The following is a 56962-nucleotide window of genomic DNA, read 5'->3' on the forward strand; positions in this document are numbered from 1 at the left end:
CCGCGGACGTGACCCCGGCGGCGGCCGCGCACCTGCGGCTGGAGCCGGGCCAGACCGTGTGGGCCGCGGTGAAGGCCTCTGAGATCCGGTCCTACCCGGCCTGACCGGCCCGCGTCAGGCAAAGGCGCTTGCCTGGCGCGCTCCGGGCAAGGGCGAGGGCCAGAGGCGGGAATCCGCCTCTGGCCCGTTCATGTTTCCGACCCTTCTCCGGCGCGCCTTTCCGTCGCGCCCTCGGCGGGTCTCACCGCCATAGGACTCGCGGCGCTAAGGCGACCGCGCCGACCAGGTCGCGGCCCGCGGCCGGGGCCGGCTTCGGAGTGTCGTCGGCCCGGCGGATCAGCGGCAGGCAGGCGAGCACGATCCCGATCGACACCAGGCCGACGGCCATGAACGCGACCTGCACGTCGATGAAGGTGGACATCGCGCCGCCCAGCAGGAACCCGATGAGCTGGGCCGCGTTGACCCGGCCGTTCACGGCCGCGTTCGCCCGGCCCCGGAAGGCCTCGGGGACGCGGCGGGCCAGGGCGATGCCGATGGCCGAGTTCTCCCCGGCGTTGAACAGGCCGCCGATGAGGTTGATCGGCACCAGGAGCAGCACCGTGAACAGCGGCAGGCCCTGCCCGAAGCAGACCAGGCCGACCCCGGCCAGGCAGGCCATGAGCATCCACGCCAGCTGCACGTCCCGCTCCAGGCGGCGGATCACCGCGGCCGCGATCCAGGCGCCGGCGACCATGCCGACCGTCCAGCAGGCCCTGATGAGCCCGTACACGCCCTCGCTCGCGTCGTAGACCTCGCGCACCAGGAAGACGCTGAGGACGTTCACCGCGCACATCGCCGCGATCACCGCGCTCAGGCCCAGCACCATCGCGCCCAGGAGCTTGTCGCCGCTCAGGCGCCATCCGGCGGCCTTGGTCCCGCCGTGGACGACGGCGGCCCGGCGGACGCCGCCGCGGCGGGTGCGGATGTCGCAGCACAGCAGGACGCGGGCGATCGCGCAGGCGGCGGCGACCATGAGCGCGGCCCCGGCGCCGTGGGCGCCGATGATGAACCCGGCCGCGGCCGGGCCGGCCGCGAGCCCGGCGAGCGTCCCGGTCTGGACCAGGGCGACCGCGCGGGGCAGGTCCTCGGGCCGCGACATCGCCGGCACGAGGGCGCCGACGACCGGCTGGAGCATCGCCGTCCCGCAGGCGTTGAGGATGACCAGCGCGAACAGGGCGTAGAGGTTGTCGGTGAAGACCATCGCGACGATCGAGGCGGCCTGGAGCAGGCCCGAGTGGGCCATGAGCGCGCGGCTGTCGAAGCGGTCGGCCATGCGGCCGGTGATCGGGGCGAGCACGACCAGCGGGAGGGTCGCGCAGATGATGAGGGCGGCGATGGCGAAGCCGCCGTAGCCCTCGGTCTGGAGCTTGAGGGTGAGGGTGAAGTCGGCGGTGAACATGGCCGTTCCGGCAAGGAAGGCGCAGGTGGCGGCGGTGTAGACGTCGGACCAGCGGGTCCCGTCGAGGAAGGATGTGAAAGACATATTTCGAAGATACTCTTTCACGATCAGATGCGAAAGAGGTTTTTCAGATTTTTTGAAGAATTTCTTTCACGCCTCGGCGGGAGCCTGCTCGCGGCGCTCGGCCGCGAGTCCTCAGATCCTCGGGAAGAACCGGAACAGCACGTGGAAGACCACCGTGCCGTCCTCCGCGTCGGTCCCCTGATCGATCCGCTCGATGGTCCGGTCCACGTACTCCTGCTCCAGCTCCTGGTACCGCCGGGAGAACTCCGCGGCCTCCTCCTGCGTCAGGCGCAGGTGCCCCTGCTGCGTCATCGACGCCTCCCGCAGCTTCGGGTCGACGTCGAACCGCCCTTCCATCCAGCGCCGGTAGCTGCGATCCTGCTGCTCCCGGAACGCCTCCCCCATCGTTCGCTCGATGGCCCTGTCGCTCTCGGAGGCGTCGGGGTCGGCCGAGATCGAGAAGCTGTGGATGCCCAGGCGCCACAACCGCTCGCGCGCGTCGCCGCGGCTCGGGGCCTCTTCGATGAACCCCGCCTTCGCGAGGGTCCGCAGGTGGTAGCTCATCGCGCTCGGGGTCATCCCCGCGACCTCGGCGATCTCGGTGGCCGTGGCCCCGTCATGGCCCTGCGTCCGGCGCAGCGCCAGGTGATCGAAGACCGCCATCCGGGCCGGATGCGCCAGCGCCTTCATCCGCTCGGGGTCGGAGATCTTGATGATCTCCCTGACCACCGGCCGGGACTCGCCCACCGGAGGTTCCGGCCGAAGCGGCTCGGGCGCCTCGGGCGGCAGGACGGCGAGTTCGGGCGGCTCCGGTTCACGCGGCGGGACGGAGGCCGGCGGCGTCGGCGGCCGGGGCACGGGCCCGATCGAATGCGAAGCAGATGTTTCAGACATGGTTCAAGCTAACCACGCCGCTCGCGCCAGGTGCGCGGCCATCGCGGAATCGGCCGGCGTTCGCGGTGGTGAGGGTCGCCGCGCGTCCCGGTTCATTCGGCGCCGGGCCCGCCTGACCGGCCGTGGTCGCGCAGGCTCTGGAGCCAGGCGGCGGCGTCGGCGAAGTCGGCGTCGGTCAATCCCGCGGGCGCGGGGACGGGCGCCTCGGCGTGGTCGCGGGGGTAGGAGCCGAGGTAGCGGACGTCGGCGCAGATGCGGCGCAGGCCGGTGAGGGCCTCGCCCATGCGGGCGTCGGCGAGGTGCCCGGTGCAGTCGAGGAAGAACGCGTACCGGCCGAGACGCTCGCCGGTGGGGCGCGATTCGATGCGGGTGAGGTTGATGCCCCTGATGGCGAACTCGGTGAGCACGCCCAGGAGCGCGCCGACGCGGTCGTGGTCGATGTAGACGGCCAGGGAGGTGACGTCGTTGCCGCTGGGTTCGGGCGGGGCGGCCGGGCGCGTGACGTGGACGAAACGGGTCTCGGCCCTGGCGTTGTCGCCGATGTCGAAGGCCTGCACGGGAAGGCCCACGGCCTCGGCGGCGAAGGGCGGGCACACGGCCGCGTCGAACTCGCCGTCGACGACGCGCTGGGCGGCCTGGGCGGTCGAGAGGGCCTGGTGGACCACGGCGTCCGGGAGTTCGCGGCGCAGGTAGCGGCGGACCTGTGCGAGGGCGACGGGCATGGAGGCGACCGTGGCGATCTCGGCGATCGGCTTGGCGGAGGCGAGCACGAAGGTGATCGGGAGGACCACTTCGCCGGCGATGACGAGGGGGTCGCCGCCGACGAGTTCGTCCACGGTGAGGGTGACGGTGCCCTCCTGGGAGTTCTCCAGCGGCACGAAGCCCGCTTCGACCTCCCCGCGGCGCACGGCGTCGAGGACTTCGGGGATCGAGGGCATCGGGACGGTGGCGGCGCCCTTGGCGGCGGGCAGTCGGCGGAGCGCGGCCTCGGTGAAGGTCCCGCGCGGTCCCAGATAGGCGAACTCCATGGGCCAACGCTAGCAAGGCGCGGCCCGGGTCCGGGCCGGGCGGGGCCCGCGAGCTGGGCCGCGACCGGTGGGCGCGAGAGTGCGGTTGAGACCGCGGTCTCAAGGTCGACCCGCCCTTTTCGAGTCGGGCGCTGTCGCGTATGCTTGTCGAGCCCGAGCGGAATTCCGCGGTGGTAAGCCGGAGAAAACGGAATGCGACATTCGTTGTCGTGTGCCAGGATCACTGAGCGCCCCCATCGTCTAGGGGCCTAGGACGCCGCCCTTTCAAGGCGGTAACACGGGTTCGAATCCCGTTGGGGGTACGACCCAGACGCGGTGCCGGTCACTCGGAGCGCGACTGGTATAAATGAAGAGGTCTTGCGGCCTTGAAGGACACGAAAGCGTCCGACCAAGGTCCCGTAGAGCAGCTAGGAGTGCTCGCCACCCTGTCAAGGTGGAGGTCGCGGGTTCAAATCCCGTCGGGACCGCGTTTCGACCCCGGTGCGAAAGCACCGGGGTTTTTCGCGTGCCCGCCCGATGCGCTCTCCAGGCGCGGCCCCGGCCGGCTCCGAACCGGCCGCGCAACCTTGAGGACACCTTCGGGCGGGGTCCCCGCCGCCGCTTCAGCGGGGCTCCGGCGGCCCCGAACCCTTCCGTGAGCGCGGCCGCGAAGGCGCCCTCCAAAATGGCCGCGGGCGGTGATCTCGCGATCGCGAGGGGATTTCAGGGCGCGTTCACCGTGGGTTCACTTTCTTCGTTAACCTTGTGATGTATGACGAATAGTGACCTCGTTCCCCTCGTTGACACCGGTTTGCCGCCCGACCGGTTCCTCGATCGCGAGGAGAGCTGGCTGCGGTTCAACGGGCGCGTGCTGCGCCTGGCGCAGACCCCCGAACTGCCCCTGCTCGAACGGGTCCGATTCCTCTCGATCTTCTCCAACAACCTCGACGAGTTCTTCATGGTCCGCGTCGCCGGGCTCATGCGCCGCCTCGCCACCGGCCTGCCCGTGCGCACCTCCACCGGCAAGCCGCCCCACACCGTCCTCAGCCGCATCGCCCGCCTCGCCCACCGGCTGAGCATCGAGCACGCCGAGTACTTCCGCGACGAGATCGCCCCGCTCCTGGCAAAGGAGGACATCGCGATCGTCCGCTGGGCCGACCTCGAGGACGCCGAGCGCGCCCGGATGCACGAGTTCTTCCGCACCCGCATCTACCCCGTGCTCACCCCGCTCGTGGTCGACCCCGTGCACCCCTTCCCGTACATCTCCGGCCAGTCGCTCAACCTCGCCGTTCAGGTCCGCGACCCCCGCAACGGCGCCACCCGCTTCGCCCGCGTCAAGGTCCCCCCGCTCCTGTCGCGCTTCATGGCCGTCGCCCCCGGGCGCTTCACGCCCCTCGAAGACGTCATCGCCGCCCACCTGGAGCACCTGTTCCCCGGCATGGACGTCCTGGGCCATCACACCTTCCGCGTCACCCGCAACCAGGACCTGGAGATCGACGAGGACATCACCGAGAACCTCCTCCAGACTCTGGAGCGCGAGCTGCTGCGCCGCCGCTTCGGCCCGGTCGTGCGCCTCGAAGTGGAGGACACCGTCGACCCGCTCGTGCTCGACCGGCTCATCGCCGAGCTCGGCGTCGACGAGGAGGTCGTCTACAAGCTCCCCGGGCCGCTCGACCTCGCCGGGCTCGACGCGCTCGCCGACCTGGGGCGCACCGAGCTGAAGTACCCGCCGTTCCGGCCCTCCGAGGCGGTCCTGCCGCCCGACGCCGACCTGTTCGCCGTCATGCGCGAGCGCGACGTGCTCGTGCACCACCCCTACGACTCGTTCACCGCCTCGGTGGAGCGGCTCATCGAGGAGGCCGCCGCCGACCCGAAGGTCCTGGCGATCAAGCAGACCCTCTACCGCACCAGCGGCAAGTCCCCCATCGTGGACGCGCTCATCAGCGCCGCCGACGCCGGGAAGCAGGTCGTGGTGGTCGTGGAGATCAAGGCGCGCTTCGACGAGCAGGCCAACATCGACTGGGCCCAGAAGCTGGAGCAGGCCGGCTGCCACGTCATGTACGGGATCGTCGGCCTCAAGACCCACTGCAAGCTCGCGCTCGTGGTGCGCCAGGAGGCCGACGGGACGCTGCTGCGCTACAGCCACGTCGGCACCGGCAACTACCACCCCACGACCGCGCGCCTCTACGAGGACGTCGGGCTGCTGACCACCGACCCGGAGGTCGGCGAGGACGTCAACGCGGTCTTCAACCACCTCACCGGGTTCTCGCGCGACGAGGACTTCAACCGGCTCCTGGTCGCCCCGCACTCCCTGCGGCCGGGCCTGATCGAGCGGATCGACCGCGAGATCGAGCACCACCGCATGGGCCTGCCCGCCCGGCTGCGGTTCAAGTGCAACTCGCTGACCGACGAGGGGATCATCGACGCGCTGTACCGGGCCTCCCGGGCCGGCGTCCAGGTCGACCTGTTCATCCGCGGCATCTGCGCGCTGCGCCCCGGCGTCCCCGGCCTGTCGGAGAACATCCGGGTCCGCAGCGTGCTGGGCCGGTTCCTGGAACACTCGCGGGTGTACGTGTTCGAGAACGGCGGCGATCCGGAAGTATGGTTGGGCAGCGCGGACCTGATGCACCGCAACCTCGACCGCCGCGTCGAGGTGCTGGTGCGAGTGCAGGGCGACGCCCACCGCGCGCAGCTCACCTCGCTGCTGGACCGCGGCATGGACGCCGACACCCGGACCTGGAGGCTCGGCCCGCTGGGCCTGTGGACCCGCCAGAGGGGCGGGGGCGACCTCCAGGAACAACTCATGCAGGAGCACAGTTGATGCAACCCGAGATCTTCGCCGCCGGCGCCGTGCTCTGGCGCCCGGGCGAGGAGGGGCCCGAACTGGCCCTCATCCACCGCCCCAAGTACGGCGACTGGACCTTCCCGAAGGGCAAGCTCAAACGCGGCGAGCACCTGCTCGCGGCGGCGCAGCGGGAGGTCTTCGAGGAGACGGGGATCCGCCCGGTGCTCGGCCGCCCGCTCGCGCCCTCCTTCTACGACAAGGAGGGCCGGCTCAAACGCGTCGACTACTGGTGCGCCACACCGGCGGCCGAGGAGGCCGTAGACGAGGCGGTGGACCCTCGCGAGGTCGACGACCTGGAGTGGGTGCCCCTCGACGCCGTCTCGGAGCGGCTCACCTACGAGCGGGACCAGCCGGTCCTGGCCGACTTCGCGCGCGAGGCCGCGCGCGACACCGTGCCGCTGGTGTTCGTCCGCCACGCCATCGCGCTGTCCAAAGCGGACTGGTTCGACCAGGACGAGCTGCGCCCGCTCAACCAGCGCGGCAGAGAACGCGCCCAGCAGCTCGAAGTGCTGCTCTCGGCGTACCCGAGCGGGCGGGCGTACAGCTCCACGAGCGCGCGCTGCCTGGAGACCCTGCTGCCGTACTGCGCGGCCGAGGGCGTCTCGGTGACGGGACTGCCCGAGTTCACCTTGGGCACCAGCAAACCCGCCGAGGCCACGGCCCGCCTGGACGCGATCATCGAAGCGGGCGGGCCCGCGGTGATCTGCGGCCACGGCGAGAGCATCGACGAGATGATCGCCTACGCCGCCGGCAAACTCGGCACCCCGGTCTCCTTGGGCTCCTTGGACAAGGGCTCCTTCGTCGTGTTCCACACCGCCGAAGGCCGCCTAGTGGCGACCGAGCACCACGACTGACTCGCGGCTTCGCGGACCCGACCGGCGCCCCGTTCTCCGAAGCCGGAGAACGGGGCGCCGGCGTCAGCGGCCCAGTCGGATCGAGTCGACGTAGAGGCCTCCGGCGCGGAAGCGCAGGTACAGGTCCTGCGTGCCCTCGGCGCCTTCGAGCGGCGCGGTGACGTCCGTGAACGCCTGCGGCCCTGCGGTCTTGGGGACCTCGACCTCGGCCAGGAGCCTCCCGTCGGGGGCTCCGGCGCGGACCTCGATCACCGGGTCGGACAGGTCCGCCCAGTCGGCCGCCGTCGTGGCCGTGCGTAGTTCGATCGTCTTCGCGCCGTCGAGGACCGCGTTCGTGAAGCCCGCGAAGGCGCCCGGACGGCGCGATGCCGTCGAGTGGTAGCCGCCTTCGCGCTTGAGCGTGTGCAGTTTCGACACCTCCCAGTAGGTGAGGCCCTGGGCGATCGTGGCCTTCTCCCAGACGTTGGCGGTCTCGGAGAGGTCGAGCGGGGCGATGGTCCCGCCGGCGATGCGGATGGTCGCCTCGGAGCTGCCGGCCCGGAGGGTGTACCGGCCGGTCTCGACGATCCGCTTGCCGCTCACCACATCCCACACGAACAGGTCCTGCGGGTCCACGGTGATCAGGGCGCGGCGGGTCTCCCCCGGCCGCAGGTTCTTGACGCGGGTGAACCCGGCGAGCTGGCGCTTGGCGACCCGGTCGCCGTAGGCGGAGTCGAGCGAGGTCGCGTAGACGAGGGCCACCTCGTCGGAGACCCGCTCGCCGGTGTTGGTCAGGTGGACCACGACGGTGAACGGCTCCTCGGCGCTCACCTTCGCCGGCACCTCCAGCGGGCCGTACTCCACAGTGGTGTAACTCAGGCCATGCCCGAAGGGGTACACCGGTTCCGCGTCGGAGTAGCGGTAGGTCAGGCCGGCGGCGATCACGTCGTACTCGAGCATGTCGACCTCGCTGACGCGGTACGCCTCGGTGTTCGGTCCCGGCTTCGGGAGCGAGGCGGTGTCGGCAAGCCACGTCGAGGTGAGCCGCCCGGCGGGCGAGCAGTCGCCCGCGAGGGCCTCGGCCAGCGCGGTCCCGGCGGCCTGCCCGGCGTGGGAGGTGTAGAGGATCGCGGCGACGTTCGGGTCGTCCGCGATAGCGCCGATCGCCAAGGGGTAGGCCGAGACCACGACGACGACGGTGCGGCCGGGTTTGGCGGCGGCGACCTCGCGGACGAGTTCGGCCTGGCGGGGCGCGAGGTCGAGTCCGGGCCGGTCGAAGCATTCGCGGGCGTTGACGAGCGGGTGGTTGCCGACGAGGACGACGGCCCAGTCGGCAGCGGCCGCGACGGTCGCGGCCGCTTCGGGGCCGTGCTCGACGAGGGTCTCGGTGAGGACGGGTTCGTAGGGGCCCTTGACGAGCGGGAGCGAGCGGTCCTCGGCGAGGCGGACGTGGAAGGGCCCGTCGGGTTCCGACGGGACGTGGTTGACGCCGAACAGCTCGACGGCGCCGGTGGATCCATCGGCGGGTCGATAGTGGAGGTTCTGGTGGGTGAACCAGGCGTTGGCGTCCTCCATGTGCTCGTCCTGGGCGAGGAGGACCGGTCCGCCGGCGCCGGAGGCGCCGGCCTGGTTGGCGAAGGTGGCCGGGCCGTCGCCGCGCTCCAGGAGGTTCGCCATGACGAACCTGCCGGTGGCGTTGTGGCGGAACATGTGCTGTTCGTGCGCCCAGTCCCAGACCTCGAAGGCCTCGGTGTCGCCGAGGGTCTCGGAGTGGGCGACGAGCGCGCCGCCTTCTGCGACGTTGACGTACGCGCCGCCGGCTCGCCAGGCGATGGTGTCGTTGCCGCTGTGGTGGGTCACGCGGTCCGCGCCGAGGCGCTCGCGCAGGGCCTGGAGCGGAGTGGTGCGGCGTTCGAGCGGGACGAGCGGGCTGTAGTAGTCGCGCAGGTTGAGGTCGGCGAGCGGGCCGAGGACGGCGACGCGGGCGCCTTCGGGGAGCGGGAGCGCCGAGCGGTCGTTCTTGAGCAGCACGAGCTGTTCGCGGGCGGCCTGGAGGGCGAGTGCGATCGCCTCGGGCCGGTTCTGGGGGTGCGGGTCGGGCGCGATCAGGTTGTACTCGCAGTCCTCGCCGTCGAGTCTCCCTGCGCGGACGAGGAAGTCGAGCCAGTCGCGCACGGCCCGGTCGAGGTGCTCGGTGGTGAGGCCGAACAGGCCGCGGCGGACGGCCTCGCCGGCTTCGGCGACGAACGGCAGGTCGGAGCCGTCGTGGAAGTGGGTCTGTCCGGCGTGGAGCATGAGGCCCCCGGCGAGGACGCCGAGCTCCTCGGCGTCGATCTCGCGGCCTTCCTCGGCGGCGAGGGCGGCGGGGTAGGGCACGTCCTCCTTGGGCCGCTCCCAGGTGTCCCAGGCGGCGCCCTTGGTGGTGTGGAGGTTGACGCCGTCCCAGCCGTCGGGGAGGAAGAAGAACCGGCCGCCGGCCCATTCGGCGCGGAGCGTCTCCAGGATCGGGGAGATGATCGAGGGGACGCCGTTGACGAGGTTGTAGGAGGTCATCGCGCCGAGGACCGCGCCGGCCTCGACGGGCTTGCGGTAGGGCACGGCCTGGTACTCGTGGAGGGCGCGCACGCCCATGGAGGCGGAGGTGCGGTGGCGGTGGTACTCGTGGTTGTAGCCGAGGAAGTGCTTCATCTGCGGGAAGAGGCGCACGTAGTCGGGGTGGCGCCCGCGCAGGCCCCACGCGTAGGCGGTGGTCATGGCGGCGGCGTGGAGGGGGTCCTCGCCGAAGCCCTCCTCGAAGCGGCCGGCGAGGGGGTTGGAGCGGAGGTCGGCGACGGGGCCGAAGCCGGCCAGGACGCCGGTGTCGCGGGCGCGGGTCTCGTGGGAGACGACCTCGCCGACGCGTTCCATCAGCTCGGTGTTCCAGGTCGCGCCGAGGCCGATGGCCTGGGGGAAGAGGGTGGCGTCGGCGTGGTGGCCGGATCCGTGGAGGACTTCGTTGAAGTTGTTCTTCAGTTCGGGGAGGACGGTGCCGTCGGCGAGGACGGTCTCGGGGACGCCGTTGAGGCAGGCGAGCTTCTGCTCGTCGGTCATGAGTGCGAGGAGGGCCTCCACTCGCTCGGCGACGGGCCGGGTCGGGTCGAGGTGGACGGGAGCGCTCATGCGGTTCCGATCGGTCGGTGACAGGTCCCACGACATTACGACGTACGACCAGACAAATTCAAGCGGGAAGTCGGTCCCTTCGGAAGGAAGACTGTGACGCGCGACATGCGGGCCGCTCGGCCGGTTGCGGCGCTCGGCCTCGTTCTCGCGTGCTTGCAGGGCGACCGCTCCCCTTCGGATTCGTTACGATCCTTGTCATGAGCCCCGGCCCCCGCACCTCCCTCGGCGTCGACTTCGGCACCTCGCACACCATCGCGGTGGTCCGCCGCGCCGACGGGAGCGTCCGCCCCCTCCTGTTCGACGGCGCGCCCCTGATGCCCTCCGCCGTCTGCGCCGACACCGAAGGCGGCCTCCTGGTCGGGCGCGACGCCGTCCACGCCGGCCGCCGCCACCCCGAGCGCTTCGAGCCCAACCCCAAGCGCCTCATCGACCGCCCCTCCACGCTCCTGGGCGACCGCGAGTACCCCGTCCCCGACCTCATCGCGGCCGTCCTCGACGCCGTCGCCGACGAGTGCCGCCGCGTCGTCGGGCGCCCCGCGCAGGTCACCCTCACCGTCCCCGCCGAATGGGGCCCGGCGCGCCGCCAGGTCGTCGAGGACGCCGCCGCCCGCTCCGGCCTCGGCCGGGTCCGCCTCGTCCCCGAACCGGTCGCCGCCGCCACCTACTACGCCGAGGCGCTCAAGCACCACATGCCCGTCGGCTCCTCCATCGTCGTCTACGACCTCGGCGCGGGCACCTTCGACGCGAGCGTGGTGCGCCGCAGCGGCGACGGCTTCGAGACCGTCGCCCTCGATGGTCGCGGCGACCTCGGCGGCCTGGACATCGACGCCGCCCTCATCGAGCACCTCGGCGCCACCTACGGCTCCAGGGACGGCTGGAAGCGCCTCACCGACCCGACCACGATCGAGGAGCGCCGCTTCTTCCGCGAGTTCCGCGACGAGGTCCGCGCCGCGAAGGAGCGGCTCTCCCGCCACCAGCAGGCCGACATCGCGATCCCGCTGCTCGACGTCGAGGCGCACCTGACCCGCACCGAACTCGAGCAGATCGCCGAGCCGCACCTGGAGCAGACGATCCGGGTCACCAAGGCCGTCATCCGCGCCGCGGGCCTGGAGGCGGCCGCGAGCGCGGGCGTGTTCCTCGTCGGCGGCGCCAGCCGGATGCCGCTGGTGGCGACCCTGCTCCACCGCTCGCTCGGCGTCGCGCCGATCGTGCTCGACCAGCCCGAAGTGGTCGTCGCCGAAGGCAGCGTGCTGTGGACGCAGTCCAGCCCTCCCGGCTTCCCGCTCCAGACCCCGCAGCACGGGGCGTACGGCGGCCCGATCACGCCCGCCGCGCCGGCGGGCCCCGTCCCCAATACGCCGCAGCGCGGGCTCGCGAACCCGGCGCCGTACACCGAGCCGGTCGCCCCGCCCCAGCACGCGCCGACCCCGCTGTTCCCCACGCCCTCACCGGAGACGCGGCCCGCGACCGTCGCCGCGGCGACGCCCCCGGCGCCGGACCGGCAGACGCTCCCGCCGCAGGCGAATCCACATCAGACCCCCGTACAGCCCGCCGCCCGGCAGCAGGACCCGCCGGTCGCCGAGCCGAAATCGGAAGCGGACCGGTTGCGCGCCAGGAAGACCGGACGCCGGGTCATCATCGGGTTCATCCTCGTGGACATCCTCATCATCGCCGGGCTCGTCTGGTACTTCGGCCGCGGCGCCGAAGCCGACGACATGGCCTTCGAGCCGGCCTGGGGCGATCTGGCCGAAGCGGGCGCCGCCGCGGGCGAACTCGTCGGCGCCCACGACGACGCCATCGCCTCACTTGCCACAATGGACACCGATGCGGGCCCGATGGTGTTCTCCGCCGGCGCCGACGGCCTCGTCCGCCAGTGGTCCATGACCGCAGGCGACCTCGTCGACGAGTACGAGTTCCCCCAAGGCCTCAACACCCTCTGGACCGCCACGGGCGCCGACGGCGCGGACATCATGGTCGCCGTCGACCGCGACTACCGCGCCCACGTGTGGACCGCCGAGACCGGGGCGTTCACGGCGGCCGGCAGACCCGCCCTGGCCGCGCAGGACGACGTCCAGTACCTGCGCACCGGCACCCGCGAGGGCCACCCGGTGCTCGCGCTGCTCACCGACACCCACATGGAGGTCTACGACCTCCACACCCGGTCCTCGCTCGGCGTCGCCGCGATCCCGGCAGGGGCCGACTGGCCCCGCTTCTACGCCGATGAAGAGGAGCGCTACACCGACCTGGTGTACGCGGCCGCCGAGTACCCGCTCGGGCGGGCCAACACCGAGACCGGCGAGCCGTGGGGCCCGATCGAGGACTACGGCGCCTGGACCGACCTCGACCAGCCGAACGGGCTCAGCGTCGTCTACGACGACACGGTCCCCTACGCGATGCTCTACAGCACCACCGGCTACGTGTACTTCTGGAACCTCCTCACCGGCGAGCCGTCCTTCACCCCCACCCCCTACGGGGAGGTGACCGACGAGTACCACCACGAGCTGATCCCCACCGAGTTCGGGCCCGCCCTCATGCACATCGACGGCGAGGGCGGGGCCCACGTCACCGGCGTCGAAGGCGCCGGAGGCCTCGAGTTCCCCGGCGGCGACAATGCCGAGGTCACCGAGACCGAGCTCTTCACCGTCGACGGCCATCCGGTCGCCGTCACCGGCGACGACAACGGCAATATTCGATTCTGGAGTCTGGGACTGTGATCATCCTGGTCGTCGCGGCGGTCATCGTCGCGGCCACAACCGCATACGCGATCTGGGCCATGGGCCAAGAGCACCGGATCGAGACCACCGCGCACCTCGACGCGCGCGCCAACGAGGTCTGGGCGGTCCTCACCGACTTCCCCGCCTACGGCGAGTGGAACCCGTTCATCACCGAGATCACGGGGCTCCTCGCCGAGGACGAACGGCTCGAAGCGGCCTTCACGCAGCCGGGCGGCAAGGTCAACCGGTTCCGGCCGCGGGTCATCCGAGTCTCGCCGGCCCGGCAGATCCGCTGGCTCGGCAAACTCGGCCCCGGCGGGCTGTTCGACGGCGAGCACTACTTCGTGCTCCAGCCGCAGACCGACGGCACCACCGTCCTCACGCACGGCGAACGGTTCACCGGTGTCCTGGTGCCGTTCATGAAGCGGCTCCTGGCCGACACCGAGCAGGGCTTCACGTCGATGAACACCGCGCTCGAAGCGCGCCTGGAAGCGGACGAGGAATAGCGAACGCAAAGGATCGCGCCGCGGCTCCCGCCGCGGCGCGATCAGTGTGGAGTTCCGGCGGGGCCGCGTCGAACCCGTCGCGGCCCCGCCGAGTCGTTAGAGCAGGCCCGCTCCGGCCAGCTCGGTCACGCCCGCGACGGAGCCGGCAACACCTTCGGAGGTGGCGTTGCCGACCAGGCCGCCGGTGAGGCCGCCGACGACCGGGACGTTCCCGGCCAGGTCGCCCACCGTGTCGAGACCGGGGACGGGGAGCTGCTCCTCGTTGAGGTCCACGTTCGCGGCCTCGGTGGTCGCGAGCTCCTTGTGGCTGTGGTGCTTGTCCTTGCCGCCGGGGATCTCCGCGTCGGCGCCGCCGTCGCACGAGGCGGTGGCGTAGCCGAGGATCGCGATGGCGTTGCCGCACACGTTGATCGGCGCCTGGATCGGCGCGAACACCTGGTTGCCGTTGCCGAGGCCGACGTTGTCCTGGGTGGTCAGGTCGCCCGCGCCGGCGTAGTCGGCGCTGGCGCCGCCCTCGCAACCGGCGTCGGAGGCCCCGCCGACGGCGATGGCGTTCCCGCAGGCGTTGATCGGCGCCTGGATCGGCGCGAGCAGCTGGTTGCCCGACAGCGCGCCGTAGTTGCGGCGGGTCGTGGTGTCGGACTCGGTGACGTGGCCCGACTCGGTGATGACAGCGTCGGAGCCGCCCTCCGAGCCGGCGTCCGCGGCGCCGCCGACGGCCGCGGCGATGCCGCTGACGTCGACCGGCACCTGGACGGGGGCGAACACCTGGTTGCCGTTGGCGAGACCGGTGTTGTTCTGGGTGGTGAGGTCGCCCGCGCCGGCGAAGTCGGCGCTGGAGCCGCCCTCGCAACCGGCGTCGGCGGCGCCGAGGACGGCCGCGGCGATGCCGCAGATGTTGATGGGCGCCTGGATCGGCGCGACCACCTGGTTGCCCGACACGGCCCCCACCTGGTCCTGCGTGGTGACGTCAGGTCCCCAGGCGTGAGCGGTGCCGGCGCCGGCGACGAGGACCGCCCCCGCCGCGACGAAACCGGTCTGCGCGGTCTTACGTGCCCATGAGTAGTTCACGAAGTTTCACCTTTCAGGGAAATCGTTCTTCTTGTTCCATCACGTATCCCCCGTGAAGCTCCGTGGCTCCGATGGCTTGTGCGCGCCCGGCGAGCTGGGTCTCGCCTGGACGGGTGCTTCGGAACCGGGAGAGTTATGTGCTCGGCCGGTGGGCCGCCCGGAAGCGGCGCCCGCGCGGCGGCGCCGGGCCGGCGTCGCACCGCGCACCGGAACCGGTGCGCTTCGCGACGCGTGCTGGCGTTGCCGTGAGCGGGAGCGGACCCGGGCGGGCCCACAGGCCGTGGTCGACCGCGGCGCGGCGGATCATGCGCCTCGATCGGGGTGTTCCTGGTCGAAAAAGACTGATCTAGAAGGGCAGCGGGACCGGAAGGCCGCCGCCGAGTCCGCTGAGCAGGTCCGCCAGCGGGTTGCCGGCGTCCTGGGCCGGAACCTGGTCCGCCACCTGGTCGGCGGGAACGCCGTCCCTGGCCTCGGCGGTGGGGCTTGCGGGCACCACCGCGTCGAGCGGAAGCGCGTCAAGGCCGGGAACGGCGTCGACGGGGAGCGCGTTGAGTCCCGGCACCTTGCCGGTGACGCTGTTGGCCAGGCCACCGGCCACATCGGTGACCTGGTCGGGAGCGACCGGAAGCCCCCCGAGGGCCTCCGGAGTCGCCGCGACGAGGTCGCTCGATTCCTCGACGGCGGAGTCGGCGGCCTGAGCGGCCGTCCCCGCGAGCAGCAGAGCCCCCGTGGCGAGGCCTCCGACGAGGCCCGCCGTACGCGCAGTGCGCATCTTCATCTGCTTGTTGCCTTTCTCCGCACCGAACGGCACCGGTCGACGGCCTGGGTAGCAGCACGAATCGACCGCCGCGCGGTGCAAGATCGCTGAATTGTCAGTGGTTGACCAGCGGGCTCTGGCAGCGCGTTCGCCTTCCCGGCGTTCGCCTCTGCCGACTGCGGCTCCCAGCCGCGACCGCACCGGCTGGATCGCCGGCGGATCGAGAACCGCCCTCGCTGTCCGGTGGGCCGGTGACACTCCGGCCCGGCCGCGACGGGTTGGTGACGCGGCCACCCTGACTAACTGGACAGGCCGCGGCGCGGTTACGCCCAGACGCGAAGAAATTCGAAAACATTGCGACATTGGAGCCCACGAATGCGCGTGCGCCTCACCCGGCGGGCACGGACGCGAAACGGCCCTCCATCCGAAGATGAAGGGCCGCAGCTCGAATGAGCGAGGGGCTACTCGACGCGCCGCAGGATCATCGTGTCGGAGCGACCGGCGCCGCCCGCGTCGCCGCCCCGGCCGTCCTCGTCGCCGCCGCCGCGGCGCTTGCGGACGAGCTTGACCGTGCGCGAGACGATGAACCACAGGAACAGCAGCCCGATGAGACCGAGCACGATCTTGCTCAGGATGTCCGAGTACTGTGCCAGGACCGGCTCGATCGCCGGACCGAACGCGAAGCCCAGCCCGATCCAGATCGAGTTCCACACCACCGACCCCACCAGCGTGTAGCCGGTGAACTTCCAGAACGGCATCTTCTCGATCCCCGCGGGGACCGAGATCGCGCTGCGCACCAGCGGCAGGCACCGGCCCGCCATGACCGCGATGCCGCCCCACCTGGCGAAGAGCTGCTCCGACCGCTCGAAGTCCTTGAGCTCCAGCAGCGGCACCTTCTCGAACAGCCACCGGGTGCGCTCGCGACCGAACGCGTAGCCCACGTAATAGAGGATGTACGCGCCGGCCATCGAACCCAGGGCCGCGAAGAGCATCGCCAGCCAGAAGTTCATCTTCCCCTGGTAGGACAGGAAACCCGCCACGGGAAGGATCAGCTCGGAGGGGATGGGGGGGAAGACCGACTCGATCGCGAGGGCCAGCCCCACGCCGACCTCGCCGAACTTGTCGATCAGGCTGAGCACCCAGCCGATGATCCCGTCGTACTCATCGGCATGGGTGACGTCGCCTACGGAGGCCAGCGCCGCGGTCTGGCTGAGCAAGTTAGTCACGCCGCCAGCGTAGTCGGCCCTCCTGAACGCCCGCCTCGGTCATCTGACCGATCCTCGCGGCGGTCGCCCCGGCCCCCGCCGCGCAATCGAGCGGCCAGGTGTCACGGGGCGTGCGAGCCCAGGCCATACTTAGTGGTAATTCCGCGCTACTTACGGCTCGCACGCCCGGTGACGTCCCGTTCAGCGCTTGTCGGATCGCAGGTCGAGGGGGCTTCGATGAGTCGCACGGTCGGGCCGTACAGAGACGTCGCGACCATCCGCGTCGAAGGAGCCTACGAGCTGTGCGAGGGCCTCGACGAGAGCGGTCGCCCCGTCCAGATCCTCACCCTCGGCTCCACCTCCTCCAAGGACCCCGCCCGACGCGGCCTCCTGTCCGACACCGTCGCCTGGGCCTACGCCACCGCCGGCCCCGAGGACGCCCCGATCATGGTCGCCGACCTCGATGCCGAGCAGCCCTACGTCGTGGTCCTCCTCGACTCGCGCCTGCGCGGCGCCGACCGCATCATGGACCGGCTCCTGTCCCTCGGCCCCGCCACCGGGCCGCTCCCGGTCGGACCCGCCGCCGTCGCCCAGCGCGCCGCCCACCAGCTGGCGGCCGCGCAGCGGTCCGCCGCCCCCGCCTCCCCGGCCGGCCCCGCGAACCCCTCCTCGCCGCCGGTCTCCCCGAACGCCCGCGGCACCACCAGCGCGCAGCTGTCGCCGCCCGTGCTCATCATCACCGCGCCCAAACGCCGCTCGCAACTGCTGCCGATCCTCATCGGCATCGGCAGCGTCGTGCTCATCCTCGCGCTCGTCATCGGCGCCTGGATCCTGTGGAGCGCCTCCGGGTCGGACGAGGCGTCCGGCGACACCGGCGGCGAGGCCCCCGACACCGCCGAGGTCGACCGGGAGGCCGAAGCGCCCGCCGACGCCGGCGAGGAGCCCGCCCCGGTCGACCAGATGCCGCAGTGGGACCCCGAGGCCCCCGCCGAACGCGTCGGCGGCACCCTCTTCGAGTCCGGCGAGGCGACCCAGACCATCGCCTACGAGAACTGGCCGTTCGCCTTCAAGGTCCCAGGCGAGTACCGCTGCGAGGACCAGGGCCAGGTCGCGGTGTGCACCGCCGACGAGGGCGACAGCAAGCTCACCGTCGGCTGGGACGTCTGCCCCGACGACTGCCGGCGCGGCTCGCGCGAGCCGCTGCGCAGCGCCCTGCCGTACCAGCCGATGCAGGAGCTCCAGGACGGCGACATCGGCGTCTCCGAGCGCAACCAGGTGTTCCCGCGCTGGAGGGGGTCCCTGAGCGTGTTCGTCTCCTCCGCGGACGGGTCCTTCCACGCGTGGGCGACCGCCGACGTGGACGCCGAGCGCTCCGACGAGGCGTGGCAGGTCTTCAACGACGTGCTCAACCAGTCCCTCGCCAAGGAGGACTAGGAAGCCGACCGGCCCGTCCGTCTACTCGTTCGTGTACTCGTCCCAGCGCTGGAGGGCCGCTTCGATGGTCTCGGTGGAGGAGGGCGAGGTCTGCGGGATGCCCGGGCCGAGCCCGTGCTGGGCCAGCAGCTCGTAGTAGTGCTCGCTCCCGTAGGAGCGCACGAGGTTCTGGGCGGCCTCGCGCTCGGCGTCGCCGAGGCCGGCGCGCACGAGCATCGGGTACTCGAACTGGGCGACCTGGGCCGAGCCGGTGGGGGGCTGGAGTTCGTCGGTGCCCATGGCCGCGACCTCGGGGGCGGACATGACGGCGACGCCGTCGCCGCCTTCGACGGTGTGCTCGTCGACCTCGAACAGGATGATCCACATGAGGCTGGCGGGGTGGGTGCGCGGGTCCTGGAGCGCGACGTCCATGTCCCCGGGGTTGAGGTTGTCGGTGCTCTCGCCCGCGGGCATGGCGAGGCCGACCGCCGAGTTGGCGGTCGAGGGCTGGAGGATCTCCCACTCCTCGGCGAGGCCGGAGCCGGGGAGGTTGCGGCGCAGGGCGGTCTCGGGGATCCAGACGTCCGCGTCGGAGTCGGCGATCGCCTCGGCGGCGACGGCTTCGACGGTGATGTCGGCGCAGACGTCCGAGCCGCGCGAGGGGGCCCCGCCGCCGGCGGCGACGAAGTCCTGGAGCACCGCGGCGATCTCGGGGGCGGCGGCCACGTGGAGGTCGACCTCGGTCCCGCAGGACTGCACGTGGGCGATGGCCGCGTTCAGCGTGTAGGCCGTGACCGGCGCGAAGACGGCGAGCAGCGCCAGACCGCCGAGGACTCTGCGGCCCTCTTTCGTGAGGCGCCCACGTCTGCGATGTATGCCGGCCATGTGACGAGTGTATGACGTGGCGCAAGCGTAGTCGAGTTCACGTTTTTCAGTTTATTCTCATTTTCCCTGCGCGCGAAGGCGCGCCGGGCGGGCGGGAGCACGGCCGGCCAGGCGGATCACCGCTGGCTCAGCGCCGGGCCGGCCGTTCACTCTCGTTGGCCCTCAACGGCGCCGGGTGCGACGCTTCGGGGGCGTCAGCAGGTCGGCGACGATGCGCATCGTCTCGGGGACGAGGCGGAAGTAGGCCCACACGCCGCGCTTGTCCCGCTGGACGACCCCGGCCTCGGCCAGGATGCGCAAGTGGTGGCTCACTGTCGGTTGCGACAGGCCGAGTGGTTCTGTCAACTCGGCCACGCAGGCCTCCTGCTCGGGTGAGGCCTGGATCAGGCTGATGAGCTGAAGGCGGTTCGGGTCCGCGAGTGCCTTGAGGACACCCGCGATGCGCTCGGCGTCCGATTGGGAGAGCGTCTCTCCGCTCACCGGCGAGACGGGCGTCTCTGCTTCGACGGTGACTCGCACCATGATCGTGTTCCTTCCGGATTGGTTCCAGCCGGAACCGGACGAGGCCGCACTGCCATTAATCCAGTTCCAACCTTGAATATGCCCTCGCGGTGTGGCCGGGCGGTAACGACGACGCTTCCGGCTCGCAAAGGCTTTCGGTTTCCGTGGATCGCGACCGGGCCGCACCAAGTCCCGTATCGAAATCCACTGCCGAGATTACGCCCGCCGTGCCAACGAAACCACCGCCGTTCGGTGATCGATTCGCAGGCCACGGCCGAGATTATTCAGTTAAAGCCGCACTACCAGGAGCTATATCTACATTTAACTATATTTAAGCGTTTTCCGAATCTCGGGTGAGATGAGATTCACGCCGGGCTATGGATCGAAGTCCCAATATATAGAACATCACTGATCAGAAGCCTATCGCGCGGAACGCTCCGGCGTCGCCCCCCAGGGGTTTCAGAGCGGTTACATGATCTTGAAAATTCTCACATTATTCGGAGGCCGAGACGAAGAACGGGGCCCGATGGGCCCCGTGTCCTGACTCGCGAAGTGCGTCCCCCGACTGGGAATCGCGTTGCGACGCGCCGCTCAGTCGCGGGGACTCGCGGTGGAGGCGCGGCGGATGAGCTCGGCCTCGACGTCGATCTCCTCGGGGTACTCCTCCTCCTCGACCAGGGCCGCCTCGAGCGCTTTGACGCCCATGTCGTGCAGCGGCAGGGCGACGGTGGTGAGCGAGGGGGTCAGGTCGCGCACGACCGGGATGTCGTCGAAGCCGGCCACCGAGACCTGCTCGGGGATGCTCACCCCGCCCTCGCGCAGGGCCGTGCACAGACCGGTGGCCTGCACGTCCGAGGTCACGAACACGGCGGTGGGCAGCGGGCCGCCCTCGAGGAGCGTCCGCCCGGCCTCGTAGCCGCCGTCGCGGCTGAACTCGGCCGCCACGTGCACGACCTCGGCGTCCTCCGGCAGCGCCGCCAGGAAGCCCTCGCGCCGCTCGCGCACCACCTGGAGCTGTTCGGGACCGGCGACCATCGCGAAGCGGCGGTGGCCGAGTTCGACCAGGTAGCGGGCCAGGCCCGCCGCGCCCTCGCGGTTGGCCGGGCGCACCACGCGCCCGGGCAGGCCCGGCTGGCCCACGCTGACCACGGTCGCGCCCAGTTCCAACAGGTCCGAGAGGTGCTCGGAGAGGCGCTGCTCGGCGGCCTTGTCGGTGGTCCGCGAACCGGCCACGATCACCGCGCGCGGGCGGTAGCCGCGCAGGGAGTCCAGGTGCTGCACCTCGGAGTCGGGGTCGATGCCGGTGTCGGCGATGAGCACGCGGACGTTGCGCCGGGCGGCCTCGGCGAGCACGCCGCCGGCGATCTGGCCGAAGTAGGGGTCGGTCACGTCGTGCAAAAGCAAGGCCACGGTCTGCGAGGTAGCGCGCGCGAGTACCTGCGCGCCGACGTTCGGGGCGTAGCGCAACCGGCGAGCCGCCTCGCGCACCCGCTCGCTGAGCTGATCGCTCACCCGGTGAGGGGAACCGTTGAGCACGCGGGAGGCGGTGGCCACCGAGACACCGGCGGCTCGGGCGACATCGGCCAATCGGGCCGGTTGTTTGCGTTCCATCTCGCTGAGGCTACCCACTGGAGGAAAGCGCTGCTCAAGCAGTCCGGAGACGCCGTTCCCTCCATACGCGCCACACCACATACGCCACAGCCGCAACACCGACTCCGGCGGCGGCGACCTTGAGCGGGCTCGGCCCCGACAGCGGCTGGCGCAGCGCCACGGGCCGCCGGAACGTCAGCTGGGGCCAGCCCTCCTCGAGCGCGAGGCGGCGCAGGCCCCGGTCGGGGTTGACCGCGCGCGGGAACCCGACGGTGCGCAGCATCGGCTCGTCGGTGATCGAGTCGGAGTACGCGAAGGACGCTTCGAGGTCGATGCCGCGCTCGGAGGCGAACTTGTGGATCGCCTCGGCCTTCGCCGGGCCGGCGGCGTAGAAGTCGACCTCGCCGGTGTAGCGGCCGTCAGCGCCGATCACCATGCGGGTGGCGATGACGTCGGTGGCCCCGAGCATCCGCCCGATCGGCGCGACCATCTCCTCGCCGGAGGCGCTCACCAGGACGACGGCGCGACCGGCCGAGCGGTGCGCCTCGATCAGGGCCGCGGCCTCGGCGTAGACGGCGGGGGCGATGAGCTCGTCGAGGGTCTCGGCGATGATCGCGCGGACCTCCTCGGAGGGCCAGCCGCGCGAGAGCTCCGCGACGTAGTCGCGGGTGCGGGCCATCTGCGCCTCGTCGCCGGAGCCGCCGAGCCGGAAGAGGAGGTGGGAGTAGGCGACCTTGAGGACGTCGCGGCGGGCGAGCAGGCCGCCGCGGTAGAGCGGCCGCGAGAAGGCGAGCGTGCTGGCCTTGGCGATCACGGTCTTGTCGAGGTCGAAGAAGGCCGCGCCGGGCCGCGCCCGGGACGGGGCCAGCACCGGTTCGAGCGGGAGTGCCGGTGAGCCGTTGATCGGCTCCACTGCGTTCATGACGCAAGTCTAGACAGAACGGCAAGCCCGTTTCGAGCACTTGTCGCACCGCCCCGGCGGTGTCGCGAGGAAGGGATACGAAGGCACGCCGAACCCGGACAGGAGCCGTATCGCGAACCCCCGATACAAGGGTGGCGCGGGGGTACGACATTCCATTGCGGTCGACGCCGCCGATGCGACCGAGGTCACCGAACCGTTCTCTTCCGTACTCCCAGGCTCAAATACGAGAGTTCGTCGAGGCCCACCGCACCGTCTCGCGCCAGCGCGCTCGAACGCGGATTGTCGGCGGCGGGCCGTAGGCTGGCGCCATGTCGAAGAGCCAGCGAGTCGCCTACGCCTGCGGCGCATGCGGCGTACGGGTCCCCAAATGGGTCGGGCAGTGCCCCGACTGCGGCGAATGGGGCTCCATGGAGGAGACCGCGGCCCCGCCCCGCCAATCCCTCGGCCCCAAATCCGCCGCCCCCACCGGCGCGCGCCGCCCCGCCAAACCCGCCCAACGCATCGGCACCGTCTCCGCCGCCCAGGCGGCCAGCCTGCCCACCGGCATCGGCGAGTTCGACCGCGTCATGGGCGGCGGCCTCGTCCCCGGCGGCGTCACCCTCATCTCCGGTGAGCCCGGGGTCGGCAAGTCCACGCTCCTCCTCGAAGTCGCCCACCGCTTCGGCGAGGCCGGCTACGGCAAGGCGCTCGTCGCGACCGGCGAGGAGTCGGCCTCGCAGGTCCGCCGCCGCGCCGACCGCACCGGCTGCCTCTCCGAGGAGCTCTACCTCGCGGCCGAGACCGACCTCGGCGCCGTCCTCGGGCACGTCGAGGACGTCCAACCCTCCCTGCTCATCCTCGACTCCGTCCAGACCGTGATCGCCCCCGACACCGACGGCGTCCCCGGCGGCGTCACCCAGGTCAAGGCCGTCGCGAGCGCCATCACCGGCGAGGCCAAGCTGCGCAACATGGCCGTGATCCTCGTCGGACACGTGACCAAGGACGGCGGGATCGCCGGACCCCGGGCCCTGGAGCACCTGGTCGACACCGTCGTCCACTTCGAGGGCGACCGGCATTCGATGCTGCGGCTGCTGCGCGGGGTCAAGAACCGATTCGGGCCTGCCGACGAGGTCGGCTGCTTCGAGATGACCGAGGACGGCATCATCTCGCTCGCCGACCCCTCAGGCCTGTTCCTCGACGACGCGCCGACCGAGCCGACCCCGGGCACCTGCGTGACGGTGACGATGGAGGGGCGCCGGGCGGTGCCGGTGGAGGTCCAGGCGCTGCTGGGGAAGTCGGTGAAGGACGGCGCGATCCCGCGGCACACCGTGTCGGGCCTCGACCAGGCCCGGTTGAACATGGTCCTGGCGGTGCTGACGCGCCGCGGCGGGATGCGCCTGCTCGACCGGGAGGTGTACGCGACGACGATCGGCGGGATCCGGGTGCGGGAGCCCGCTTCGGACCTGGCGCTGGCGTTGGCGTTGGTAAGTGCGGAGCAGGAGATCGCGGTGAGCGCGGATCTGGTGGCGATCGGCGAGGTGAGCCTGACCGGCCAGGTGCGACGGACTGTGAACGCCGACCGACGGATCAACGAGGCGGCGCGGCTGGGGTTCAAGACCGCGATCGTGCCGAAGGGTTCGGTGGCGGAACGGCATCGCGGTATCGAGGTGGTCGAGGTGGAGACGATCAACGACGCGAAGCAGGCTGCGGCGCGATCCTGGGCCCGCCGAGGCTGAGCGCGCGGCAGGCAGCAACGTCAAGGCGCGACCGGCCGCCTCGCAAAAAGCGCACGGGCCCGAAGTCTGAACACGTAACCCGGCACTCGGCCGACCGTCCCGCAAGAAGCGCACGAACCCGAGGTCCCAACCTGCAACCCGGCGCGACCGACCGCTTCGCAAGAAGCGCACGGGCCCGCAGTCCCAACCCGTAACCCAGCGCAACCCGGCGCGGCCGGGCGCCTCGTAAATAGCGCACTGGTCCCAAGCCCCAACCGGCAACCCGGCGCTGAACCAGCCGCTCCACCTCGGACACATGGGATCATAGTCCGATCACTCCGTGACGGATCGGGTTCACAATCCATGCGGGGCTAAAGCCCGAGCTTGGCCAGTTCGTTCCGCGAGGCCACGCCCAGCTTCGGGTACGCCTTGTATAGGTGATACCCGGCGGTCCTGGGGCTCAGGTAGAGCTGCTCGCCGATCTCGCGGTTGCTCAGGCCCGCAGCCGCGAGTCGGACGACTTGCAGCTCTTGCGGCGTGAGCTTGTCTGCCAGGTCCGGGGCGGCCTCGACGGGGCCGGCGTCGCCTGCGGCGCGCAGTTCCCGGCGCACCCGCTCGGCCCAGGGTTCGGCCCCGAGCCGTTCGAAGACCGCTGCGGCCGAACGCAAGCGCGTCTTGGCCTCATTGACGCGTCGGGCGCGGCGCAGCCATTCGCCGAGCACGAGGTCGGTGCGGGCGGTCTCGAACGGGTGCCCTTCGGCCTCCTTGTGGAGTGCGGCGGCCCGCTCGAAATGCGCCCCGGCCTCGGCCTCGCCGGCCAGGAGGCCGCGAGTGCGTTCGACCACGGCCGCGAGGTGCGGGTGGCCGCCGGCTTCGGCCCATTCGGTGTACCAGGCGAAGGCGTCGGCGGTCCGCTCCGGTTCGCCGGTGCGCACGGCCGCCTCGACGGCGACCGGCACGTAGGCGAGGGCGTCTCCCGGGGCGTTCGAGTCGAGGTGGTTCATGAGCCGGTCGAGGGCTTCCTCATTGCGGCCCAGGGAGAAATCGAGCAGCGCGAACGCGGTGTCGATGGTGACGGCGGTGTCGGGCGGCGAGTCGGCGCGGGCGGCCTCGACGAGTTCGCGGACGCGTTCCTCCTCGCCGCGCAGGGCCGCGATCGGGGCGAGGATGTAGGCGCGGGCCTTGACGAGCCCGATGGGCTGCCCGAGTTCGGTGGAGAGGTCCATGGCGTTGGCGGCCATGGCCTCCGCGTCCTTCCAACGGCCGCGTTCGAGTTCGGTCATGCCGCCGAGCACGAGCGCCCGGGGCAGGGCCCCGGCCGCGCCGGTCTGTCGGGCGACGCGGACGGTCTCGGCGGCGGTGCGCTCGGCGGCGTCGATGTCGCCGATGAGGGTCTGCCACCAGGCGACCATCGCGCGGTTCTCAGGGGTGACGGAGGCGCCGAAGCCGACATGGATGTCCACCAGTCCGCGCAGGGCCGCAACGGCTTCGGTGATCGAGACGGTGCAGGAGCGGTTGAAGCCGGCGGTGGCCTTGGCGAGGTCGCGCACCCACGGGGAGTGCGCGATCTCCAGACGCTCGGCGTGCTCGGCGGCGACCTCCGCGCGGGAGAAGTCCCCTGCCTGCCAGGCGAGTTCGACGGCGCGGAACAGCGGGTACCCGGCCGCCTCGGGCTGGGCGGCGGTGTAGTGGTCAGCCGCTTCCATGTAGAGCCGGTAGGCCTCGCGCACGTCGTTGTTCCACGAGGCGACCATGGCTGCGATGAGCGTGGCGCGGGCGTGGACGGAGCGGTCGCTCGTGGACTGGCCGATCGCGGCGCACAGCGCCCAGGCCTTGGGGCCGTTGCCGCCCGCGGCGGCCGCCTCGGCGGCGCGCAGCAGTCGCCTGCCGCGTTCGGGCCCTTCGGGAGTGAACTCGGCGGCGCGTTCGAACACGGCGTACTCGACGTTGTGCCCGCCGCAGGTCGAGGCGCATTCGGCCGAGGCCTCCAGGGCGGCGGCGACGCTCTCGTCGGGCCCGGTCGCGGCGGCGGCGAGGTGGAACGGCCGCCGGTGATCCTCAGACTCGAGGACGTCGGCGAAGATGCGGTGCGCTTCGAGGCGGCGGAACACCGGCGCGCCCTGGTAGGCGGCGGTGCGGATGAGCGGGTGCCCGAAGGTGAACCGGCCGCCCTCGTAGCGGACGAGGTCGTCGGCCTCGGCCGGGGCGAGGTCGGTGAGGGCCGCTCCGAGTTTCGCAGCGGCGTCCAGGACCAGGCCGGTGTCGGCGGTGTCGTCGGCGGCGATGAGCAGCAGCAGGGTGCGGGTCGCCTCGGGCAGCCGTTCGATGCGGTCGCCGAAGACCTGCTTGAGGCGGCTCGTGGTCGAGCGCGGCGCGGTCCAGTCGGCGGCCAGGCGCACGTCCGACTCGACCGGCGGGAGTTCGAGGAGGGCCAGCGGATTGCCTTCTGCGGAGCGCAGGATGCGGTTTCTGGACGTGTAGGACAGTCCTTTGAGGCGTTCGCCGAGCAGGGCTCCGGAGGCGGCTTCGTCCAACGGGCCCAGGCGCATCTCGTCGAGGCCGGGCGTCGGGAAGTCGGGCGCGTAGCCCTCTCGGACCAGGAGGAGCATCGCGACCGATTCGGCGGCAAGGCGTTTGGCGATGAACAGCAGCACCGCGGCCGAGTCCGGGTCGAGCCAGTGCGCGTCGTCCACAATAGTCAACACTGGTCGATGCGACGCGGCCTCGGCCAGGAGGCTCAGCGCCGCGAGGCCGACGGTGAACCGCAGATCCCCAGGGGGCGAGGCCTTGTCGGGGACCGCGGACAGGCCGAGGACGCGCGAGAGCACGCACGCGTGATGCTCCGGGATCGCCTCCAAGTGGCCCGCGAGCGGCAGCAAGAGCGCCTGGAGTCCCGCGAAGGACCAGGAGTGCTCGGACTCGACTCCGGTGCAGCGCAGCACGGTGAAGCCCTCGGCGGCCTCGGCGGCGGCCGCCGCCAGGCTCGACTTGCCGATCCCCGCTTCGCCGCGCACCACCAGCGACGACCCGCTCCCCGCCCGAGCGGCGGCGATGCGGGCGGCGAGGGCGGCGGTCTCCGTGTCACGTCCGTACAGCACGCTCCAACGGTACCGCCGAACGCCCGATTCGCCCGGTCCCCGGACCCGGTCCTAGGACGTATTGACGACCGGTCCGAGACGGTCGCCGTGCCCGGTTCGAGCCGCTGCACCGGGGCCGTCCGGGCGCACCGTCAGCAACGGGCATCGGGGCGGTTTCCCAGTTCAGCGGGGTCGCGGAGGGCCTCCCCGGCCTGGGTGTTCTCGGGGAGGCCCTCGACGCTTCGAGCAGGCATTCCGGCGGGTCGCTACGCCTGCGGCGGGTGCGGTGTGCGGGTCCCCGAATGGGTCGGGCAGTGTTCCGACTGCGGCGAACGGGGCCCCATGGGAGCAACCGCGGCCCCGCCGAAATCCCGGCTGCCCACCCGCGCACGCCGCCGCGCCGAACCCGCCCAACGCATCGGCCGCGCCCGCAGTACGGAGACGGCGGTTGTGGACGGGGCCCCGGAGTACGACTGAGCCCGGCCCCACCCGTAGTACGGGGACGGCAGCGGCGCGCCTCGGTCAGCGCCTGCCCTCGCCACTCCAGCTCCTCCAAGAGCTTCGTCGCGCCCGGGCATCGGCCGCGCCCCTAGTACGGGGACGGCAGCGGTGCGGCCCGGCGCGCCTCAGTCAGCGCCCGCCCCCACCACTCCAGCTCCTCCAGGAGCTTCGTCGCGCCCGGCTCCTCCTCGTCGAACTTGGTGAAATCGCCGTTCGCGTCGAAGTGCTGGTAGAACCGCGGGAACGCGATCGAGTTGCGGATCGTGAACGTCCGCAGCTCCGGGAAGATCTGCCGCAGGTGCTGCGCCGCGTTCTGCCCACCGGTGGTCTTGCCGCCGTAGGTGACCAGCGCGACGGGCTTGGCGGCCCACTCGTTCATGTAGTAGTCGATGGCGTGCTTGAGCGGCGCCGGGATCGACATGTTGTACTCGCCGGTGACCACGACGAACGCGTCCGCGCGGTGCAACCGCTCCGACAGGGCCGCGACCGGCCCGGTCGGGTCGCCCTCGGTCGACCACATGTCGCGCTCGGCGAGGTGCTGGGGCAGGTCGGCGTCGAGCAGGTCGATGAGGTCGACCTCGAAGCCGCCGTGCCGCTCGGCGAGGTCGGCGATCCACTTGGCGGGCACCGGCCCCCAGCGGCCCTCGCGGGTGGTCCCGATGATGACGCCCAGGTTCAGCTTGTCGCTCATGGTGCTGCACTCCTCCAGTCTCTGCGGCGGTCCTCACCGCCCGGAACCGAAGCTACGGACGGTCCGACCGGTCCGACATCTGTCGGTCGACTGGCCCGCGACCGGCCCGGTCACGCCCGGGCGACGTGCGGGCGCGTGCGCCGCGACCGGTCGCGCGGTTCGGTCGAACGACAGATGCGGGCCCCGTCGCACCCGCCCTAGCGTGGCCGCCATGACCACCACAGCACCGGCGGCCCAGGAGGCCGCCACCACCCGTTGGGCGGCAATCGTCGCCGTCGGATTCGCCCAGCTCGTCGTCGCCGGCGGCATGTCCAGCCTCGCGGTGGCCCTGCCGCTGATCCGCACCGAGTTCTCGGTGACCGAGGCGGCCACCGCCTGGGTCCTGCTCGCCTACGCCCTGCCCGTCGGGGCCGTCGCGATCGCCGCCGGGCGCCTCGCCGACCGCGCCGACCTGCGCGCGGTCGCCGTGTTCGCGATGGCCGCACTCGGCATCGGCTCGGTCGCAGCCGCGCTCGCCCCGAGCTTCGCGACCCTCCTGGCCGCCCGCGCGTTCGCCGGGCTCCTCGGCGGCCTCCTGTTCGGCATGACCGGCCGCATCATCGTGACCTCGGCCGCGCCCGCTCGACGCGGCCGGGCGATGTCGGTCATCGCGCTGCTCATGACCATCGGCGGGATGGGCATGGTCGGCGCGGGCGGGTTCATCGTGGCGGCCTTCGACTGGCGCGGCCTGTTCTGGGTCTTCGCGGTGCTCTCGGCCGCCGCCGTCGCGGCCGTCGCGGTCGCGGTGCCCAGCAACGGGACGGGCCTGCCCCGGCCCGACCGGACCCTGCTGAGCGACACGGCGACCTCGGGCGGGGCGATCGTCGCGTTCCTCCTCGCGTTCGAGTACGTGGACTCCTCGCCGTGGATCGCCGCGGGGGCGTTCGCGGCGAGCATCGCCCTGGGGACGCTGTGGGTGCGCCGGCCCTCCTCGGCGCCGACTGTGGCGCTGCTGCGGTCGCCGCAGATGGCCGGGGCGCTGCTGAGCCTCACGTTGCTGTCGGCGGTGACCGGGCTGCTCAACTTCAGCCTCCCGTTCCTGCTCACCGACGTGCAGCGGCTGCGGCCCGAACTCGTGTCGACGGTGATGCTCACGTTCATCGGCGGGGTCGCGGTGATGACGCCGCTCGCCGGATGGCTGGCCGACCGCTTCGGCCCCGGCCGCGTCTCGATGGCCGGGGCGGGCCTGGTGGTCGCGGGAGTCGTGCCGCTGCTGTTCGTCGACGAGACGACCGGCCTGTTCGGTCTCGGAGCGCGGATCGGCCTGCTGGGCTTGGCGTTCGGGATCTTCAACACCCCGATGAACACGCACCTGCTGGCCTCGGCGCCGGCCGACCAGTCGGGCACGGCCGGGGCGTTCATGGCCACGACCCGCACGATCGGGACCTCGCTGGGACCGGTGATCGCCGCTCTGGCCTGGGGCCTGGGCGCGACGGCCGTGGACGGCTACCGGCTCTCGGCGTGGACCGTGGCGGCGATCCTGGTCCTCGGCGCGGCCTTGCAGGCGACGACGAAGCCTTGGCGCGCACCGGTTCCGGCGCGGGCCGCGTGATCCGGTGCGGTCACAGGTCCAGTTTGGCCAGTTCGGTCCGCGAGGAGACGCCGAGCTTCGGGTAGGCGTTGTACAGGTGGTAGCCGACCGTCCTCGGGCTGACGAACAACTGCTCGCCGATCTGGCGATTGGTGAGCCCGTCCGCGGCCAGTCGGACCACCTGGAGCTCCTGCGGGGTCAGCAGTTCGGCCAGGTCCGGTTTGGACTCGACCGCGGTCGAGTCGCCCGCGGCGCGCAGTTCCCCTTGGGCCCGTTGGGTCCAGGGGGCCGCGCCGAGTCGCTCGAAGACCTCGGTGGCCTCGCGCAGGTGCGCTCGGGCCTCGTTGATGCGCCGCACCCGGCGCAGCCACTCGCCGTAGACGAGTTCGGTGCGGGCCCGCTCGAACGGGTCGATGTCGTCGGCCCGGTGCAGCTCCACGGCCCGCGCGAAGTGCGCCCCGGCCTCGGCCTCGGTCGCCATGAGCGCCCGGCAGCGTTCGACCAGGGCCTCCCAGTAGGAGCGGCCGGTGGCGTCGGCCCAGTCGGCGAACCAGTCGAAGGCCGCTTTGACCTCGCCGAGCCTCCCGGACCGGAACGCGGCCTCGACCAGGGTCGGGACCTGCGTGAGCACCTCCATCGGGGTGAGCCCCTCGGCGATGCGCAGCAACCGGTCGAACGCGGCCTCATAGCGCCCGAGCCCCAGTTCCAGCAGGCCCAGGGCGGTGTCGGCGGGGATCACCGAGTCCTCGGGGGCGTCCTCGATCGCGGCGGCGACGAGTTCGCGGCAGCGCTTCTCCTCGCCGCGGATCGCGGCGATCGGCAGCAGGACCCAGATGCGCCCCTGCATGAGCGCCCGGCGGTCGTTCTGCTCGTGGGCCAGCTCTATGGCGCTCGAAGCCGAGGCCTGAGCGTCCGCATACCGTCCATAATGGAACTGCGTCTGGGCGTGCACCAGCAGCGCCTGCACGAGCGGGCTCAGCGCGCCGCGCTCGCGGCACTCGCGCACCTGCACGGCCGCAGCGAGGTTCGCGGCCGGCACGTCCCCGGCGAGGAACCGCCAGCGCGCGGCCAGCACCTGGTCGAAGGCCTTGAAGTCCTCGTGGAGCGGCTGGTAGTAGTCGTAGAGCGAGCGGAGGGCGTCGACGGCCTCCCCGGCGGTGTCGTCGGGCTGGCGGTTGAGTCCGGCGGCGGCGCGCGCGAGGCGGCGCACCCAGGCGTTGTTGGAACCGCCGTATTTCGAAGCGAGCGAGGAGGCGTACTTGACCTTCGCGAAATCGCCGGTCTCCCAGGCGTTCCAGACGCCGCGCAGCAGCGGGTAGCCGGTGTTCTCGTGGCCGGTGGCGGCGTAGTGCTCGGCCGATTCCATCCAGACGTCGAAACCCTTGGAGTGGCCGGCCCAGGAGAGGATCGTGGCGCGGATGAGGGCGGTGCGGGCGAGGAGCACGTGGTCGTCGGTGAGGCGCTCGGCCGCTTCGGCGAGTTCGACGGCCTTGCCGGTCATGCCTGCGGCGTAAGCGGTCTGGGAGGCGAGGACGAGTCTGCGGGCCCGCTGGTAGTGGTCGGGGGTGAAGCTGGCGGCGCGTTCGAGCGCGGCCATCTCGGCGACGCAGCCGCCTCGTTCGGCCTCATAGGAGGCGATGGACTCGAGTGCGGCGGCGGCCTTCTCGTCGAGGCCGGTGGTGGCGGCGGCGAGGTGGCGGGCGGCGCGGATGTCGTCGTCGCCGAACGCCTCGGACAGGGCGCGGTGCGCTTCGATGCGGCGGGCCCTGGGGGCCGAGTGGTAGGCGGTGGAGCGGATCAGCGGGTGCACGAATTCGATGCGGCCGCGGTGGTACCGCACCAGATCGTCCACTTCGGCCGGTTCGAGGTCGGCGAGGCTCGACCCGAGATGCGCTGCGGCCTCGGCGATCACGGCGGTCTCGCCGGTCTCCTCGGCGGCGGCGAGCAGGATGATCGTGCGGGTGCACTCGGGCAGGGCGATGATCCGCTCGGTGAACGCCTGCTTGATGCGGGAGGTCGTGGAGTAGCGGCTGTTGGAGGTGTCGGCGCGCAGCAGCGACTCCTCGTTGTCGGCGGCCGGGAGCTCCAGGAGCGCCAGCGGGTTCCCCTCGGCCATGCGCAGGATCCAGTCGCGGCTGGTGAAGGGGATCTCGTCGGCGCGCATATCGAGGATCGCCTGGGAGGAGTCGAGGTCGAGCGGGCCGAGGGTGAGCTCGGGGATGCCCGGGGCCGGGAAGTCGGGGGCGAAGCCGTCGCGCACGACCAGGACCATCGTGATCGACTCGGTCGACATGCGCCTGGCGGCGAACAGGAGCGCGTTGGTGGAGTCGCGGTCGAGCCAGTGGGCGTCGTCGATGACCACGTACACCGGCTGCTTCGCGGAGGCGTCCACGAGCAGGTTGAGCAGGGCGAGCCCGACCTGGAGGGAGTGGGGGCGCCCGGCGCCGTCGCCCATGCCCAGGGCGGTGCGCAGGGCCTCGGCCTGGGCGGCCGGGAGGAGGTCGATGCGGTGCAGCAGCGGGTGGAGCAGCATCTGGAGGCCGGCGTAGGACCAGGTGTGCTCGGCTTCGACGCCGAGGGTGCGCAGGACGGTGAACCCGTCGGCGCGGGGGATCACGGCGTCGACGATCGCGGACTTGCCGATGCCCGGCTCGCCGCGCACGACCAGGGCGCCGCCGTGGCCGACGCGGGCGCCGTCGAGGAGCGCCTGGATCGTGTCGAGCTCGGCGTCCCGACCGTAGAGAACGGTGCGGGTGGCGTGTTCGGGCGATTCGCACAGCGTGGGCGAGGCGTCGTCGCAGACGACGGGATCGATGCTCGCGGCGGCGCGGGACGCGGGGCCCCGGGGTGCGCGCGCGGTGGTGGTGGCGGGGCTCGGCTTGGACCGCACGGCGACTCCATCCTCAGGACGACCGGGGACCGATCAAGCGTATCCGCGGTGCGGCCCCGATCGCATCTGTCATTCGACTGGGGTCGACCGGGGTCGGTTTGACCTGGTGGAACGCGCAGGCATACCGGGGTCGGGGACCGGTCGCCGGGCCCGGTCGTCCGACTGGGGACGGCGGGCCCGAACGGACTTAGCGTCGTGTCCATGACCGCTTCGATCGAGATCCGCGAGCCCCGCCGCCAGGCGGCGGCGTGGCCGAGCACGGCGCGCACGGAGACGGCGCGTTCTGAGACGGCACCGTTGCAGGCAGCCGGCTGGGGAACGTCCCGGTGGGGCTCGGCGCTTCGGGCGGCGGGCGCGCAGGCGGTCGCCTTCGCGGCTCCGGTGGTGACCGTGCTCCTGGCCGGCGACATCGCCGCGGGCACGGCTGCCGGAACGGGTTCGCGGCTGTGGCCGATCGGGGCGTGCGCGGTCGGTTTCGTGCTGGCCGCCAACGGTTCACGGCGCTCAGGCGAGTCGGCCCGGGCCCGCACGACCGGAACGGTCGCGTTGGGGGCGTTGGCCTTCGCCACGGCCGGGCTGGCGCTCGCGCCGGGGCTGGGCGCCGTCGGCTTCGCCGTGGCGGTGGCCGCGGCCGGAGTGCTCGGGGTCGCCTCGGGCGCGGTGGTCGCGGTGGCCGGCAGGGTGATGGCGCAGGCCGAGGTCGGCGACGGTTCGGCGTCGGTCGGGCTTTCGGCGGCGGCGCTGCTGGCGGGGATCGTGGCCGGGTCGGGGGCGCTGGCCGCGCTGCCGCTGTGGGGCTGGAGAGGCGTGTTCGTCCTCGTCGCGGTCGCGGGCGCGCTCGCGGCGTGGCGGTTCGCGGCACTTGTCCCTTCGGAGCGTGCGCGTTAGCGAACTGTTACGTGAGCTTCGACAGAAATCGACGTGGTTTCCGAGGTTCGGGTGCCACGATGAGTCGTCCGGGTATTCGGAGGTTTTACCCGGCACGCGGGCACCGGCCGTCCTGTGGCGGTGTCCGAGACGAGGGCTCCGGGGAGGTTCGAGACCCCGGGGCCCTCACTTCGCGTCCGCCCCGGTATTGCTGTGCCGCAGGCCTTCGGGCGACGCGTCACGGCTTCGGGGAGAGCTTGGTCCTGGGGCCGGCGCGGAGCACGCCGGATTCGAGCGGGCGGGCGACGATCTCCTGCGCGAGTTCGGCGGTGCGGATGAGGGCCGGGAGGTCCACGCCGGTCTCCACGCCCATGTCGTGGAGCATGTGGACCACCTCTTCGGTGGCGACGTTGCCGGAGGCGCCCGGCGCGAACGGGCAGCCGCCAATGCCGCCGACGCTGGCGTCGAACTCGACGATGCCGCGGTCGAGCGCGGTGAGGAGGTTCGCCAGCGCGGTCCCGCGGGTGTCGTGGAAGTGCATGAGTTTGGGCAGGTCGGTGTCGATCGCGTCGAGCAGGTCGGTGACGCGGCGGGGCGTGCCCATGCCGGTGGTGTCGCCGAAGGCGACCCGTCCGGCCCCGGCGGCTTCGGCGGCCTCGACGATGCGGGCGACCTTGGCGGGGGCGATGTCGCCTTCGAAGGGGCAGCCGAAGCTGGTGGCGATGATGACCTCGACCGAGCCGAGGTGTTCGCGGGCGAGCGCGCAGATGTCGGGGAGTTCGGCGAGCGACTCGGCGACGCTGCGGCCGATGTTGGCGCGGTTGTGGGTCTCGGAGGCGGAGACGACGACCTCGACGGCGGTGAGCCCGGCGTCGAGGGCGCGTTGGACGCCTTTGCGGTTGGGGGCGAGGGCGCTGTAGCGGATGCCGGGGTGCTTCTCGACCGCGGCCCACACTTCGGCGGCGTCGGCCATCTGCGGGACGGCCTTGGGGCTGACGAAGCTGACGGCTTCGATGCGGGAGAGGCCGGTGCGGGCGAGTGCGTCGATGAGGCGGATCTTGTCGGCGGTGGGCACGGGCGGTTCGTTCTGGAGGCCGTCGCGGGGGGCGACCTCGCGCAGGACGACCCGATCGGGTTGGTGCATGGTCCCGCCTTCCAGTGCCGACGTCGACGGTGCGGCACGGGTGCCGCACCGTGCCCATGCTAACCCGCGATCCCGAATATCGAGACGGGCGTGTCAGGGAGTTTCCCCACAAATCGGGCACAAGCAGCGCCCCCGATACGAGGGTGACACGGGGGTCCGACAAGGCGTTTCGGCGACCTCGCCGGCCGCAGGCGGCAGGCGGCAGGTGATTCGAGGATCCGGGCGAGTCTCGGAGCGTCACGGCAAATCGGACATCACCTGCACCCCCGATACGAGGGTGACACCAGGGTCCGACATGCGGCCGGCAGGCGCCCCGAAGGGGCGCTGGCAGCCGCGCGCTTGAGCGCGGATCGCCGATCCGTGGGACCCGCAACGGTCACGGTGGAGCGGGCCGGCGGGAGGCGGCGGGCGGTGCGAGAACCGCGGACGCGTAAGCGGGTCCGTGCGGACTCGCGGCGGCGCTAGCTCGGTGGCCCCGAATGCGGGCCCGTAGGCCGGGCGGCCGTGAACCCGGTAGTCCCGCATCGCAACCCGGATCGCGGGCCCGTAGGCTGCGGGCGGGTGCGAGTGTTGCGGCCTTGTCAGCCGGGGTCTAGGGCTCTCAGGGCCGCTGCGCGCAGGAGCGCCGCCGTCTCGTCGGCGCTGACCTCTTGGCCCAGTGACAGGTACGGCGTCGAGTTCATCAGGCCGAACGCGCCGTGCGCGAGCACCCTCGCCTGCTCGGGCTTCAAGCCCGGCCGCAGCCGGCACAGCACCCCCACCCACTCCTCCACATACACGCGCTGGAGCTTGCGCACCTCCCGGCGCGGCTCCTCCGGCAGCCGGTCGAGCTCGTGCAGATGCAGGATGACGATCTCCGGCGAGTCGATGACGACCTCCAAATGGAAGTCCACCAACGCCTCCAGCGCCGCCTGCGGGTCCTCCGAGTGCAGCGACGCCCAATGCCTTCCACCGGCGAGCAGCCGCTCCGATACGGGGATCAGCGCATCGGCGAGCATCTGCTCCTTGCCGCCCTTGAAGTGGTGGTACAGGGCCGGGCCGGTGATCGAGGCGGCCGCGCCGATGTCGTCCATCGAGACCCCGTGGTAGCCGTGCTTGGCGAGCAGTCCGACCGCGACGTCGAGGATCTCGCGCCGGCGTTTCGAACCGCCGCGACTGCCTGCTTCATGCATCTCCACCACCAAGAGGTTACTCGGACGTATGAGTGCGGGCACGGAGCAAAAGCCCCCTTTCGCGGGGCGCGCCCACCCCCGATTCACTCCGGCCTCCCTTGTGCCCCGGGCCCGGACGCGAAGCGGCCGCACCCCGTTCCCGGAGTGCGGCCGGCGTTCGGGCCGCGGTTCCCGCCGTGGTGCAAGGCGGGTCGCGCGGCGCGGTGCTCGACGCTGCGGGAGGCCAGACACATCGCCTCCCGTCGCGATCGCTAATGCTCGGTCGGGTGCGCCCGGCGCTCGGCTTCGGCGTCCGCCGCCTCGCCCATGGCGCCGGCCACGGGTGCCTGCGTGTCCGCCGACGCCCCGTACCGTTCCGAACTGTAGGTCTGCGACATCGAGGCGGTCGCGTCCGCCCCTCCGGTCGCGTCCTTCATCTTGCCCGCCTCGTCCTCGGCGCTGTTGAGCATCCGCTCCCAGCGCTCGCGCATCGGCGCGATGAGGCCGCCGCCGACGCCGACGATGGTCACGCCCGCGACGATCGACAGGACCGTCCACATGATCGGCGTGGTCACGGTGGTGGCGATGCCGACCTGGCCGAACGCGGCGACCGCGCCGAAGAAGATGATCGCGACCTGGCAGATGCGGGCCACGACGTTGCCGTAGCTGGTCTCCGACAGCGTGCCGCTGACGAGACTGTGCACGGCGTTCGCGATCGCGAAGGCGACCACGACGATGACAAGTGCGACGAACAGCAGCGGCAGCCACGACACGAGCTGGTTGAGCAGGGTCGAGACCGGGTTGGTCCCGAACGCCCCGAACGCCAGTTGCAGCGTGAACAGCAGCAGCGCGAAGTAGACGAGCCTGCCGAGCAGGTCGCTCAGCTCGAATTTCCCGGTGAAGCGACGCAGGCCCGATTTGTCGCCGACCTTGTCGAGACCGACCTTGTGCAGCAGTTTGCCGACGAGTTTGCCGATCCATTTGGCGACGATCCAGCCGATGACCAGGATCGCCAGGAACGCCAGCGCACGCGGCAGGAACGCGACGACGCTGTCCATCATGTTCTGGAAGCTCTGCGAGATGTCCATGACCGGAGCGTAAGCCTGATATTGCCCGTATTCAGGCGTTTCGCAGGAGTTACTCCTGACATGGATGTAGTTATGGGCGCTCGCTCCGGTGGTCGCGGCGCGCGGCGGGGCCTACGTCGGCCAAGTGCGCCAGTGCATCCAGGACTTGGAGGGGGTCGGTCCGCGCTGGTCCTGGTAGCGGGAGAAATTCGCCCCGGCGCCGTAGGGGTTCTCGGCGGGGCTGGAGAGTTTGAACAGGCAGAGCTGGCCGATCTTCATGCCCGGCCACAGGGTGATGGGCAGGTTCGCGACGTTGGAGAGCTCCAGGGTGACGTGCCCGGAGAAGCCCGGGTCGATGAACCCGGCGGTGGAGTGGGTGAGCAGGCCGAGCCTGCCGAGGCTGGACTTGCCTTCGAGGCGGGCGGCGAGGTCGGCCGGGAGGGTGATGACCTCGAGGGTGGAGGCGAGGACGAACTCGCCGGGGTGGAGCACGAACGGCTCGTCGCCGGTGACGTCGACGGCGGTGGTGAGTTCGTCCTGCTGCATGGCCGGGTCGATGTGGGTGTACTTCTGGTTGTTGAAGACCCGGAAGCGCCGGTCGAGGCGGACGTCGATGCTGGAGGGCTGCACGAGCTCGCCCTCGAAGGGCTCGATGCCGAGGCGGCCGTTCTTGACGGCATCGATGATGTCGCGATCGCTAAGCAGCATGCGCCCAGGCTAGCGGGCTCGCCCCGGGGCGGTCACGGGTGTCTAGTGCACTAGAAAAAGAACGTTCAGTGCACTAGAAATCTCAACCGTCGGCAAGGCGGCGCTCAGGTCCACGCGGGCCTGCGGGAAGGCGCGCCTTCGCGGACCGCACGGCCGCGTCGGCCCCGCGTCAGTCCGGGCTCGGCGGGAGCGCCCAGGCCACGACGCCCCGTTCGTGGAACTCCCAGCCCTCGGGGGTGAGGGTGCGGCATTCGTCGAGGTCTTCGGCGCAGACGATCGCGTCGACCGCGGCCGGGTCGGCCGGTTCGTGCCCGGGCACGACCGACTGGAGGGCGACCAGTTCGGTCCCGTCCGGCAGCAGGACCCACCAGGCGTACTCCCACGAGTCGTTGCCTTGGACGATGCCGACCGTGTCGGGCTCGGCCGCGGCGACGGCCGCGGCGGCCTCCTCGAACTGCGGGAGCCATTCGAGGCGCCGCACGAAGCGCTCCTCGTTGTCGGTGAGGCTGAAGACCGAGAAGGCCCCGGCGAGGCGCCGCGGGTAGCCGTAGGCGACCGTGAGCAGCCCGGCGACCGAGGCGAGGACGGTGAAGACCGCGATGAGGGCGCAGGCGGCGCGGCGGCGGCGTTGCGCGCCGACCGTCGCGGCGAAGCCCTTGACGAGGTGCGCCGCGAGCAGGCCCACTGCGGGTGCGCCGAGGACGACCAGGAACAGCGTGAGCCGGTTGATCCACGGCTGCCAGGCGACGGTGCAGGCGACCCCGACGAACGCGAACGCGAGCGCGGCGGCGTAGGCGCGGCGCAGTCCCGGGCCCTTGACGGCGAACCAGATGAGCCCGGCGATCGCGGCGAGCCCGGTGAGCGGGGAGGCGGCGCGGTCCTCGTCGGGGTACCAGGCGGCGACGGGGAACCGCGTGTCGCCGAAGGTGGTCCGCGGGTCGTTGAGGTCGACGCCGAGGAGGTTCGCGAAGGCGCCGATGCCGGCGGCCGCAGCGTCGGAGAGCGGCAGGATCGGCGTGTCGAGGCCGGTCTGGGCGATGCGCAGGGAGTTGACCGCGATCAGGCGCGGGTCGGCGGTCTGGACGCCGATGGACTCGCGGAGCATCGGCGGGCCGAGCGGGTGCCCGAACGTCTCCTGCATCCGCAGCAGGAACGGCCCCACCAGGGTCAGGGCGATCAGGAGGACCGCGACAGAGGCGAGGACGGTCTTGGCGCGCGATTCGAGCGCCCGGGAGGCGTCCGCGCGGGTGCACGCGCTCGCGCCGCGCCCGCACAGGCAGGCGCGGCGGCGCCGGCCGTCGCGCACGAGCCGTCCGATGCCCCAGATGAGCAGGAGCGGCGCTGCGGCGAGCAGGCCGGTGGTCTTGGTGACGGCGATGAGGCCGAGTGCGAGCCCCAGATAGAAGGCGTCGGCGTGCGGGACGGGCGCGCGCAGGAGCGCGCCGGCCCTGGCGGCCTCTCCGGGCCGGGTGAACTCGTCGAGGACGACCGTGGCGAGGCAGGCGACCCAGGCGGCGGCGACGAGGTCGACCTGGGTGCTGGAGGCCTGGAGCAGCACCTCGGGGGTGGTGGCGAGGACGAAGACGGTGGCGAACTGGGCCATCGGGCCGCCGCCGAGCTGGGCGGCGATGCGGGAGGCGGCGAGGGCCGCGCCGATCCCGGCGAGGTATTGCAGCAGGTTGTAGGCGCCGTCGCCGCCGGTGAGGAGCCGGGCGTGGGTGAGGAGGTACTCGGAGCCGGGGCCGAGGTCGACCTGGCGGTGGATGTCGGTGGGGAACACGGCGACCGAGGCCTGCTGGACCCAGTGCTCGATGCGCGGCAGGTGGTAGGTCTGGGAGTCGAAGTTGTTGGGCGCGGAGCTGATCGCGAGGACGGCGACGCTGATGGAGAGGATCGCGACGACGCAGGCGAGCGCCCACTGCCACGCCGGGGCCGCCGCGGCGGCGGACTTGGTGCGGCGCCAGGTGCGGCGGGTCGCGCCGCGCCTGCTGCGCAGCTCGCTGCGGAGGGCGTAGAGCGACTGGCCGCGCTCGTCGGGGGCGACGTCGCGGACGCAGCGCGCCAGCACCGCGGCCACGACCGCCACAGAGGCGACAATCCAGGCGATCAGGACAGACGCCGCGGTGAGCGCGGTGAACGCCGAAAGCGCTTCGACGACCGCGATCCCGAAGGCGCCCAGCAGCAGAGCGGCGCGGACGACGGCGAGGCGGGCGGGCGCGATCACCGCCCCCTCGCGGGGGCGGAGGGCGTAGGCGAGCGCCGGGAGCAGAACGAGGAGCCACAGGACGGGCAGCACCGCTCCATTCAACACGACCGTCCCGGCGGGTGGCGCTCTGGCGGCTGCGCGTTAAGGTTATGGAATCGTGTTCGGACGCGCGGGATGGAGCAGCAATGCTGTTGTCGGTGCTGGTCCCGGTTTTCAATGAGGAACGACTCGCGGCCGGGACGCTCAAGGAACTGCTCGCCGTGGAATTCCCGTGCGAGACCGAAGTGGTCGCGGTCGACGACGGCTCGCGAGACCGCTCCTGGGAGGTCCTCCAATCCTTTGAGGACAATGAGCGGGTGCGGCTGATCCGCCACGACCGCAACAAGGGCAAGGGCGCGGCCATCCGCACCGCGGCGAAGGCCGCGCTGGGCGACTACGTGGTCGTGTTCGACGCCGACGGCGAATACGACGCCGCCGACCTGCCCAGACTCCTCACCCCCGTGCTGGAGGGCAAGGCCGAGGTGGTCTACGGGTCGCGCTCGTTCGGGTCGCACTCGGCGTACTCGTTCTGGTACGTCATGGGCAACAAGGGCATCACCCTCGCGGCGAACATCCTGTTCAACTCGTACATCTCGGATCTGGAGACCTGCTACAAGCTCCTGCCGAGGCAGATGTACCTGGACATGAACATCCGCTCGGGCGGTTTCGGCATGGAGGCCGAACTGACGGCGAAGCTGCTCAAGAAGGGCATCCGGCCCTACGAGGTGCCCATTTCCTACACCGCGCGCAGCCGCGAAGAGGGCAAGAAGATCACCTGGACGGACGGCGTCCAGGCCCTGTGGCTCCTCGGACGCGAGCGGGTCCGCCGCACCCGCCGCTGAAGCGGCGCGTTCGCGCTCAGTCCTCCAGCAGCACCACGTCGAGGCGGCGGGGGCCGTGCACGCCTTCGACTCTTTGCAGCTCGATGTCGCTCGTGGCCGAGGGGCCGGAGATCCAGGTTTGCGGGGCTCTCGGGTCGAGGCGCGGCAGCGCCTCGGCGAGGTGACCCACGATCTGCTCGCGCTTCAGCACCACCACGTGCCGGTCCGGGACCAGTGTGATCGCTCTTCTCCCCTGCGCCGCACCGGCGTCCAGCATGATCGTGCCCGAGACCGCCACCGCCGCCGCGCAGCCGGTCAGGACGGCGTCCATCCCGTCGAGATCCTCAGTGGACAAATACGCGTCGGTGGCGAAGGGGCCGTCGGGAATGAACTCGGCTCCGCCGATCCGCCACTCCCGCGGCAGGTCCGCCGGAACCACCACGCGCGCCTCGCCGTCCAGGGCCTCGGCGATGGCCTCGACGCCGTGGTGCACGTTCGCCTTGTAGTCGAGGAGGCGGTCGATGAGCATCGCCACCACGTCGGTCTGAGGATCGAGCGCGCGCCGGTACTCGCGCGGCGCCTCCGGCGCCTCGCCCGCGTCCGACAACGCCCGCCGCATCCGCGCCAAGATCTCCTCCCGCGCGCCGCCCTCGCCGCTCCCGCTCACCGCTGCCGCTCCTTCCACCAGGACCGGAAGTCCTCCTTCGGCGGCACCGGCAGGTCCCGGCTCACCGTCCACCTCGATCCCGGCCACGGCAGCCTGCGCACGAATCCCTTACGGCGCCAAGGCAGCGATCCAAGCCGGGCCGCGCGCAGCGCGGTCCGCCACAGGCGCGGGCGCGCCATGACCGCCTTCGCCGCGCCCATCGCGGCCTGCTCCCCCGCCGCGTGCGGACCCTGCTGTCGCAAGTGGACCAGCACTTCGGGGATGTCGATCTTCACCGGGCAGACCTCGTAGCAGGCCCCGCACAGGCTCGACGCGTACGGCAGGTCGTCGTGCCGGCCCGGCTCCAACTGCGGCGCGAGGATCGCCCCGATCGGCCCCGGATAGACGTGCCCGTACGCGTGCCCGCCGGTCCGCTCGTACACCGGGCACACGTTCAGGCAGGCCGAGCAGCGGATGCACGACAGCGCCTGGCGACCGACCTCGTCCTCGAGCACCCGCGTACGCCCGTTGTCGAGGAGGATGACGTGCACGTCCCTCGGGCCGTCGCCCTCGCGCGAACCGGTCCACACCGAGGTGTAGGGGTTCATCCGCTCGCCGGTCGAGGACCGCGGCAGCAACTGCATGAACACTTCGAGATCCTCGAAGCGCGGCAGCAGCTTCTCGATCCCGACGATGCTGATGAGCGTCTCGGGCATCGTCAGGCACATGCGCCCGTTGCCCTCGGACTCGACCACGACGAGCGAACCGGTCTCGGCGACCGCGAAGTTCGCGCCCGAGACGGCGACTTTCGCCGACAGGAACCGCCGCCGCAGATGCAGCCGCGCGGCCTCGGCCAGCGCCGCCGGGTCGTCGGTCAGCCCCGCGGGCGCGTCGCCCATCCGCTGGTCGAAGATGTCGCGGATCTCGGTGCGGTTGTAGTGGATCGCGGGCACGAGGATGTGACTGGGCCGGTCCTCGGCGAGCTGCACGATGAGTTCGGCCAGGTCGGTCTCGAAGGCCCTGAGGCCCTGGGCCTCGAAGTACTCGTTGAGCTCGATCTCCTGGGTCGCCATCGACTTGACCTTGACGACCTCCTCGGCCCCGGCCTCGCGCACGATCCGCACGGCGATGCGGTTCGCCTCGGCCCCGTCCCGCGCCCAGTGGACCGTGGCTCCGGCCGCGATCGCGTTGCGCTCGAACTCGATCGCGAGTTCGGGGAGGCGGTGCTGGACGTCGGCCTTGATCGCGGCCGCCGAGTCGCGCAGGTGCTCCCAGTCGTCGAGTTCCCCGGCGACCTTCGCGCGCTTGGCGCGGATCGTCCCAGTCGCGTGGGCGAGGTTCTTGCGCAGTTGCGGCATCCCGAGCGCGACCTTGGCGGCCTTGGGGAACGGTGCGTCGGCGGGGATGAGCGAGGCGGCCGGAACGACGGCGCTGGCCGGGGCGGCGCTGGTCGGTACGGCAGTGCCGCGCTTGCGGGCGCTCATGCGGCGCTCGCGAGGATCTCGGCGTAGTGGACGGGCCTCGGCCCTCCGGCGCGGGTGAGGCCGCCGCCGATGTGGGTGAGGCACGAGTTGTCGGCGGCCGCAAGGTATTCGGCGCCGGTGGCGGCGGCGTTGCGGCATTTGTCGGCGAGCATCGCGGAGGAGACCTCGCTGTTCTTCAGGGCGAAGGTGCCGCCGAAGCCGCAGCACTGGTCGGCGGCGGGCAGCTCGACCAGCTCGATGTCGCGCACCGCCCGCAGCAGCCGGACGGGCTTGTCCCCCAACCCGAGCGCGCGGGTCCCGTGGCAGGTCGGGTGGTAGGTGACGCGGTGCGGGAAGCGCGCGCCGACGTCCTCGACGCCGGCCACGTCCAGCAGGAACTCGGAGAGCTCGTGCACACGGGCGCCGAGCCCTGAGCCGGTGAGGTGCGGGTACTGGTCGCGGACCATCGCCGCGCAGGAGCCGGAGGGGGTGACGACCGCGTCGTAGCCGCCGAAGACCTCCTCGAAGGAGCGCGCGAGGGTCCGCGCGTCCTCCTGGTACCCGGAGTTGGCGTGCATCTGGCCGCAGCAGGTCTGTGCGGCGGGGAAGTCGACCTCGTAGCCGAGCCGTTCGAGGATCTGGACGACCGCTTTGGGCGTCTCGGGGTAGAGCGCGTCGTTGACGCACGTGATGAACAGGCCTACGCGCTTCACGCCCGGGTCACCTCTTCTCTCCAGTCGCCGGTCCGCACCGGTGCCGCCGGTCCCGGCGTCAGCGCGCCGCCTTGGCGCGCCTCGGTCTCGCCGCTTCGGCGGCCTGGGCCGCCGAAGCGCTCGCGGCCGCGAAGGCCTCGCGGTGCCGGACACGGGACCGTTCGAGGTGGAGGCGCATCGCCTCCTCGGCGGCAAGCGGTTTCACGGCAATGATAGCCGCTGCGATCGCCAGGTGCTCCGCCTCGGTCTCCCCGATCGCCTCGGGCCCGATGTAGGCGCGGTGGAGGTGCAGGTGCGCGTCCAGCCGGCGGATCGACTTCGCCAGCTGCGCGCTGCCGCTGAGGTCGGCGACGGTGTTGTGGAAGCGCCGGTCGGCCTCGGTGAACAGGAGCTTGTCGGCGGAGGGGTCGGGCGTGCGGGCGGCGCCGAGCAGGTCGGCGCGCTCGTCGCCGTTCCCGAGGGCCGGCTCCGGCGGGGCGTCGGGGCCGCGCTCGGCCGCGCGGCGGGCGGCGAGGGGTTCGAGCATCATCCGGATCTCGAAGAGGTCGGCGAACTCGGCGGCCGACAGCAGCGGCTCGACGGTGTACCCGCTGAGCGGGCGCCGGGCGAGCAGGCCCTCGGACTCCAGGCGCGCCAAGGCCTCCCGGATCGGGGTCTGCGAGAAGGCGAGCTGCTTCGCGAGGCCGTCGATGCTCAGTTTCGCGCCCGGGACGAGTTCGGAGCGCATGATCCGGGACTTCAGCTCGGTGTACGCCGAGTCCGCGAGCGTGCGCCTGCCCGCGCTCGTCGATGTCGCTGCCATGCGCAATATCCTATAGGATAGTGTCGCGATGGATCGGCTGCACGCCGAGCGCCTCGTGAATCGCCCCATATGTTCGCATTGGAGACCCTCGTGGCCGCAGACCGACGCCGCTCAAGGCGAGCATCCGCCTGTGCGTTCTCCGGGGCCGACGCGGCGGTGCGGCGCCCCCGGGCGTGCGCGCCGGGCCGCGGCCTCGAGCCTCAGGCCAAGCGCTCCGCGGTCGCCTTCGGCGGCGCGTCGTGACCGCCGCGTCCCCCCTCCCGCTCCGCGCCCTCGGCGGCACCGGCGTGTCCGTCACCGCGGTCGGCCTCGGCTGCGCGCCCCTCGCGGGCCTGTACGAGCCGGTCGACCCGGCCGTCGCCACCGCCACCGTCGACGCCGCCTGGGCCGGGGGCGTGCGCCACTTCGACACCGCGCCCCACTACGGCGCCGGGCGCTCCGAGGAGCGGCTCGGCGACGCGCTCGCCGACCGCGACCGGGCCGCGTTCGCCGTGTCCACCAAGATGGGCCGCGTCCTGGTCGACCACGAAGGCCCCTGGGACCTCTGGGCCGAGCCCAACGGCAAGGCCGCCGTCTTCGACTTCTCCTACCGGGCCGCGTTCGCCTCCCACCTCGAGAGCCTCGAACGGCTCGGCGTCGACCGGATCGACATCGGCCTCGTCCACGACGCCGACGACCACCGCGACGCCGCCCTCGCCGGCACCCACCGGGCCCTGACCGAGCTCAAGGCCGCCGGGAGCATCGGCGCGATCGGCATCGGCATGAACTCCACCGACGCCGCCGCCGACCTGCTCTCGCGCGCCGACTTCGACGTGGCCCTCATCGCCGGGCGCTACACGCTGCTCGACCAGTCGGCCCTCGACCGGCTCTACCCGCTGTGCCTCGAACGCGGCGTCTCGGTGATCGCCGCGGGGGTGTTCAACTCAGGCATCCTCGCCGACCCAAGCCCCGGCGCCCGCTTCAACTATGCTCAGGCCGACCGCGGGCTCCTCACACGCGCCCGGGCGATAGCGGCGATCTGCGACCGCCACGGCACGCCACTGCGCGCCGCCGCGCTCCAGTTCGCCGCCGCCCACCCCGCCGTCGCGTCGATCCTGGTCGGCGCCCGCAACCCGGATGAGGTCGACGACGCCCTCGCGATGTACGCCCACCCGATTCCCGGCACGCTGTGGCAAGAACTCAAGCGGGCCGGGCTCCTGGCCGAGGAGGCACCCGTACCCGCATGAGCAGCGAACTCGTCATAGACGCCCACCACCACGTCTGGACCGCCGACTACCCCTGGCTCGCTTCGAAACCGGAGTTCGCGCCGATCAAGCGCGACTACGGCGTGGCCGACCTGCGCGACAACCTCAGGGCCGCCGGGGTCGACCGCACCGTCCTGGTCGAGTCCGGCTGGAACCACCCCTCCGAGACCGTCGAGTTCCTGCACCTCGCGGGCGCCGTGGACGAGGTCGCCGGGGTCGTCGGCTACATCGACCTCCTCGACCCGCAGCTTCGCAACACCTTGGCGCGCTACACGAGCCACCCGCGCTCGCGCTACCTCGTGGGCCTGCGCGACCAGGTCCAGTTCCGGCCGGAGGCCGACTTCCTCGCCCGGCCCGACGTGATCGAGGCGCTCCGCGTCGCCTCGACCGTCGTCCCGACCTTCGACCTGGTGGTCCGCGTCGACCAGCTCCCGGCCGCCGCCCACGCCGCCGCGGCCGTCCCCGGCCTCGTCTTCGTGGTCGACCACCTCGGCAAGCCGCAGATCCGCGACGGGTCGGACGGCCTGCGCACCTGGTGGGAGGCCATCGCGCCGCTCGCCAAGCACCCCAACGTGACCGCGAAGCTCTCCGGCCTGGTCACCGAGGCCGACTGGCAGCGGTGGACCCCGGCCGACCTGCGCCCGTTCGTGCAGGCCGCCCTCGAACTGTTCGGCCCCGACCGCCTCATGTTCGGATCCGACTGGCCCGTATGCGAACTGGCCGCCACCTACTCGCGGGTCAAGGACGCCCTCACCGAGGTCCTCGGCCGCCCCGACCCCGACGTGTTCGGCGGCACCGCCGCCCGCACCTACCAGCTAGGAGAGCTATGAAGTACCTGCGCATCGGCCGGCCCGGCTACGAGACCCCCGTGGCGCTCCACGAGGGCAAGTACTACGACCTCTCCGGCCCGATCGGCGACATCGACGGGACCTTCTTCGCCGAGCACAGCCTGGGCCGCGGCGGCGGGATCGCCACAGTCGCAGGGTTTCCCGAGATCGACGTCGAGGGCGAGCGCGTCGCCCCGCCGATCGCCAGGCCCGGCGCCGTCGTGTGCATCGGCATGAACTACGCCGCGCACTGCGCCGAGTCCGGCGCGGAGCCGCCGGCCGAGCCGGTGGTGTTCTACAAGCACCCCAACACGATCGTGGGACCGAACGACGACGTGGAGATCCCCCGCGGCTCGACCCGCACCGACTGGGAGGTCGAGCTCGGCGTGGTCTTCGCCAAGCGCGCGTCCTATCTGGAGTCCGAGGAGGCGGCGCTGGAGTGCATCGCCGGCTTCGTGGTCGCCAACGACGTCTCAGAGCGGGAGTTCCAGATCGAGCGCTCCGGCGGCCAGTTCTCGAAGGGCAAGGCCTGCCCGACGTTCACGCCGCTCGGCCCCTGGCTGGTCACCCCCGACGAGATCGAGGACGTCCAGAACCTCCGCATGTGGTCCAAAGTGAACGGTGAGGCCCGCCAGGACTCCAGCTCCGGCGACATGATCTTCTCGGTCGCCCGCATCATCCACCACATGTCCCAGTTCATGGCGTTCGACCCGGGCGACCTGCTGCTCACCGGCACCCCCGAGGGCGTCGCGCTCTCGGGCCGCTTCCCCTACCTCAAGGCAGGGGACGTGGTCGAGGTCGGCATCGAGGGGCTCGGCAGCACCGCGAACCCGACGGTGCAGGCGTGAGGATCGCCTCGGTGGACGTCCTCGACGTCCGCTTCCCCACCTCGCAGAGCCTCGACGGCTCCGACGCGATGAACCCCGACCCCGACTACTCGGCCGCCTACGTCGTGCTCCGCGCCGAAGGCGGCCACGAGGGCCACGGGTTCACCTTCACCATCGGCCGCGGCAACGACATCTGCTGCGCCGCCATCGAAGCCCTCGGGTCCCATGTGGTCGGCAGGTCCATCGCGGGCCCGAGCGATCTCGCCGAGCTGTACCGGGCCTTGACGCACGACTCCCAGATCCGCTGGCTCGGCCCGGAGAAGGGCGTCATGCACCTGGCAGCCGCGGCACTGGTCAACGCCGCCTGGGACCTCGTCGCCCGCCTCGCCGATCTGCCGCTGTGGAAGTACCTCTCGGGCCTCACCCCGGAGGAGATCGTCGAATGCGTGGACTGGCGTTATCTCTCCGACGCGCTCACTCCCGAAGAGGCCCTTGCGATCCTGCGCGCGGCCGAACCGGGCAGGGCCGAGCGGGTCGCCGAGGTCGAGCGCGCCGGATACCCGGCGTACACGACCTCGCCGGGCTGGCTGGGCTACGACGACGCGAAGGTCGTGCGCCTCGCGCGCGAGGCCGTCGCCGAGGGCTACACCCAGATCAAACTCAAGGTCGGGGCCGACCTGGAGGACGACCGCCGCCGCTTCGCCGCCGCCCGCGCGGCAGTCGGGCCGGACGTGCGCATCGCGGTGGACGCCAACCAGCGCTGGGACGTGGACGAGGCCGAGCGGTGGATGACCGCGCTCGCCGAGTTCGATCCGTGGTGGATCGAGGAGCCGACGAGCCCGGACGACATCCTCGGCCACGCCGAGATCCGCAAGCGCCTGTCCCCCATCAAGGTCGCCACGGGCGAGCACGTGCACAACCGCGTCATGTTCAAGCAGTTGCTCCAGGCCGGAGCGATCGACTTCCTCCAGATCGACGCCGCCCGCGTCGCCGGGGTGAACGAGAACCTCGCGATCCTGCTGCTGGCCAAGAAGTTCGACGTGCCGGTCTGCCCGCACGCGGGCGGGGTGGGCCTGTGCGAACTCGTCCGGCATCTGTCCATGTTCGACTACACCTCCGTGAGCACCTCGATGGAGGACCGGGTGATCGAGTACGTCGACCACCTCCACGAGCACTTCCTCGACCCCGCGATCGTCAAGGGCGGCAGGTACCTCGCGCCCGCCGAGCCGGGCTTCTCGGCCGAGATGAAGCGCGAGAGCCTGGAGCGTTACACCCATCCGGACGGTCCTGAATGGAGGAATGACTCATGAGCGGTGCTTTCGAAGGCCTCACGGTGGTGATCTCGGGCGGCGCCTCGGGGATCGGCGCGGCGGCGGCGGACGCCTTCGCCGCGCGCGGCGCGAACGTGGCCGTCCTCGACCTCAACGCCAACGCGCAGCACTGGTCCCACGAGTGCGACGTGTCCGACGACCACCGCGTGCGCAGCGCGGTCGCGGCCGTCGCCGAGCACTTCGGCCGCATCGACGTGCTGGTGAACAACGCCGGGATCGGCGCGATCGGCTCGGTCGAGGAGAACTCCGACAAGCAGTGGTTCCGCGTCCTGGACGTGAACCTGCTCGGCATGGTGCGCCTGGCGCGCGCCTGCCTGCCGCACCTGCGCGAATCGGACCACGCCGCGATCGTGAACACCTCCTCGATCGCCGCCACGGCCGGACTCGTCAAGCGCGCCCTGTACTCCGCCTCGAAGGGCGCGGTGCACTCGCTGACCATGGCGATGGCCGCCGACCATGTGGCCGAGGGCATCCGCGTCAACTGCGTGGCCCCCGGCACGGCCGACACCCCGTGGGTGCAGCGGCTGCTCGACCAGGCAGAGGACCCGGTGGATGAGCGCGCCCGCCTTGAGGCCCGCCAGCCGACCGGACGCCTGGTGAGCGCCGAGGAGGTCGCGGCCGCGATCGTCTACCTGGCGGACCCGGGCAACAAGGCCCTCACCGGAACGAGCCTGGCAGTGGACGGCGGCATGTCCGGCCTGCGCCTGGTCAAATAGCGCATGTTCAGATAGGGCGCGGCCGAAAAGGGCGCGTATCGGAAAATTCAGTACAACTTTCACGAGTCTGCATAGGATCCGCACTGGGCGAAGGCCCGCCGATGCCGCCGACCGTGAAAGGGTCCACCACTCATGCACTTCGACCGCAACCTGAGCCGCAGATCCGCCATCACCGCCGCGACGGCCGCGGTCGGTTCGGCGTTCCTCGTCGCGCCCGCCGTCGCGCACACCGCGCCGGACCAGCTTCCGCTCGATCCCGAACTCCCGGTGGACCCCGGGCTCGCGACCGACGCCTGCCGGCTCCTCTCGCTCGAACTCGCATTCCGCGGTCTGGCGCTGGTCGCCTCGGACGGCACCGACATCCCCGTCCACGACCTCTACGCGAGCGCCGCGGTGCTCATCGAGACCGACCTCGAACTTCCAAGAGGCGGGCACAGCGTCGAGTCCTCCGAGCTCGGGGCGTTCAACCTTCTCGGTTTTTCCCCCAGGGGTTTTCGCTTCGCTTCGGACCCGTTGGCCCCGAGCGACGCGGCCGCGCAGGAGCAGGGCGCGGTGCGAAGGAGCCGGCCCGGCAAACTCAATTTGGACGACGGGGAGCACCGGGCGACCGAGCAGGCGAGGCCGCGTCCTCGACCGAGGTCCTACCATGCCGAGTTCGCCTACGCCGCGGACGAGGCGCGGACGGAGTCGGGCATCGTCACGCTCACGTCGGCCGAGGCGGTCCAGATCGACCTCGAAGCGATCGTGGAGGTCGCGCTCACGGCGGGCATCGACGCCGAGATCGAGTTCGCCCAGTTCATCGGGGACCTCGCACTGGTGGCCGACTCCGGGGAGACCTACACGCTCGCCTCGGGCAGTGCGAATCCCGGGTGACCGGCGTTCGACACAGGGCGGGCCTCGTTCGAGGCCCGCCCTTTCCGTTCCCGAACAGGGAACCGGGCGGGGCGCTTCTACGATGGGTCGGCAAGGGCCGCCGCTCGGGTGAATCCGGTGCCACGACCGGACGGAGCGGACCGCGGCCTTCGCAGGGGAGGCGATCATGGTCGGGGACGAGCGCGCACGCGTGCGGCGGGAGCTGCGCGCACTCGAAGAGCGGGTCCTCGAACTCGAGACGCTGGCGGTGCGGGCGCTGGTGCTGCTCACGTCGACGCTGCTGATCGTGGGAAGTCTGGTGCCGATGTACGCGGGCTCCGAAGAGGATCGCGTCCCGGCGCTTCGACTGGGCACCGCCGGTTTCGCGATCCTCGGCTCGCTCGACGAGGCCGGGGACGCACGGGGTTTCGCCGTGACGATGGAGATCGTGTTCTTGATCCTGTTGGCGGGCATCGTGGTCGCCGTCGGCGTCGGCTACCAGCAGTGGTTCCTGATCGGAAGCCGCGCCGTGGTGCGGGTCGCGAAGACCACGACGGTGGTCCTGTGGTCGGGCGTGGCGGTGGTGCTCCTCTTCACCACCGAGGCCGCGGGCGACCAGAAGCTGGGCGAACTCGGCCCGGGACTGTGGCTGTACCTCCCGGGCACGGTCCTGTTCACGTTGGCGACGTACCGCACTGGGCTGCAACGCCTCTGGAACCGCGACGACTGACCGACCGGTCTGATTCAGCAAGCGTGGGGATTCGAGGTGCCGCCGGCGTGCCGCCATTGGTCACGGGTGATCTCGTACCAGACCTCGCCGTGCTCGGTGCCCGGCAGCGGGTCGTCGAAGTGCTCGTGGAACGTGCGCACGTAGTGCAAGCCGCATTTATCCAGCACCCGGCGGGAGGCGGCGTTGACGGCCATGGTCTCGGCGGTGACCCGCTCGGCGGCCAGGTGCGTGAACGCGTGGTCGACCAGGGCCCGCCCGCCCTCGGTGGCCAGGCCGCGGCCCCAGTGCGCGGGGCGCAGCCGGTAGCCCAGGGACGGCGCGGCCGGCCCGTCTGCGAGGACGATCAGGCCGAACCAGCCGAGGAAGACCCCGTCGTGGTCTTCGGCGATGAACCGGCCGTGGCCGGGGTGCCGCTCGCGCGCGGCCAACAATGCGTCGATCTCGGCGGCCACCGCCGCCCGGGAGGGCGGGGCCCGGTCGATGTGCCGCATCACGCCCGGATCGTCGTTCAGCGCCGTCAGCAGATCAACGTCGGCCGATCGTATGCGGCGCAGCAGCATACGGGAGGTGGCGAGGCCGGTCGGGCTCATCAGGCCACAGTAGGTCACGACCGGCCGCGACGCCATCGCGTTGGCGGCCGGGCACTGGGCAGCGCGTTCCCGGTCATACCGACCGCGATTTCCGTGGCCGCTACCGAGCTTCCGCGGACTCGCGCTCCCGCTTGCGACGCCGGGCGGCTTGGGCTCGGGCGAACATCAGCATGAACAGCGCGGTCGTCACCGTGGCGGCGATGGCGGTGAAGTACACCTGCGGCGACTCGTTGACGCGTTCGCCGGCGACACTGTGCATCGCGACGTTGATGAGCCAGTGCCCGATCGAGGCGGTCAGCACGCGCTGCCAGAACGAGCCGTTGCCCATGTAACCCAGGAGGATCGCGAACGCGATGGTCGCGATGAAGAACGCGGCCACCACCGCGAATCCGGCGGTGAAGACCTGGACGTGCCACGAGGCCCAGAAGACGCCGGTGACGCTCGCGGCTGCGAGGCGGCCCGTCCTGGTCTCGAGCAGCGGCTGCATGAGGCCGCGCCAGCCGATCTCCTCACCGGTCGCGCCGATCAGTTGAAGCGCCAGGTACACGACGAAAGGCGCACCGGCGACGGCCGAGATGCCGGCGATGTCCTGGCCGGTGGCGATCGCGAGGGTGAGGATGACGGCCGCGAACACGACGACCGCCGCGACCATCAGCACGGTGTGCGCCGTCAACTGCTTCCGGGAGACCGACTGGGGCAGCAGGGCTTTGAGGCGCTTGCGGAAGATCAGCCACGTCACCAGGGCGCCGAGGGCCGGGCCGAACTGCGCGAGGACCAGCAGTTCGGCGTCGATCCCGACCGCCGATTGCAGCCTTCCGATCACCCCCGAGAAGAGGAAGGCGAGAAGGACGAAGACGCCGAGTGCGGCCCAGGGCCCTTCGGTCCGGCGGGAAGACGCGGTGGACATGGTTTCCATTCGAGTGTGAGTTCAGAGGCCTCACGACCCTACTCCCGTCAGGCCACGCGGCTCAGGTCCCCGAAAGCCACGCTTCGAGGGCTTCGAAGTCGGCGGCGGTGAGGCCCTGAGCGGCGTCGACCCGGTGGAGGAGGGCGCGGCCGGGATGGTTCGCGGCCACCCATTCCCGGTCGGCGGCGGTGATCTCGTCGTCGACCCAGACGAACGAACGCCCCGCCGCCCAAGCCACAAGGGTTCGGGCCTTCCAATGCAGGCCGAACCACCGGTCTTCGAGTTCGCTCTCGACCGAGGGCTCCGGCCAGTGCACCACCGGCAACGGCGGCAGGCCGATCCGAGGAGCCGCCTCAGTGTTGGCCGCGTCCTCCCAGGTCGTGGCCCAGACCAGTTCGCACGGCAGCGCCGCGAGCCGACGGCCGGTCCGCGGGTCGAGTCGCGCCAGGTAGGAGTCGGAGGCGGCATCGGCCTGCGCCGTTCGGCCGAACGGGATCAGGGTGCCGTCGATGTCGAGGAACAGCAGCGGCCGCATCACCGCTCCCGCTCGATACGCGGCCATCGACGATCGGAGTCCTGAGCGAGGCAAGGACGGGTCGCGTACGAGGTCCTGGCCGAGGGTCCGTGAATCCATTCCGGCGGAAGCCCTCCGCGGAGAACGGTGCCTCGATGTCGGGCGCGAAGCGCCCCCGGCCGCCTACGCGGCATTGGCCTTTCGCAGGAGGGCCATGCGAGGCATTGTGCCAGCCGAAACCTTTGCGCGCCAGGGCTCACGCCTCGCGCAACGCACCGCTTCGGAATCCGTCGATCACGAGTGTGAACCAGCGTTCGCGCACGGCCACCGGCTCGTCGAGCGGCACGGTGGCGAAGAAGATGAAGCAGTCCTCCACCGCGAGGTCCGGGCGCAGGCCGCCTTCGGCCTTCCCCGCCTCGATGAGCCGTTCCATGGCGACCTGGCCGCGGCGCAGATGCTCGGTCTCGTCCACCGAAGCGCCCAGTTCCCGCGCGGCGGCCTTCACGGCCTTGTTGCTCGCCGCGGACTCCATGATCATGTGCCAGAAGGTGATGAACTCGGCGACCGCGCTCGTGCCGCCCCCGATCCGGTCGGCGGCGGCCTCGGCCTCGGCCGCCATCTCCTCCAGGTGCGAATCGACGATCGCGCGGACCAGATCGGCCTTGGTGGGGAAATGCCGGTAGAGGGTGCCGACCGCGACCCCGGCGTCCTCGGCGATGGACTCCATCGGGACCTCGGGCCCGAACGCGATGATCTGCCGGTTCGCGGCCTCCAGGATCTTGGCGCGGTTGCGTGCGGCGTCAGCGCGCAGCGGTCGCTCGTTCGGCATGTGTTCACCCTCCCCTGGCATCATATTCGGCCCGCCCTAGCCAGAACATGAACTAAGATTCATAATTAAGATGAAGATGGATTCATTTTAATCTCGGCGAGGAGCGGCCATGAGCACTCGATGGACCACCGACGATATCCCCGACCAGGCCGGACGCACCGTCCTGGTCACCGGCGCCAACAGCGGCCTCGGGCTGGAAACCGCCCGCGCGCTGGCCCGGCGCGGCGCGCACATCATCCTCGCGGTGCGCAGCGAGCCGAAGGGCCGTGCGGCCGCGAGGGCGATCAACGAGACCGTTCCGGGTGCGGACCTGGAAGTCCGGCGGCTCGACCTGTCCGACCTCGACTCGGTGCGGGACTTCGCGGACGGCTTCGGCGGCCCCCTGGACGCCCTGGTCAACAACGCCGGGATCATGACCCCTCCGCGCGCGCTGACCAAGCAGGGCCACGAGTCGCAGTTCGCCACGAACCACCTCGGGCATTTCGCGCTGACGGGCCTGCTGCTCGACCGCATCGGGGAAGGACGCGACCCGAGGGTCGTCACCGTGTCGTCCCTGGCGCATCACCACGGGAGCATCCACTTCGACGACCTCACGGGCGAGCGCCGCTACGGCCCGCTGAAGTACTACGCGCAGTCGAAGCTGGCGAACCTCCTGTTCGGGATCGAGCTCGACCGACGGCTGCGGGCAGCGGGCAGTCCGATCCGAAGCCTCATCGCGCACCCGGGCCTGGCGGCGACGGAGCTGGCGCAGAGCATGAACGCGCCGGCCAGACTGATCACTCGCCTGGTGGTCCCGCTGACGAGCCAACCGGCGGCGGCAGGCGCCCTGCCACAGCTGTACGCGGCGACCGACCCGCGAGCGGAGGGCGGCCAGTACATCGGCCCGGACGGAAGGGGTGAAAGGAAAGGCGCACCGGTGGTTGTGCAGCCCAAGCAGGAAGCAAAGGACCCGGAGCTGGCGAAGCGACTGTGGGACGTGTCGGAGGAGTTGACGGGCGTTCGATTCCCGCTCACTGCGGCGAGGTGACCCCAGGACCGAAGCCAAGCTGAGGCATCGGCGGCTAGACCTGCATCGTTTGCGGGCGGTCCACGACAATGCCGAAACGGGGGACGGCGATGAGGGCCTCGGACCGATATGGTGGGTTGCAGGCCCGTTCAGCGAGAAGGACTCCCCTTGACCGAACCGCAGCCCGAACCTGAAGCACCGCCCGCGCCCGAGAACCTAGCTGCGAACGGCAACGCCAGTTTCGTGAACAACTTCGCAGATCCGGTCAAGACCGTCATCCAAGCCGACAACTCCGAGGTACATCTACACCAAGCCGAAGCGGAACCGACACGGTTGCACGACTTCAGGAGTGGGCCGCTCTCGGTCGGCCATGTTCCCAGTCTCGCCGCGGAGCGCCAAACGCGCGAGAGCGACGAGATCCTGGCCAGGACACTCGAAGCCGGGGAGACTGCGGTGCTCTGCCAGGTCATGGTCGGTATGGGTGGCGTCGGCAAGACCCAGACGGCGGCAGCATACGCACAACAGAACTTGCACGACGGCAACATCGACCTGCTGGTCTGGGTCTCGGCATCTGACAGGGCATCCATCATCTCGGCCTTCACCTCCGCTGCAAGGCAGACCTGCGGCGCTGATCCGCACGATGCGGTCGCATCAGCCGAGGCATTCCTGTCTTGGCTCAATCGCCCAAGCGGCCCACGCTGGCTCGTGGTGCTCGACGACCTCACCGACCCGGACCATTTGATCGGTCTCTGGCCGCCGGCCGCTCCTCACGGACGCACGATCGTCACCACCCGTCGCCGTGACTCCGCACTTGACGGTGAGGGTCGCCAGCGCATCGACTTGGGGAAGTTCACCGAAGACCAAGCCCGCAGCTACCTCCGCCAGCGCCTAGGCGCTCACAGCCCCGCCTTCCAAGGCGCAGACCGGCTCGCGAATGCGTTGGAACACCTGCCCTTGGCACTTGCCCAGGCGGCAGCGTACATCCGTGACCAACCCGGCTCGACGTGCGAGTCCTACTCCGCGATGGTTGAGGGTAATACCGTCAAACTGCGAGAGCTGCAACCTGAACGGCTGCCAGACGGTTACCCGTTCGGAGTCGCAGCATGTTGGTCGATTTCAATCGCGCTGGCCGATGGGGAAGAGCCGGTGGGTGTCGCCGGTTCGATCATGGCAACAGCGAGCCTGCTTGATGCGGCAGGCATCCCGGTAGGTGTGTTCACCAGCGAAGCGCTGCGAACACTGCTCTCCGCAGCGCACCAAGAAGCGCTGTCGGCGGAACCAAAGCAACGATCGCTGGATGGTGACGAACTTGCGCCTGCCGACAAGCAGACTCGTGCGCCGATTGAGTCGGCCGCTGTGGAAAAGGTCTTGTCCAGGCTGTTTCGCTTGAACTTGATCGACTTCGATGGGTCAACCGTGCGAGTCCACGGTCTCGTCCAACGCGCAGTTCGCGAGCGACTGACGCCAGTCGAATCGAAGGTGCACGCGGTATCGGCAGCGGATGCGCTCAAGGAAATTTGGCCTCCGGTGGCGAGTAGCCCGATATACGAGGCAAGTCTGAGGGCCAACACGACAAGTCTGCGCGAACGTGCCTCTCTATTTGAAACCAGGGCGCACCCTGTGCTGTTCGAAGCGGGACGAAGCCTTGGAGAAGAGGGCCAGGTTGCCAAAGCTGGCGAGTACTTTCAGAAGCTATACGCTGATTGCCAAACGGCTTTCGGCCCGGACCACCCCCACACCCTGTCGGCCAATCACAACATTGCAATCTGGCGCCGAAATGCCGGGAACGCAGCCGGTGCCCTCACTGCGCTCGAAGCCCTTCTCCCCGACTTCATTCGCATCCTCGGCCCCGATCATGACGAGACTCTCATCACTCGCAGTAACATCGCCTCCTTGCGCGCGGAAACGGGTCATCTGATCGCGGCCTTCGCCGAATTCGAAGCTCTTCTCACCGATCAGATCCGTGTTTTTGGCCCCGACCACTCCAACACACTTGCCACCCGCAACAACATCGCAGCCTGGCACGGGGAGGCCGGGGACGCAGCCGGTGCCCTCACTGCGCTCGAAGCCCTTCTCCCCGACTTCATTCGTGATCTTGGCCCCGACCACCCCGATACGCTCACCATCCGCAACAACATCGCATACTGGCGCGGGGAGGCCGGGGACGCAGCCGGTGCCCTCACTGCGCTCGAAGCCCTTCTCCCCGACTTCATTCGTGTTCTTGGCCCCGACCACCCCCACACCCTCGCCACCCGAGGCAACATCGCTCACTGGCGCGCGGAAACCGACGACGCGGCCGGGGCCCTCACCGCCCTTGAAGCCCTCCTCACCGATCGCACCCGAGTCCTCGGGCCCGACCACCCCGACACTCTCACCACCCGCCGACACGACTGGCGCCCTCACCGCCTTCGAAGCCCTCCTCACCGACTGCACCCGTGTCTTCGGGCCCGACCACCCCGACACACTCTCACCACCCGCCACAACATCGCATACTGGCGCGGGGAAACCGGCGACACGACTGGCGCCCTCACCGCCTTCGAAGCCCTCCTCACCGATCGCACCCGTGTCCTCGGGCCCGACCACCCCGACACCCTCACCACGAGGCGGCGGCGGGACTTCCTTCGCGAGACAAGCGAGTAGCGGCGTCTAGTTTGCTTCTGGTGCCGAATACCCTGCGGAAGGCCGCACCTACTCTGGCTCGGGCCTGCTCGGGCCACTGTCGCAGAGGCCTGGCCC

General features: G+C 71.1%; 46 protein-coding genes and 2 tRNA genes (1 of these 48 only partly in view). 21 read left to right on the plus strand and 27 right to left on the minus strand.

Annotation, left to right across the window (positions count from 1 at the left end):
* Positions 1-104 carry the end of an ABC transporter ATP-binding protein gene (locus tag IF12_RS0120110; RefSeq protein WP_035749772.1) on the plus strand. The gene continues 1129 nt to the left of window position 1, outside the view, so the window shows 104 of its 1233 coding nt (coding positions 1130-1233); its start codon lies beyond the left edge, outside the window; it ends in the stop codon at positions 102-104.
* A gap of 137 nt (positions 105-241) precedes the next feature.
* Here IF12_RS0120110 and IF12_RS0120115 read toward each other — a convergent pair whose 3' ends face one another.
* The 3 genes from IF12_RS0120115 to pheA all read right to left on the minus strand — a co-directional run bounded on the left by IF12_RS0120115 (position 242) and on the right by pheA (position 3423).
* On the minus strand, positions 242-1522 hold the full coding sequence (locus IF12_RS0120115; protein WP_051704660.1) for an MFS transporter: 1281 nt from the start codon (positions 1520-1522) through the stop codon (positions 242-244).
* 111 nt (positions 1523-1633) lie between these two features.
* Entirely contained in the window at positions 1634-2395 is a 762-nt protein-coding gene (locus tag IF12_RS26330; RefSeq protein ID WP_081913782.1) for a helix-turn-helix transcriptional regulator, read from the minus strand.
* A 92-nt stretch (positions 2396-2487) separates the two neighbouring features.
* The gene (gene pheA / locus IF12_RS0120125) at positions 2488-3423 is read right to left on the minus strand and encodes a prephenate dehydratase (protein ID WP_030161660.1); all 936 of its coding nucleotides are present in this window, start codon (positions 3421-3423) and stop codon (positions 2488-2490) included.
* Between the two features lie 229 nt (positions 3424-3652).
* Here pheA and IF12_RS0120130 point away from each other — a divergent pair.
* The 4 genes from IF12_RS0120130 (at position 3653) to IF12_RS0120145 (ending at position 7101) form a co-directional block, all read left to right on the plus strand.
* Positions 3653-3725, plus strand: a tRNA-Glu gene (locus IF12_RS0120130).
* A 90-nt stretch (positions 3726-3815) separates the two neighbouring features.
* Positions 3816-3890, plus strand: a tRNA-Asp gene (locus IF12_RS0120135).
* Between the two features lie 284 nt (positions 3891-4174).
* A complete protein-coding gene (locus IF12_RS0120140) occupies positions 4175-6223 on the plus strand; it encodes an RNA degradosome polyphosphate kinase (RefSeq protein ID WP_030161663.1) in 2049 nt (682 codons plus the stop codon).
* A complete protein-coding gene (locus tag IF12_RS0120145; protein WP_035749775.1) occupies positions 6223-7101 on the plus strand; it encodes an NUDIX hydrolase in 879 nt (292 codons plus the stop codon). Before IF12_RS0120140 ends, IF12_RS0120145 begins: the two co-directional genes overlap by 1 nt.
* Positions 7102-7164: 63 nt before the next feature.
* Here IF12_RS0120145 and IF12_RS0120150 read toward each other — a convergent pair whose 3' ends face one another.
* Entirely contained in the window at positions 7165-10239 is a 3075-nt protein-coding gene (locus tag IF12_RS0120150) for a glycoside hydrolase family 3 C-terminal domain-containing protein (RefSeq protein WP_166659549.1), read from the minus strand.
* Positions 10240-10436: 197 nt separating this feature from the next.
* Here IF12_RS0120150 and IF12_RS26335 point away from each other — a divergent pair, with 197 nt between their 5' ends.
* Positions 10437-12953, plus strand: a complete 2517-nt coding sequence (locus IF12_RS26335) for an Hsp70 family protein (RefSeq protein WP_051704662.1) — start codon at positions 10437-10439, stop codon at positions 12951-12953.
* Complete coding sequence (locus IF12_RS0120160; protein ID WP_197034817.1) at positions 12950-13459, plus strand: SRPBCC domain-containing protein; 510 nt, start codon at positions 12950-12952, stop codon at positions 13457-13459. The genes IF12_RS26335 and IF12_RS0120160 overlap by 4 nt, the downstream gene beginning before the upstream one ends.
* 96 nt (positions 13460-13555) lie before the next feature.
* On the opposite strand, the gene IF12_RS0120165 is transcribed toward IF12_RS0120160, so the two are convergent.
* The 3 genes from IF12_RS0120165 to IF12_RS0120175 all read right to left on the minus strand — a co-directional run bounded on the left by IF12_RS0120165 (position 13556) and on the right by IF12_RS0120175 (position 16504).
* On the minus strand, positions 13556-14530 hold the full coding sequence (locus IF12_RS0120165; protein ID WP_030161672.1) for a chaplin family protein: 975 nt from the start codon (positions 14528-14530) through the stop codon (positions 13556-13558).
* Positions 14531-14876: 346 nt separating this feature from the next.
* Complete coding sequence (locus tag IF12_RS0120170) at positions 14877-15302, minus strand: hypothetical protein (RefSeq protein WP_133884096.1); 426 nt, start codon at positions 15300-15302, stop codon at positions 14877-14879.
* 446 nt (positions 15303-15748) lie between these two features.
* Positions 15749-16504 carry a DedA family protein gene (locus IF12_RS0120175; protein WP_081913783.1) on the minus strand — a complete coding sequence of 252 codons (756 nt, stop codon included), beginning with the start codon at positions 16502-16504 and terminating at the stop codon, positions 15749-15751.
* A gap of 225 nt (positions 16505-16729) precedes the next feature.
* Here IF12_RS0120175 and IF12_RS0120180 point away from each other — a divergent pair, with 225 nt between their 5' ends.
* Positions 16730-17926, plus strand: a complete 1197-nt coding sequence (locus IF12_RS0120180) for a hypothetical protein (protein ID WP_030161678.1) — start codon at positions 16730-16732, stop codon at positions 17924-17926.
* A gap of 21 nt (positions 17927-17947) precedes the next feature.
* Here the strand turns inward: IF12_RS0120180 and IF12_RS0120185 are convergent, their stop codons facing one another.
* The 4 genes from IF12_RS0120185 to IF12_RS0120200 form a co-directional block, all read right to left on the minus strand.
* On the minus strand, positions 17948-18790 hold the full coding sequence (locus tag IF12_RS0120185) for a hypothetical protein (protein ID WP_030161679.1): 843 nt from the start codon (positions 18788-18790) through the stop codon (positions 17948-17950).
* Positions 18791-18952: 162 nt separating this feature from the next.
* Complete coding sequence (locus tag IF12_RS0120190) at positions 18953-19312, minus strand: helix-turn-helix transcriptional regulator (protein WP_030161681.1); 360 nt, start codon at positions 19310-19312, stop codon at positions 18953-18955.
* A gap of 570 nt (positions 19313-19882) precedes the next feature.
* Positions 19883-20902 carry a LacI family DNA-binding transcriptional regulator gene (locus tag IF12_RS0120195; RefSeq protein ID WP_030161683.1) on the minus strand — a complete coding sequence of 340 codons (1020 nt, stop codon included), beginning with the start codon at positions 20900-20902 and terminating at the stop codon, positions 19883-19885.
* A 34-nt stretch (positions 20903-20936) separates the two neighbouring features.
* On the minus strand, positions 20937-21803 hold the full coding sequence (locus IF12_RS0120200) for an HAD family phosphatase (protein ID WP_081913784.1): 867 nt from the start codon (positions 21801-21803) through the stop codon (positions 20937-20939).
* 308 nt (positions 21804-22111) lie between these two features.
* On the opposite strand from IF12_RS0120200, the gene radA reads away from it, so the two are divergent.
* Complete coding sequence (radA, locus tag IF12_RS0120205) at positions 22112-23518, plus strand: DNA repair protein RadA (protein WP_030161688.1); 1407 nt, start codon at positions 22112-22114, stop codon at positions 23516-23518.
* A gap of 350 nt (positions 23519-23868) precedes the next feature.
* On the opposite strand, the gene IF12_RS0120210 is transcribed toward radA, so the two are convergent.
* Together IF12_RS0120210 and IF12_RS0120215 are read right to left on the minus strand one after the other, a co-directional pair.
* Positions 23869-26595: an AAA family ATPase gene (locus tag IF12_RS0120210; protein ID WP_030161695.1), complete on the minus strand. Its 2727-nt coding sequence runs from the start codon at positions 26593-26595 to the stop codon at positions 23869-23871.
* Between the two features lie 568 nt (positions 26596-27163).
* Positions 27164-27766, minus strand: coding sequence for an NADPH-dependent FMN reductase (locus IF12_RS0120215; protein WP_030161697.1), 603 nt, complete (start codon positions 27764-27766; stop codon positions 27164-27166).
* Positions 27767-27977: 211 nt separating this feature from the next.
* On the opposite strand from IF12_RS0120215, the gene IF12_RS0120220 reads away from it, so the two are divergent.
* Positions 27978-29357, plus strand: a complete 1380-nt coding sequence (locus IF12_RS0120220) for an MFS transporter (RefSeq protein WP_166659548.1) — start codon at positions 27978-27980, stop codon at positions 29355-29357.
* Between the two features lie 10 nt (positions 29358-29367).
* Here IF12_RS0120220 and IF12_RS0120225 read toward each other — a convergent pair whose 3' ends face one another.
* Positions 29368-32226, minus strand: a complete 2859-nt coding sequence (locus IF12_RS0120225; protein WP_051704665.1) for an AAA family ATPase — start codon at positions 32224-32226, stop codon at positions 29368-29370.
* Positions 32227-32427: 201 nt separating this feature from the next.
* On the opposite strand from IF12_RS0120225, the gene IF12_RS0120230 reads away from it, so the two are divergent.
* Positions 32428-33114, plus strand: a complete 687-nt coding sequence (locus IF12_RS0120230) for a hypothetical protein (protein ID WP_133884094.1) — start codon at positions 32428-32430, stop codon at positions 33112-33114.
* 217 nt (positions 33115-33331) lie between these two features.
* On the opposite strand, the gene IF12_RS0120235 is transcribed toward IF12_RS0120230, so the two are convergent.
* The 5 genes from IF12_RS0120235 to IF12_RS0120255 all read right to left on the minus strand — a co-directional run bounded on the left by IF12_RS0120235 (position 33332) and on the right by IF12_RS0120255 (position 39459).
* Positions 33332-34237, minus strand: a complete 906-nt coding sequence (locus tag IF12_RS0120235) for a hydroxymethylglutaryl-CoA lyase (RefSeq protein ID WP_030161705.1) — start codon at positions 34235-34237, stop codon at positions 33332-33334.
* A 581-nt stretch (positions 34238-34818) separates the two neighbouring features.
* Positions 34819-35409, minus strand: a complete 591-nt coding sequence (locus IF12_RS0120240) for a TetR/AcrR family transcriptional regulator (RefSeq protein WP_030161707.1) — start codon at positions 35407-35409, stop codon at positions 34819-34821.
* Between the two features lie 251 nt (positions 35410-35660).
* Positions 35661-36476, minus strand: coding sequence for a hypothetical protein (locus tag IF12_RS0120245; protein ID WP_030161708.1), 816 nt, complete (start codon positions 36474-36476; stop codon positions 35661-35663).
* Between the two features lie 111 nt (positions 36477-36587).
* On the minus strand, positions 36588-37163 hold the full coding sequence (gene dcd, locus IF12_RS0120250) for a dCTP deaminase (protein ID WP_030161710.1): 576 nt from the start codon (positions 37161-37163) through the stop codon (positions 36588-36590).
* Between the two features lie 169 nt (positions 37164-37332).
* Complete coding sequence (locus tag IF12_RS0120255; protein ID WP_030161712.1) at positions 37333-39459, minus strand: hypothetical protein; 2127 nt, start codon at positions 39457-39459, stop codon at positions 37333-37335.
* Positions 39460-39554: 95 nt separating this feature from the next.
* Here IF12_RS0120255 and IF12_RS0120260 point away from each other — a divergent pair, with 95 nt between their 5' ends.
* On the plus strand, positions 39555-40250 hold the full coding sequence (locus tag IF12_RS0120260) for a glycosyltransferase family 2 protein (protein ID WP_030161714.1): 696 nt from the start codon (positions 39555-39557) through the stop codon (positions 40248-40250).
* A gap of 16 nt (positions 40251-40266) precedes the next feature.
* Here IF12_RS0120260 and IF12_RS0120265 read toward each other — a convergent pair whose 3' ends face one another.
* Genes IF12_RS0120265 through IF12_RS0120280 form a run of 4 tightly spaced genes read right to left on the minus strand, consistent with a single transcriptional unit; the run spans position 40267 to position 43853 of the window.
* Positions 40267-40896 carry an LUD domain-containing protein gene (locus IF12_RS0120265; RefSeq protein ID WP_030161715.1) on the minus strand — a complete coding sequence of 210 codons (630 nt, stop codon included), beginning with the start codon at positions 40894-40896 and terminating at the stop codon, positions 40267-40269.
* A complete protein-coding gene (locus tag IF12_RS0120270) occupies positions 40893-42359 on the minus strand; it encodes a lactate utilization protein B (RefSeq protein WP_081913786.1) in 1467 nt (488 codons plus the stop codon). Before IF12_RS0120270 ends, IF12_RS0120265 begins: the two co-directional genes overlap by 4 nt.
* A complete protein-coding gene (locus IF12_RS0120275) occupies positions 42356-43051 on the minus strand; it encodes a (Fe-S)-binding protein (RefSeq protein WP_030161719.1) in 696 nt (231 codons plus the stop codon). Before IF12_RS0120275 ends, IF12_RS0120270 begins: the two co-directional genes overlap by 4 nt.
* Positions 43052-43109: 58 nt before the next feature.
* A complete protein-coding gene (locus tag IF12_RS0120280; protein ID WP_030161721.1) occupies positions 43110-43853 on the minus strand; it encodes a GntR family transcriptional regulator in 744 nt (247 codons plus the stop codon).
* A gap of 239 nt (positions 43854-44092) precedes the next feature.
* Between IF12_RS0120280 and IF12_RS0120285 the strand changes: the two genes are divergently transcribed.
* From IF12_RS0120285 to IF12_RS0120315, 7 genes are all read left to right on the plus strand, one after another.
* On the plus strand, positions 44093-45079 hold the full coding sequence (locus tag IF12_RS0120285; protein ID WP_030161723.1) for an aldo/keto reductase: 987 nt from the start codon (positions 44093-44095) through the stop codon (positions 45077-45079).
* Positions 45076-45927, plus strand: a complete 852-nt coding sequence (locus IF12_RS0120290; RefSeq protein WP_030161725.1) for an amidohydrolase — start codon at positions 45076-45078, stop codon at positions 45925-45927. Before IF12_RS0120285 ends, IF12_RS0120290 begins: the two co-directional genes overlap by 4 nt.
* Complete coding sequence (locus tag IF12_RS0120295; RefSeq protein WP_030161727.1) at positions 45924-46772, plus strand: fumarylacetoacetate hydrolase family protein; 849 nt, start codon at positions 45924-45926, stop codon at positions 46770-46772. Before IF12_RS0120290 ends, IF12_RS0120295 begins: the two co-directional genes overlap by 4 nt.
* A complete protein-coding gene (locus IF12_RS0120300) occupies positions 46769-48061 on the plus strand; it encodes an enolase C-terminal domain-like protein (protein WP_030161728.1) in 1293 nt (430 codons plus the stop codon). Before IF12_RS0120295 ends, IF12_RS0120300 begins: the two co-directional genes overlap by 4 nt.
* Complete coding sequence (locus tag IF12_RS0120305; protein WP_030161730.1) at positions 48058-48798, plus strand: SDR family NAD(P)-dependent oxidoreductase; 741 nt, start codon at positions 48058-48060, stop codon at positions 48796-48798. The genes IF12_RS0120300 and IF12_RS0120305 overlap by 4 nt, the downstream gene beginning before the upstream one ends.
* 132 nt (positions 48799-48930) lie before the next feature.
* Positions 48931-49671, plus strand: coding sequence for a hypothetical protein (locus IF12_RS0120310; protein ID WP_030161732.1), 741 nt, complete (start codon positions 48931-48933; stop codon positions 49669-49671).
* Positions 49672-49837: 166 nt separating this feature from the next.
* The gene (locus tag IF12_RS0120315; protein ID WP_030161734.1) at positions 49838-50380 is read left to right on the plus strand and encodes a hypothetical protein; all 543 of its coding nucleotides are present in this window, start codon (positions 49838-49840) and stop codon (positions 50378-50380) included.
* A 14-nt stretch (positions 50381-50394) separates the two neighbouring features.
* Here IF12_RS0120315 and IF12_RS0120320 read toward each other — a convergent pair whose 3' ends face one another.
* The 4 genes from IF12_RS0120320 to IF12_RS0120335 form a co-directional block, all read right to left on the minus strand.
* Positions 50395-50970 (minus strand): GNAT family N-acetyltransferase, encoded by a 576-nt coding sequence (locus IF12_RS0120320; RefSeq protein ID WP_030161735.1) that lies wholly within the window; start codon positions 50968-50970, stop codon positions 50395-50397.
* Positions 50971-51070: 100 nt separating this feature from the next.
* Positions 51071-51877 (minus strand): CPBP family intramembrane glutamic endopeptidase, encoded by an 807-nt coding sequence (locus tag IF12_RS24425; protein ID WP_051704666.1) that lies wholly within the window; start codon positions 51875-51877, stop codon positions 51071-51073.
* Between the two features lie 61 nt (positions 51878-51938).
* Positions 51939-52439, minus strand: a complete 501-nt coding sequence (locus tag IF12_RS0120330; RefSeq protein ID WP_197034819.1) for an HAD domain-containing protein — start codon at positions 52437-52439, stop codon at positions 51939-51941.
* A gap of 208 nt (positions 52440-52647) precedes the next feature.
* Positions 52648-53220, minus strand: coding sequence for a TetR/AcrR family transcriptional regulator (locus tag IF12_RS0120335; protein WP_030161742.1), 573 nt, complete (start codon positions 53218-53220; stop codon positions 52648-52650).
* A 109-nt stretch (positions 53221-53329) separates the two neighbouring features.
* Between IF12_RS0120335 and IF12_RS0120340 the strand changes: the two genes are divergently transcribed.
* A complete protein-coding gene (locus IF12_RS0120340) occupies positions 53330-54247 on the plus strand; it encodes an oxidoreductase (protein ID WP_030161744.1) in 918 nt (305 codons plus the stop codon).
* A gap of 147 nt (positions 54248-54394) precedes the next feature.
* Positions 54395-56866 carry a tetratricopeptide repeat protein gene (locus IF12_RS0120345; RefSeq protein ID WP_197034820.1) on the plus strand — a complete coding sequence of 824 codons (2472 nt, stop codon included), beginning with the start codon at positions 54395-54397 and terminating at the stop codon, positions 56864-56866.
* The last annotated feature ends 96 nt before the right edge of the window (positions 56867-56962 follow it).

This window comes from Glycomyces sp. NRRL B-16210 (genome assembly GCF_000719515.1).
GTDB lineage: Bacteria > Actinomycetota > Actinomycetes > Mycobacteriales > Micromonosporaceae > Glycomyces.

Bases quoted from the DNA above. Each gene is read 5' to 3' on its own strand.
- IF12_RS0120290 (WP_030161725.1), top strand. From the start codon at position 45,076: ATGAGCAGCGAACTCGTCATAGACGCCCACCACCACGTCTGGACCGCC.
- IF12_RS0120185 (WP_030161679.1), bottom strand. From the start codon at position 18,790: ATGGCCGGCATACATCGCAGACGTGGGCGCCTCACGAAAGAGGGCCGC.
- IF12_RS0120330 (WP_197034819.1), bottom strand. From the start codon at position 52,439: ATGGCCGCGTATCGAGCGGGAGCGGTGATGCGGCCGCTGCTGTTCCTC.
- IF12_RS0120245 (WP_030161708.1), bottom strand. From the start codon at position 36,476: ATGGACATCTCGCAGAGCTTCCAGAACATGATGGACAGCGTCGTCGCG.
- IF12_RS0120270 (WP_081913786.1), bottom strand. From the start codon at position 42,359: ATGAGCGCCCGCAAGCGCGGCACTGCCGTACCGACCAGCGCCGCCCCG.
- IF12_RS0120315 (WP_030161734.1), top strand. From the start codon at position 49,838: ATGGTCGGGGACGAGCGCGCACGCGTGCGGCGGGAGCTGCGCGCACTC.
- dcd (WP_030161710.1), bottom strand. From the start codon at position 37,163: ATGCTGCTTAGCGATCGCGACATCATCGATGCCGTCAAGAACGGCCGC.
- IF12_RS0120195 (WP_030161683.1), bottom strand. From the start codon at position 20,902: ATGGAACGCAAACAACCGGCCCGATTGGCCGATGTCGCCCGAGCCGCC.
- IF12_RS0120145 (WP_035749775.1), top strand. From the start codon at position 6,223: ATGCAACCCGAGATCTTCGCCGCCGGCGCCGTGCTCTGGCGCCCGGGC.
- IF12_RS0120305 (WP_030161730.1), top strand. From the start codon at position 48,058: ATGAGCGGTGCTTTCGAAGGCCTCACGGTGGTGATCTCGGGCGGCGCC.
- IF12_RS0120150 (WP_166659549.1), bottom strand. From the start codon at position 10,239: ATGAGCGCTCCCGTCCACCTCGACCCGACCCGGCCCGTCGCCGAGCGA.
- IF12_RS26335 (WP_051704662.1), top strand. From the start codon at position 10,437: ATGAGCCCCGGCCCCCGCACCTCCCTCGGCGTCGACTTCGGCACCTCG.
- pheA (WP_030161660.1), bottom strand. From the start codon at position 3,423: ATGGAGTTCGCCTATCTGGGACCGCGCGGGACCTTCACCGAGGCCGCG.
- IF12_RS0120340 (WP_030161744.1), top strand. From the start codon at position 53,330: ATGAGCACTCGATGGACCACCGACGATATCCCCGACCAGGCCGGACGC.
- IF12_RS24425 (WP_051704666.1), bottom strand. From the start codon at position 51,877: ATGTCCACCGCGTCTTCCCGCCGGACCGAAGGGCCCTGGGCCGCACTC.
- IF12_RS0120115 (WP_051704660.1), bottom strand. From the start codon at position 1,522: ATGTCTTTCACATCCTTCCTCGACGGGACCCGCTGGTCCGACGTCTAC.
- IF12_RS0120335 (WP_030161742.1), bottom strand. From the start codon at position 53,220: ATGCCGAACGAGCGACCGCTGCGCGCTGACGCCGCACGCAACCGCGCC.
- IF12_RS26330 (WP_081913782.1), bottom strand. From the start codon at position 2,395: ATGTCTGAAACATCTGCTTCGCATTCGATCGGGCCCGTGCCCCGGCCG.
- IF12_RS0120180 (WP_030161678.1), top strand. From the start codon at position 16,730: ATGAGTCGCACGGTCGGGCCGTACAGAGACGTCGCGACCATCCGCGTC.
- IF12_RS0120215 (WP_030161697.1), bottom strand. From the start codon at position 27,766: ATGAGCGACAAGCTGAACCTGGGCGTCATCATCGGGACCACCCGCGAG.
- IF12_RS0120320 (WP_030161735.1), bottom strand. From the start codon at position 50,970: ATGAGCCCGACCGGCCTCGCCACCTCCCGTATGCTGCTGCGCCGCATA.
- IF12_RS0120220 (WP_166659548.1), top strand. From the start codon at position 27,978: ATGACCACCACAGCACCGGCGGCCCAGGAGGCCGCCACCACCCGTTGG.
- IF12_RS0120140 (WP_030161663.1), top strand. From the start codon at position 4,175: ATGACGAATAGTGACCTCGTTCCCCTCGTTGACACCGGTTTGCCGCCC.
- IF12_RS0120200 (WP_081913784.1), bottom strand. From the start codon at position 21,803: ATGAACGCAGTGGAGCCGATCAACGGCTCACCGGCACTCCCGCTCGAA.
- IF12_RS0120230 (WP_133884094.1), top strand. From the start codon at position 32,428: ATGACCGCTTCGATCGAGATCCGCGAGCCCCGCCGCCAGGCGGCGGCG.
- IF12_RS0120260 (WP_030161714.1), top strand. From the start codon at position 39,555: ATGCTGTTGTCGGTGCTGGTCCCGGTTTTCAATGAGGAACGACTCGCG.
- IF12_RS0120280 (WP_030161721.1), bottom strand. From the start codon at position 43,853: ATGGCAGCGACATCGACGAGCGCGGGCAGGCGCACGCTCGCGGACTCG.
- IF12_RS0120240 (WP_030161707.1), bottom strand. From the start codon at position 35,409: ATGCATGAAGCAGGCAGTCGCGGCGGTTCGAAACGCCGGCGCGAGATC.
- IF12_RS0120170 (WP_133884096.1), bottom strand. From the start codon at position 15,302: ATGCGCACTGCGCGTACGGCGGGCCTCGTCGGAGGCCTCGCCACGGGG.
- IF12_RS0120190 (WP_030161681.1), bottom strand. From the start codon at position 19,312: ATGGTGCGAGTCACCGTCGAAGCAGAGACGCCCGTCTCGCCGGTGAGC.
- IF12_RS0120235 (WP_030161705.1), bottom strand. From the start codon at position 34,237: ATGCACCAACCCGATCGGGTCGTCCTGCGCGAGGTCGCCCCCCGCGAC.
- IF12_RS0120310 (WP_030161732.1), top strand. From the start codon at position 48,931: ATGCACTTCGACCGCAACCTGAGCCGCAGATCCGCCATCACCGCCGCG.
- IF12_RS0120295 (WP_030161727.1), top strand. From the start codon at position 45,924: ATGAAGTACCTGCGCATCGGCCGGCCCGGCTACGAGACCCCCGTGGCG.
- radA (WP_030161688.1), top strand. From the start codon at position 22,112: ATGTCGAAGAGCCAGCGAGTCGCCTACGCCTGCGGCGCATGCGGCGTA.